We start from the raw sequence: 56,508 nt of genomic DNA, 5'->3' as shown, positions 1-56,508 counted from the left end.
ACGGCGCTCTTCCTCCTCGGCCTGGCGACGGGCCTCTTCCTCGGCCGCCTGGGCGGCAGCCAAAGCCGCAGCCTCGCGGGCGGCCTCTTCCTCGGCGAGAAGCTGAGCCGCCTCCTCGGACAGGGAGTTGTAGGTTTCCTCCATCTGGGAGACGAGGCTCTCGGCCTCCTTCTTGACGGCCTCGGCCTCCTCGGCCTTCTGGGCGGCGACGTTGCGCTGCTCCTCGTAGACGGCCTTCTCAGATTCCACCTCGGAGCGCAGGGCCTTGGTTTCCTCCACCATGTCGGCGTCGTTCTGGTTCATATCGTTCAGGAGATCCCAGTTCGAGGCGAAGGCCTGGAACGTGGTGGCTCCCAGAAGAAGATCGAGGAACGTAGACGAGCCGGAACGGTACATGGAGCGGGCGCGGTTGCCGAGCTTGTCCTGCAGCTCGCTGATGCGCGAGGAAGCGGAATCGATGCGACCCTGAGCCTCGTCCATGCGGGCCTGGGCATCGTCGCGCTCGGTTTCAGCCGCATAGAGGGAGACCTCGGCGCGGTCGAGCTTCTCCTGCATGGCGTTGAGCTTCTCAAGTGCCGCGTTGGCCTCGGCCTGCTTCTCGGCGGCCGTGACGGCGTGAGCCTTGGCGGGCATGAGCGGGGGCAGGCACAGCGAGATGCCGAAAGCGGCCGCCGTGCCGACGAAGGCGCGTCTGCTGAAGGGACGTGTATGCTCACTCATATAAAAGTATCCTCCTGGTTGAGCATCTGGTGCGTTGGGGCAAACTAGCTTCGTATCATAGCACGGATGCCGCCTCTTCACGACCCCCACAGAAGGGATTCACAAGCCGACCTCAGCCCATCCGCGCGGGAATTCGCGCCGTTCGCGGCCGAAAAAAATCATGAGTGAAGGAGGGTTTCCATACCTTGGGGGAGATGTGCGCTTTCTCATCCAACATATGGTGTCCAAGTGTCTCTTTATATAGTAAGAAGAAAAGACGGTCGCCGGGTTCCTCGTTCGAGGTTGGGGAGGAATCGTGGAGACACGCCCGGGGGCGTGTAAATGGTTGACACGCTTGTTGCCGTAGCGTATTATTCCGTTCGCTCGCTTTTCGCGGAACAACGCGAAAGACGGGTGGCAGCTTGAAAAGTACACATGAATTAAGCGCCGAAATGGGCGTGTGCCCGAGTGGTTAAAGGGGACGGGCTGTAAACCCGTTGGTTATGCCTACCTAGGTTCGAATCCTAGCGCGCCCACCATTTCTGCCTGTGTAGCTCAGTCGGTAGAGCACTTCGTTGGTAACGAAGAGGTCACCGGTTCAAGTCCGGTCGCAGGCTCCACTTGGCGGTGTAGCTCAGTTGGTCAGAGCACACGGTTCATACCCGTGGCGTCACTGGTTCAAATCCAGTCACCGCTACCATTTAGATTTACCGCGTCCTTTCTGGGCGCGTTTATTTTGTTGCAATTCGTTTCGCAATCACCCTTGAAGGAGGATGAAACATGGCTAAGGAGAAGTTCGAGCGCTCGAAGCCGCATGTTAACATCGGCACCATCGGTCACGTCGACCACGGTAAGACGACGCTGACGGCCGCCATCTCCAAGACTCTGTCCGAGAACGACGGCTCCCACGGCACGGCGCACGCTGACTTCACTGCCTTCGACATGATCGACAAGGCCCCCGAGGAGCGCGAGCGCGGCATCACCATCTCCATCGCTCACATCGAGTACGAGACCGATACCCGTCACTACGCTCACGTCGACTGCCCCGGTCACGCCGACTACGTGAAGAACATGATCACCGGTGCGGCCCAGATGGACGGCGCCATCCTGGTTATCGCTGCTACCGACGGCCCCATGGCCCAGACCCGCGAGCACATCCTGCTCGCCCGTCAGGTGGGCGTGCCCTACATCGTGGTCTTCCTGAACAAGTGCGACATGGTCGACGACGAGGAGCTCATCGAGCTCGTCGAGATGGAAGTTCGCGAGCTGCTCGACAGCTACGAGTTCCCGGGTGACGACACCCCGATCATCCGCGGCTCCGCTCTGAAGGCCCTGGAGGGCGACAAGGAGTGGCAGGAGAAGGTTTGGGAGCTCATGGACGCTGTGGACTCCTACATCCCGACTCCCGACCGCGACGTCGACAAGCCGTTCCTGATGGCCGTCGAGGACACCATGACCATCACCGGCCGCGGCACCGTTGCCACCGGCCGTGTGGAGCGCGGCGTGCTCCATGTGAACGACCCGCTGGAGATCGTGGGTATCCGCGAGACCCAGAACACCGTTTGCACCGGCATCGAGATGTTCCGCAAGCTGCTCGATGAGGCTCAGGCCGGCGACAACATCGGCTGCCTGCTGCGCGGCATCAAGCGCGAGGAGATCGTCCGTGGCCAGGTTCTCTGCAAGCCCGGTTCCGTGACTCCGCACACCGAGTTCGAGGGCCAGGTCTACATCCTGACCAAGGAAGAGGGTGGCCGTCACACCCCGTTCTTCGATGGCTATCGTCCGCAGTTCTACTTCCGTACCACCGACATCACCGGTGTGGCGCACCTCCCCGAGGGCACCGAGATGGTTATGCCTGGCGACAACGTGACGATCAAGGGCGAGCTCATTCACCCCATCGCCATGGAAGAGGGCCTGAAGTTCGCTATCCGCGAGGGTGGCCGTACCGTGGGCTCTGGTCGCGTGACCAAGATCTTCAAGTAAGCCCTTCTTACTGAGTGATTTCGCGGGGCCTGTCTTTTGCGAGGCAGGCCCCGCCCCCTGCGCTTCATGTGTATGATCAACCCTGCGTTTCGCTTTATAGGTAAAAGGAGAATTCATGCGTACTCTGGTCACTCTGGCCTGCACCGAGTGCAAGCGCCGCAACTACACGACCAAGAAGAACAAGCAGAACAATCCTGACCGCATCGAGCTCAAGAAGTACTGCAAGTGGTGCAACGCCCACACGGTGCACAAAGAGACCCGATAAGAGGTTAAGGAAGAAACAGGCATAGGCCAGTAGCTCCAATTGGTAGAGCGGCGGTCTCCAAAACCGCATGTTGGGGGTTCGAGTCCCTCCTGGCCTGCCAGCTTGTTTTCGTGAGCAGCCTAGAGGCTGCTTTTTTGGCGATTAGACAAGAGACTTTCCATAAGGAATTCCATGGCAAAGAAATCCAAGACACAGAAGGCCAAGGCCTCCGCCGCCCGTCAGCAGCGCAAGGCCAACCGCGAGCTGGAAGAACAGAGCCCGACCCCCGTTGCCGAGGCGACGGAGGAGAAGAAGGGCGGCCTGTTCAAGAAGGGCTCCGAGGACAAGTCTGCGTCTTCCAACGATACCGCGAAGTCCTCCAAGAAGGAGGACAGGCCGAAGAAGAAGCGCTTCCAGTTCTTCCGCGACGTGAAGTCCGAGATGAAGCGCGTGACGTGGCCGACCCGCACCGATGTGCTCCGCTGGAGCGGCGTCGTGGTGGTGGCCCTGCTGTTTTTCGGTATCTTCGTGGCGTTGCTGGATAACGTGATTATCACGCCGCTGCTCGTGTTCATCTCTGGGATTGGGGCGTAATCGATGGCTAAGAAATGGTACGTGCTGCACACCTACTCGGGCTACGAGAACAAGGTGAAGTCGAATCTCGAGCAGCGCATCGAGGCCATGGGTCTCGAGAACAACGTCTTCGGCATCGAGATCCCCACGGAGATGGTCACCGAGATCAAGGAGGGCGGCCGTCGCGTGGAGAGCGAGAAGAAGGTGTTCCCGGGCTACGTGCTCGTCCGCATGGAGCTGGACGACCGCAGCTGGGCCGCCGTTCGCAACACGCCGGGCGTCACCGGTTTCGTGGGCAGCCAGGGCAACCCCCAGGCGCTGACCCGCGACGAATACAACAAGATCATGAAGCGCACGAGCCGCGAGGCTCCGAAGAAGACCTCCACGAACCTCGAGGTCGGCCAGTCGGTGAAGGTGACCCACGGTCCTCTCGCCGAGTTCGACGGCACGATTTCCGAGGTCATGCCCGACGCGGGTAAGGTCAAGGTCATGGTCTACATCTTCGGCCGCGAGACCCCCGTCGAGCTTTCCTTCGACCAGGTGGCCAAGATCTAATTTTGCAAGCACTTTGACTCGATCGTCGCGCCCGCGTGGACCGGGGCTTCTCGCGGCCTTCGAGTTTTGAGTGATAGAGAAGTAAACGTCGATTCATCTGAAAGGTAGTCACAGATGGCTGACAAGAAAGTCACTGGATTTGTAAAGCTGCAAATCCCCGCCGGCGCTGCCAATCCGGCCCCGCCGGTAGGCCCGGCCCTCGGCGCCCAGGGCGTCAACATCATGCAGTTCTGCCAGGCGTTCAACGCCCAGACGCAGGACCAGGCCGGCACCATCATCCCGGTCGAGATCACGGTGTACGAGGACAAGTCCTTCACCTTCGTGTGCAAGACCCCTCCCGCGGCCGTGCTCATCAAGGAGAAGCTCGGCATCAAGAGCGGCGCCGCCATTCCGCAGATTCAGGTGGCCGGCACGCTGACCGAGGATCAGCTCCGCGAGATCGCTGAGATCAAGATGCCCGACCTGAACGCCAACGACATCGAGGCGGCCATGGAGATCGTGGCCGGCACCGCCCGCTCCATGGGTGTGCGCATCGAGGGCCGCGAGATGAAGAAGAAGTACGTGCCCAGCCGCAAGGTTGCCGCCATGCTTCAGGGCAAGGCCGTCGACTAAGTTTGATTCAACAGTGGAAGGGTGAGAAGCGCCCGCCATTACCACGAAAGGAAATGCAATGACTAAGCACGGAAAGAAGTACGTTGAGGCCGAGAAGCAGATTCCGGCCGAGCCGGTGAGCCCCCTGGCCGCTATGAAGCTGCTGAAGGAGATCTCCGTGGCCAACTTCGACGAGACGGTGACCGGCGACTTCCGCCTGGGCATCGATACCCGTCAGGCCGACCAGCAGCTGCGCGGCACCGTGAGCCTGCCCAACGGCTCCGGCAAGACCGTCCGCGTGGCCGTCTTCGCCGAGGGCGCCGCTGCCCAGGCCGCCGAGGAGGCCGGTGCCGACATCGTGGGCACCGACGAGCTCATGCAGCAGATTCAGGCCGGCGAGTTCAACTTCGACGCCGCTGTGGCCACGCCCGATCAGATGGGCAAGGTCGGCCGTCTCGGCAAGATCCTCGGCCCCCGCGGCCTCATGCCCAACCCGAAGCTCGGCACCGTCACCAACGACGTGGCGAAGGCCATCAAGGAGCTCAAGGGCGGCCGCGTGGAGTACCGCGCCGACCGTTACGGCATCGCGCACGTCGTCCTCGGCAAGGTGAGCTTCACCCCCGAGCAGCTCGCCGAGAACTACGGCGCGGTCTACGACGAGATCCTGCGCATGAAGCCCGCCGCGGCCAAGGGCAAGTACGTCAAGTCCATCACCGTGTCCGGTACCATGACTCCCGGTGTTTCCGTGGACTCCTCCGTGACCCGCGCCTACACCGAGTCCGCCGAGTAAATCGACGATTCTCTATCGAAGAGCAAGGGCCCCGCTTCGGCGGGGTCCTTTTGCGTGTTGGGACATTCTGCGAGCGCCATGCAGGTTGTTCCGTAGGGGCCGACCTTGGTCGGCCCTCCCGACAGGATTGATCTTGCTTGTGGTGAGGGGCGACCGAGGTCGCCCCCTACGGAACAACCTGCGGACGTCTCCTTACTCTCCGAAAAAGTCCTTGCTGATGCGCTCGTAGAAGGAGGCGCCGTCGGCGCGCAGGAGCGTGACGTCGAAGGGCGCGCACTGCACGTATATCTTCCGCAGGGGCGCGTCGAACGGAACGATATCGCCGTCGACGAACAAGGTCGCCTCGCGGAACTCGTCGGTGTCGTCGAAGCCTACCTCGATAACGTCGCTGGCATCGGTGACCACGGCGCGGGAACGCAGGGTATGGGGAGCGAGCGGCACGGCGATCATGCCCTTGAAGCCGGGGGAGACCAAAGGGCCGCCGGCCGAGAGCGCGTAGGCCGTCGAGCCGGTGGCCGTGGAGACGACGAGGCCGTCGCCGCGCATGCGGGCCACGTCCACCCCCGAGACGTTCAAGGTCAGCTCGATGATGCGTCCCATGGCACCGCGGGTGATGGCCGCCTCGTTCAGGGCGAAGAACTGCCGTGCGCCGGAGAGCCCCCGGCCGTTGACGCCGAAGCGACCCGGGACGGGCGTCCAGGGGGCGCCTTCGGTCTCCCCGGGCCTGCGAACCGAAGAAGGGGTGGCGGCGCTCGGCTTCGCGTTCACGTCGGGCCTGTCCCAGGCGGCGCCTTCTCCGGCCCCGTTCGCCTCCCCGTACGGATCGTGCTCGCCTTCGCAAACCACCTCGATGGAGAGAATGCTGCGGCGCTCGGCGCGCAAGTCGCCGGCCAGGGCCTCGGCCACCAGCGGCACCACGCCATCGGTATCGGCGTTGGCGAGAAACCCCAGCCGTCCGAAGTTGATGGGCAGGATGGGAACCTGGCGGTCATGGAGCAGGTGTACGGTATGCAGCACGGTGCCGTCGCCGCCGAGCACGACGACCAGCGCCAGCTGCCCGGGCAGCTGCGCGCGCACTTCGCGGCGTCCCGCATCGGTGCCCAGCGATGAGGAATCGACGAGCAGCGCCTCGATTCCCTGGCTCGTAAGATAGGCGGTGAGCAGCAGCGAGGCGTCAACAGCTTGCGGGTTGGAGTTATTGCGTACGACAAGTATGTGCATGGGGCTCTGCTTTCCGAGTTTGCTATGATAGATGAATTATACCGCTCATCATCGAAGAGTTCGCCCATGTCCGACAAGCTCCAACGAGCCCGTCATATACGCCCGAATCCGCCCGACCCGACGGATAGGAATGCTGCGCCTTTGGGCCGCCACGGCCGGCCGTCGGCGAGCGGCGACGGCGACGCGCCCCAGGCCCAGGGAGCCCCCCGCAACAACCCGCGGGCGAACGCTGAGGCGCGCATTCCCGCCCGCGGTCGCCATCGCGGCGCGGACAAGACGCTCCTGCGTCCTCCGACCGACCCGGGCGCCACAGGGCTCATTCCCGTCGTCGGCTCCCATGCGGGCCTCGACCGCACCATCCCCGGCGCCACCGCCGAGGGGTCCATCCGCCAGCAGGAGGTGATCGTCGCCGAGGCCGCCGAGGATGAGGTCGCGAACCGGCGCAGCGAGGGCAGCGGCGCGCTGTCGGCCGAATCGGTGGGGGCGAGCGCAGCCCTCATTTCCATCTGCGTCATTATCTCCCGCATCACCGGCTTCGCCCGCACCTGGGCCATGGCCTTCGCGTTGGGCTCAACCTTCGTCTCCAGCTCCTACCAGGTGGCGAACAATCTGCCGAACATGCTCTACGAGCTGGTCATGGGCGGCATGCTCATCACGGCGTTTCTGCCGGTGTACCTCTCGGTGAAAAAGCAGCTCGGCGACAGGCGGGGCAACGAGTACGCATCGAATCTGCTCACCATCGTCGTGGTGCTGCTCGCTATCGTCTCGGTGCTCTGCATGGTGTTCGCCGGGCAGATCATCTATACCCAGAGCTTCTACTCGAACCAGGACGAGATGGCGCTCGCGGTGTTCTTCTTCCAATTCTTCGCCATCCAGATCGTCTTCTACGGCGCCTCGTCTATCGTGTCAGGCCTTTTGAACGCGAACCGCGAGTACTTCTGGTCCTCCTTTGCGCCGGTGTTCAACAACCTCATCGTCATCGCCTCGTTCATCTTGTATGCCATCATCGCCCAAACCGACCAGAATCTGGCCTTCCTCGCCATCGCCATTGGCAATCCGCTCGGCGTCTTCGTGCAGATGGCCTTCCAGATTCCGGCCTTGAAGAAGGTGGGCATCCGTCTGCGGCCGCGTATCGATTGGCACGACCCGGCGCTGGCCGACACGCTGCGCCTCGGCGCGCCGGCGGTGTTCGTCACCGTGTGCTCGTTTGCCACGGTGTCCGCCCAGAACGCCGCCTCCTACGTGTTCGCCGACAACGGCCCTTCGGTCATCGCCTACGCGCGGCTGTGGTTCACGTTCCCGTACTCGTTCCTCGCGGTGCCCGTGACCACGACGCTGTTCACGGAGCTGTCGGACATGCAGGCCGACGGGAATACTCGCGGCGTCGTCGCCGGCATCATCGACGGCACGCGGCAAATTCTCTTTCTCATGATCCCCATGGCGCTTTACCTCGTGGTGTTCTCCACACCGCTCGTGACGCTGTACCATATCGGCGCGTTCACCGCCGATGCCATCGGGCAGATCGCGAGCTATCTGGCCGTCATGGCCGTGGCGCTGCCGTTCTACGGGGTGAACGCCTACCTGAACAAGATCTTCAGCTCCATCCGGCGCATGGGGGTCTTCTCGGTCATCAACTTTGTGGCCGTGGCGGCCCAGGTGGCGGTCACGCTGGGGGCGGCCTGGGCCTACCAGCAGGGGCTGGACGTGACGCTGGAGTCCATCGCGGCCTCGACCATCGTCTCCTATGTGATCGGCGACGTGATCGCCTTCGCGTACCTGCGGCGTCACTTCGGCCCCATGGGGCTCGGCGCGGTGATGCGCTCGTTCTTCGTGGCGCTCGCCTTGGGCGGCGCCGGGGCTGTGGTGGGCTATGGGATGCTCGTGGGCCTCACGCTCGGCTTCGGGCCCATGGACGGCAGCGTCGCCCGCGCCTTCGCCTACGTGGTTGTCGGCGGCCTGGCGGCCCTCGTCGTGACGTTCGGCCCCGCCGTGCGCGGCAACTGGCCCGAAGCGTCCTTCATCTCCGGCGCTGTGCGGAAGGTGGCTCGAACGTTGAAACGGAAAGCGTGATTCCGTGGCAGTGAAGTTGAAGTCTCCGGCTCAGATCGAGGCCATGAAGGAGGCGGGCCGCGTGTCGGCGCTGGCGCTGCGGCGTGTGGGCGAGGCGGTCGAGCCCGGTATCACCACCGCCGAGCTGGACGCCATCGCCGAGAAGGTCATCCGCGCCGAGGGCGGCATTCCCGCCTTCAAGGGCTACGGCGGCTTCCCCGGCTCCATTTGCGCCTCGGTGAACGATGCCGTCGTGCACGGCATTCCCTCGAGGAAGCTCGTCCTGCGCGAGGGGGACATCATCTCCATCGACACCGGCGCCATCGTGGACGGCTGGGTGGGCGACAACGCCTGGACGTACCCGGTGGGGAAGGTGGCGCCCGAGGTGCAGCGCCTGCTCGAGGTGGGGGAGCGCTGCATGTGGGAGGGACTCGACAACGCGCGTCCCACCAAGCGCCTCGGCGATATCGGGCACGCGGTGCAGTCGCTGGCCGAGGCGGCCGGCTACTCGGTGGTGCGCGACTATGTGGGCCACGGCATCGGCCGCGAGATGCACGAGGATCCGAACGTCCCGAACTTCGGGCGTCGTCGCACGGGGTTGAAGCTTCTGCCGGGCATGGTGCTCGCCATCGAGCCCATGGTGAATGCGGGCACTCGCAAGGTGAAGCAATGCTCTGACGGCTGGCTTGTGCGCACTCGCGACGGGAAGCCCTCGGTGCACTTCGAGAAAACCGTCGCCATCACCGAGGACGGCCCGGTCGTCCTCACCACCGAGGAAGGCCATCCGCGGCCCGTGTAGGCTTATGCCCCCTTGCGCTCGTTGGCGGCCTCCACGAAAGCGCGGAACAGGGGATGGGGGTTGGTGGGGCGGCTCTTGAACTCGGGGTGGGCTTGGCTGGCGACGAAGAAGGGATGGTCGGGCAGCTCGATCATCTCCACCAGGCGCTCGTCGGGGGAGAGGCCCGAAATCACGAGACCCCCTTCCACAAGGGCGTCGCGATAGGCGTTGTTCACCTCGTAGCGGTGGCGGTGGCGCTCGTAGACGATGGGCTCGCCGTAGGCCGCCGCCGCGCGGGTGCCGGGCACCACCTTGCAGGGATAGGCCCCGAGGCGCATGGTGCCGCCCTTGTCTTCCACGTCCTCCTGCTCGGGCATGAGGTCGATGACGAGGGGCGTCCCCTCCGGTGCCGCGTCGGCGAACTCGGCGGAAGTGGCGCCTTCCAAACCGCACACGTCGCGGGCGAAGGAGCAGACGGCCGCCTGAAGCCCCAGGCAGATGCCTAGAAACGGCACATTGTTCTCGCGGGCGTAGCGGGCGGCGGCGATCTTGCCCTCGAAGGCGCGGGCGCCGAAGCCGCCCGGCACGAGGATGCCGTCCATGGCGCCGAGCACTTTCTCAGCGTTCTTGTCGGTGAGCTCCTCGCCGTCGATGAGGTGCACGTTCACGTGGCGCCCCGCCGCGATGCCGGCGGCCACGAGCGCCTCGTTGATGGAGAGGTAGGCATCCGGTAGGCTCACGTACTTGCCCACCACGGCGATGTCCAGATCGCCCGAACAGGCGTCCTTCGCTTTCAGGAAGGCGCGCCAGGGAGCGAGCTTTATCTTGCGGGGCGCGAGTCCCATCTTCGCCAGGGCCGAGATGTCGAATCCCTGCTCGTAGAGGCTGATGGGTACTTCGTAGATGGACGGCTCATCGGGGCAGGCCAGCACGTCGTCGGTATCGACGTCGCAGAACAGCGCGATCTTCTCGCGCACGCCGTCGGTGATCTCGTGATCGGACCGGCACACGATGAAGTCGGGCTGCACGCCTAAGGATCGCAGCTCCTTCACGGAGTGCTGGGTGGGCTTGGTCTTCACCTCGTGGGCCGCGGCGATATACGGCACGAGCGTCACGTGGACGAACAGCACGTTGCCCGGCCCCATCTCCTTCTTGAACTGGCGCGCCGCCTCGATGAAGGGCAGGCCCTCGATGTCGCCGATGGTGCCGCCGATTTCCGAGATGACGATGTCGGCGCCGGACTGCTCGGCCGCGCGGCGGATCCGCTCCTTGATGGCCTCGGTCACGTGCGGGATGACCTGCACGGTGCCGCCGAGGAAGTCGCCGCGCCGCTCGCGGGCGATGAGCGTCTGGTAGATGGAGCCCTGGGTGAAGTTGCTCTCGCGGGAGAGGTTCTCGTCGATGAAGCGCTCGTAGTGGCCGAGGTCTAAGTCTCCCTCGTGACCGTCCTCGGTGACGAACACCTCGCCGTGCTGGAAGGGGCTCATGGTGCCGGGGTCCACGTTCAGATACGGATCCATCTTCTGCATGGTCACTTTATAGCCCCGGGCCTTCAGAAGCTGGCCGAGGGACGCGGCGGTGATGCCCTTGCCGAGCGATGAGACGACGCCGCCGGTAACGAAGATGTGCTTGGCCATGCCGGCCTCCTTCCGCCGCAGGCTCGCGCCCGGGCATGAAACATGCGCCTCGAAGCCGTGCGCCCGCGCGACTTCCCAACGCTTAACCAGCCTACGCCCCCAATGTTTCCGACATGAAACGCGCCGACGTTGTAACGCGTTCGAAACACGAGTCGGGAGCACCGGGGCAACGGGCGGCCAGTGAGGGAGGCGCAGATGGGCGCGCGCCATCCGGTCGCGCATCCTATAACGGGCCGACAACGGCGTGCCTTCCGCGCAGTGACGGTTCGCGGGCGCGTTGCGCTTTGCTGCGGGGTCATCTTTAGACTGGGCGTCAACGCAGTTTCCAAGAGAAAGGACGCGCTTATGTCTACGCTGCTCGTTTTGGGCTATCCCACCGAGGAGAAGGCCAAGGAGGCCTATCAGGAGGTGCTGAGCCTCGGCGACGATTTCATCGTGAACCTCCAGTCGGTGGCCGTGGTCGCCCGCCGCGACAACGACAAGTTCGACGTGGTCACGCCGGGCCAGCCCATCGGCAACTCCACCGTGTGGGGTCTGTTCTGGGGCATGCTGTTCGGGCTCATCTTCCTCATCCCCTTCTGGGGCGCCGCAATCGGCGCGGGCCTGGGCGCGCTCACGGGCTTCTTCGTGAAGCGCGGCGTGGACGAGGACTTCCAGGACCGTGTGCGCAACCTGCTGACCCAGAAGGACGAGGCGGCCGTGTTCATGGTGGTCAGCTCCATGACCGAGGACAAGTTCGCCGAGGCCATGCGCCCCTTCGGCGGCGACATCCTGCAGACCTCGCTGTCCATCAAGGACGAGGAAGAGCTCAAGTGCGAGCTCGGCAAGTGCTAGCTTAGCTTCCAAAACGCATGTGCAACCTCAAGCGCCGGCCCTCAGGTCGGCGCTTTTTACGTGCAATGGTTTGACCGGCGAATACTTATCGATTGGAGCAGCTTGTCGTGGTTGCCAGAGAGATGCTCCGTCAAGCCGTCGTCGCTTTGATAAGAATGCCGATCAAGACCAACATGCTATTTCGCCAAGTGCTGCCCGAGCAGCCAGCCGAAAGTGACGCAGCGGCCCAGCGAGATGCCCGGGATGGTCACTTCGTTGTAGTCGATGCCGAACAGGCCGCCGGCGTTGTTGCCCACGGCATACAGCCCGGGGATGACTGCGCCCGCTTCGGTGAGGCACTCGGAGTCGGCGTTTGTGATGAGGCCGCTGACGCTCACTCCCAGTTCCACGTTCATGCGCAGGCCGTAGAAGGGAGGCTGCTCGATCTTCGCCATAAGCTCGGGTCGTTTGCCGAAATCGGTGTCGCCCGCATCGACGAGTTCGTTGTAGCGCTTCACGGTGGCGAGGAAGGTCTCGATGGCCTCGGGAGCCAGCCCCATGACGTTTGCCAGCTCCTCTAGGCTGTTGGCCTGCACAAGCAGTCCATCCTCGATTTCCCAGGAGAACGCGAGCTCTTCCTCGCCTTCCGGCGTCCACGGGTCTTGAATGCGTCGGCCGTCTTGATCCCAGCTCATGCCGCCGGCATAGGGCATCTGATTCGGGAGCTCTTCGCGCCACTTGTCATCCCAGATGGCCCATGAAGCGGCCGCCGGCTGGATCAGCTGCGCATTGCCGCCGCCAGTATAGCCTGCGTCCTCATTGACGTAGCGCTGACCCAGGTTGTTTACGCGCAGATAGGAATAGGCGTAGGCCATGAAGGTCATGAGGGGATGCGGTCCCGGTTGCATTGCGGCGCCTGCCCACAGACCCATCTTGTGTCCATCGCCAGTGCCCGTGCTCTCGTTGATGAAGAAATCAGGGTCGAAGCTGTCGAAATCCCAGGCGGTATAGTAGTCCAGCATCTCTGGGTCTGCTGCGTAGTCGCCGCAAGCCAACACGACGCCCTTGGCCGCGTTCACCTGCAGATAGCCGTTCTCGCCCTTGCAGATGGCGCCGGTCACGCGGCCGCCATCGACGAGGAGTTGCACGGCCTCAGTGAGGTTGCGGTACTCACCGCCGCCGCTCACCACCTCCTGCTGGAGGTTCGCGATCATGGCCTTCGTTGCCGCATACCAGTCGCCGTCGTCGGCGACGGCGCCCTCGTCGGGCCATAACTCCACAACGTGCACGTAGTTCTTGAAGTGGTCGCTGTTGCTCTTCATGGCGATGACTTCGGGAACGAATCCGTAGCCGCGGGCCTTCTCGAGGTACCAGTCGCCGGCGGCTCCGGATTCGCTCATGAAGCGATAGACTTTGTCGCCACGGCAGCGATGGCAGGACTTCTCCATGTGGTCGCGCACCACTTCATACACATCCACGGGCTCGATGTTCTTTTCGGCCATGATACCGGGATTGACAAAGCCGTAGTCCAGGCCGATGTTGCGGGGAGCCTCGGCCTTCTCCACGAGGAACACCTTCAGGCCCTGCTCGGTGCAGCTGCTCGCGGTGATGGCGCCGGCGATACCCGAGCCGATAACGAGCACATCGGTGTCGACGGTTTCGGCTATCTCGTCAGCATCGATGGATGCGGGGGCAGTGAGGAACGAGGGCTCTCCCGTGGCGGCGAGGTCGTCGCCACTTGTCGCGCTGCTATTCGAAGAGGACGTTGCGGGGGCGCAGCCGCCCAGCATGGTCGCACCGGCCAGTCCTGCTCCGCTCAAGGCGGCTGCTTTGAGGAATCCACGTCGTGAAAGTGCCGTATTGCTTGGGGTGTCGTGCATCGTGCTCATCCTCCCGTATCCTTTCTCTGGTTTTAAAGGCCCGTGCTGTTTTTGGCCCAGGCACGTCCGCCATCCTACGGCGGCTACCTCGGATCGCCCAGACCGCGAAACTGATGAAAATGCTGTCTCCCGGGCCGTTCGATCATCCCCACTTTTGGGTGAAATTGGGGAGGGGAGGGATGTTATCTGGCATAATGCCCTCGAAAGGAGGGCTATGGCACACAACGCTTTGCAGACGGTGCGCGCGACGCTTTCAATGCCCCTCGTATGGGCTATGGCGCTGCTGTTCGCAGCTATGGAGGCATCCTCGGCCTTTCCCGTGGGAGCGCTGCGGGCACTTTCGGGAACGTCGGCCTCGGCGCTCGCGTCCTTCGGGACTCCGGAACTGCTCTCGGTGGTCGCCTACGGCCTGCTGCTCGTGACGGCGCGATCTGTCGGCAGCGCGGTCGCGCAGCCTTGGCTCTTCGCGGTGGCACCCGCTTCCAACGTGCTCGGTATGTTGCTGTGTGCGGGCGCATCGAACACCGCCTATGGCATCATCTCCGCATGGATCGGCATCGCGTGCGTGCAGGGAGCCTCGGCGCTGCTCACCGTGATGGTGCTCGAGTTGCTGTGCTCCTGCTCGTCGCTGTGGGTTCTCCGCGCGGTGGTGGGCAGCGCGCTTGTCAACGCGCCGCTTGCTGTCATCGGAGACGGGGCGCCCTTCGAGGGGACCATTGCTCTTCTTATCGCCGGTTCGGTGGCTTTGGGACTATCTTACCGAGCGTGGAGACGCGGCGTGTGGGCGCCCTGCGCGGATCCGGTGTTCAAGCGAACCGGCTCCTTTCCGCCTTCCCTCATGGTGGGTTTGGCGATGGTATCCGCGGGCTTCGGCTTCCTTCAGCAGCTGCTCTACCAGCAGGACGCAAATGTGGTCGTCGGCGTCATCGTGGGCACCAAATTCGCTGCCGTACTGCTGTTCGTGGCTGTGGCGGGGCTGCTTGGGTCGGCTTTCGTCGCCACGCTGGCCAAGACGCTTATCACCTTCGCCACTGCGGCCTTCCTCGTGTTCCTCGCCCAAGGTGGTTACTCGCCGCTGTCGAGCGCCCTCATGTCCACGGGTTATTCCCTCTTCGAGATGACGACCTATTTGGTACTAGCCGAGTTGGCTCTTTCCCTGCGCGTGCGACCGCTTTCGCTGCTGTCGGGCTTCTATTTGATTGAGACCGTAGGCTATCTGCTGGGATGCTCGTTGGAGGCGGCTACCGGCCCCGGCGGACTCGATAGGCGCATGGTGGCGGCGGTACTGGCCCTTGCGCTGCTCATATGCGCCGTGTGGGTATTCACCGAGAAACACGTGAATGATCTGCTGTGGGGCCGCGGCGATGGATCGGCTGGCGGGGATGCCGTACGAAGGCAAGAGATTGATATAGACGCGGGGGTTTTGGGGTCTCTGACGGGAGGGCACCGCGGGGGCGGTGAGGCGCTGCATGGGGAAGGCTGCCGCCTGGAAGATGCCTCCGGGGAAAGCGCTTCGAGCCCCTACGGTCGCGGCGTGGCGCGCGTATCCGAACGGTTCCGGTTGTCGCCGCGGGAGACCGAGGTGCTGCGCCTGTTCGCCGCAGGCCGCTCTGCTGCCTTCATCGCCGAGCTGCAGTTCGTCACCACCAACACCGTGCGCTCTCATATCAAGCACATCTATGGAAAATGCGATGTTCATTCCCGCCAAGAACTCATCACTCTCATAGAGCGCGTCGCTGATCAGTAGCGCTCTGGGTCTCTTATTAGATCTTGTATAATAAGAACAAATGTACTATATTATGAGACGAAAAAGAGGTTGAAGAGGAGAAAGAAAGCAACTATAATTTAGTTGCAGAAAGAAGGCAACGATGACTCAGGTGGAGAAGTTGCTGGCGATGCTCATGGAGATGCCCCGCACGTTTCGGTTTCGCGATTTCACTCGCATCATGGAGCATCTGGGCTACGAGCTCGATCAAAAGGGCTCCACCTCGGGCTCTCGCGTGCGGTTCTATCGGGCACGGGATGGGCGCATGCTCATCATGCACGCGCCGCATCCGTCCGACGAGATGTCCCGCGGCGCGGTTCGGGCGGCAGTGAGATTTCTCCACGGAGAGGATGAGCTATGAGCAACGTGTTGTCCTACCGGGGCTATTACGCAACGGTGGAATTCGATAGCGAGGAAGGGCTGCTCTGCGGGTCGGTGGTCGGCATGAGCGACGGTGTGTACTTCGAGGTGGAGACTGCCGCGGGGGTGGAAAGCGCTTTCCATGAGGCCGTCGACGATTACCTTTCCTTTTGCAAGGAAAAAGGGAAGCAGCCGGAGAAATCCTATAAGGGATCGTTCAACGTGCGCATCAATCCTGATTTGCATCGCGCTGCCGCCCTGGCCGCGGCCGTGCGGAAGGAATCGCTGAACCAGTTCGTTGCCGACGCCATCGCCGCCGCTCTGTAGGGCGTCTCGTGCCGTCTGTGCAAATGACGCGAACGGGCGGGAAGTCGCTGGGGGATGGCAGGCTGCTGCGTTATACTGAATCGGTTGCCTGCGCCTGCCCGGGCGCGGCGGATTCGTGCCCCCGTCTTCGAAGGAGTGTCGCCCATGCGCGAGGGATTCGACAACGACAAGTACATCGAGCTGCAGGCCGAACGTATCCGCGAGCGGGTCGATCAGTTCGGCGGCAAGCTCTACCTCGAGTTCGGCGGCAAGCTCTTCGACGACCACCATGCCTCGCGCGTGCTGCCCGGCTTCAAGCCGGACACGAAGATCTCCATGCTGCAATCGATGAAGGATGACGTGGAGATCGTCATCGCCATCAACGCCAACGACATCGAGCGCTCGAAGGTGCGCGGCGACCTCGGCATCACCTACGACGAGGACGTGCTGCGCCTCATGGACATCTTCCGCTCCATGGGCTTCAAAGTGGGAAGCGTGGTCATCACCCGCTACGCCAACCAGCCCGACGCCGACCTGTTCCGCAAGCGGCTCACGGCCATGGGCATCACGAGCTACCTGCATTACCCGATTCCGGGCTATCCCAACGACATCGACTACATCGTCTCCGACGAGGGCTTCGGCAAAAACGAGTACATCGAAACCGAGCGCCCCATCGTCGTGGTGACCGCCCCGGGCCCCGGCTCGGGCAAGATGGCCACCTGCCTCTCCCAGCTCTATCATGAGCACAAGCGTGGCATCACCGCCGGCTACGCCAAGTACGAGACCTTCCCCATTTGGAATCTGCCGCTGTCCCATCCGGTGAACATCGCCTATGAGGCGGCCACGGCCGATTTGGACGACGACAACATCATCGATCCGTTTCATTTGGAGGCCTACGGCGAGACCACGGTGAACTACAACCGCGACGTGGAGATCTTCCCTGTGCTGCGCGCCACCATGGAGCGCATCTCCGGTGAGTGTCCCTACCAGTCGCCCACGGACATGGGCGTGAACATGGCGGGGCTGGCCATTTCCGACGACGAGGCGTGCCGCGAGGCGGGCAACAACGAGATCGTGCGCCGTTACTTCCAGACCGCCGAGGAGATCAAGCGCACGGGCGTGGGCGAGGAGGCCCTGAAGAAGATCGAGCTGCTCATGAACCAGGCGAACATCACCCAGAATCTCTCGCCGGCCCGCTCGGCGGCACTTCTGAAGGAGGAAATGACGGGCGGCCCCGCCGGTGCCATGGTGCTGCCGGACGGGCGCGTGGTGACGGGCAAGACGGGCAACCTGCTCGGTGCGGCCTCGGCGCTGCTCATGAACGCGCTCAAGGGCGTCTCGGGGGTCGACGACGAGCTCTATGTCATCTCCGACGACGTGCTGGAGCCCATCTGCCACCTGAAGACCGAGCACCTGAAGAGCCACAACCCGCGCCTGCACTCCGACGAGACGCTGCTGGCGCTGTCCATCTCCTCGGTGCACAACCCGCTGGCCGCCGAGCTCATCGACAACGCCGACAAGCTGCGCGGTTGCGACGCCTACTTCTCGGTCATCATCTCCGCGGCCGACGAGAAGCTGTACAAGACACTCGGCATCAACGTGTGCTGCGAGCCGAAGTACGAGCAGCACCGCTTCTACCACAAGTAAGCCATGGATCAGTTTTTCGCCGGGGGAGGCGCCCTGCAGGTGCCCTTCGGGGCCGACTTCTTCAGCGTCGCCGTGGGCGTTCTCACCGGGGCCATCTTCGCCTGCGACCGCAAGCTGGACATCGTGGGCACCATTGTGTTGGGCCTCGTGACAGCCTACGGCGGCGGCATCATCCGCGATCTGCTGCTGCAGGATCACGGGGTCTACTTCATGGAATATCCCGAGGTCATCCTCATATGCATCTGCCTGGCGGTGTTCGTGTTCTACTTCCGGGGGCTGTTTCGCCACACGGGCCAGGTGCTGTTCTTCGCCGACGCGCTCTCGGTGGCCCTGTTCGCACTGGCCGGGGCCAACAAGGCCTTCGCTTGCGGGGAGGGCTTCGTGATGGTGGTCATTTTGGGCGCGCTTACCAGCGTGGGCGGCGGCGCTCTGCGCGATATCTCGGTGGGGGAGACGCCGGGCGTGTTCCAGCGCTCGAACTTCTACGCGGTGGCCGGATTCGGCGGCGCGTTCGTGTTCGCGGCCATGGCTTTCGCGAAGGCGCCGCTCGTGCTGGCGGCCGCGGCCTGCGTGTTCACCGTGGTGTTTCTGCGCTACCTGTCGGTGTACTACGATTGGAAGACCTCCGACGAGGCCGACCTCACGCCGAAGGTGGCCCGTGGCGCGCGAACGGCCAAGCACTTCTGCGCCGAGCTGTTTCGCCGCGCCACCCTGCATCGCAAGAAGGAGCCCGCCACCCGCGCCTCGTGGTTTCGCCATCGAAAGGATTAGCTTATGCAACCCCGCATTCTCATCGTGTACACCGGGGGCACCATCGGCATGACCGAGGATCTCTCCACCGGCGCGCTCGTGCCCTTCAGCTTCGATCATCTGATGAAGAACGTGCCGAAGATCGGGCGTCTCGGCTTTAACCTCGATCACGTGGAGATGGATCCGCCCATCGATTCCTCGAACATGAACCCGGCCTGCTGGGCCCGGATAGCGTCCGTGATCGCCGACCGCTACGAGGACTTCGACGGTTTCGTCGTGCTGCATGGCACCGATACCATGGCCTACACCGCCTCGGCGCTCTCGTTCATGCTGTCCGGTCTGGCCAAACCGGTGGTGCTCACGGGAAGCCAGCTGCCCATCGGCGAGATCCGCGAGGACGGTACTGAGAACCTCATCACGGCGCTGCAGATCGCTGCGGCCCGTACCGATGCCGGCGAGCCCATGGTGCAGGAGGTGGCCATCTCGTTCGGGCGCCATCTGTGGCGCGGCAACCGCGCGACGAAGGTCAGCTCCACAAATTTCGGCGCCTTCCAATCGTTCAATTACCCGCCCTTGGCCGACATGGACCTGCACATCGTTTTCCGCGAGCGCCTGCTCGCTCGGCCCGCTACGGGAGGGACGCTGGCGGCGGCGCTCGCCATGGACGATGCGGTGTCGGTGGTGTTTCTGTATCCCGGTATCACCGAGGCGGTGCTGCGGCCCCAGCTGGAATCGAAGGCCGTGAAGGCCCTCGTGCTGCGCACGTTCGGCGCCGGCAACGCGCCCACCGAGTCATGGTTCACCGAGCTTATGGCCGATACGGTGCGCGCGGGAAAGGTGGTCGTGAACGTGACCCAGTGCCCTGCGGGCGGTGTGGAGGAGAAGCGCTACGCCACCGGTGACGCTCTGGCGCGCTCCGGCGTCGTGTCCGGTTACGACATGACCTGCGAGGCGGCCCTCACCAAGCTCATGTACTTGTTCGGCCAGGGCCTCACGGCGACCGAGGTGGCCGCCGCCATGGTTAAGCCCCTCGCCGGGGAGATGACGGTCTAGATATTCATTTTGTCGCGGGGATGGGCGTGGGCGTACTCCTCGTGGAGGTGGGTGCGGTCGAGGTGCGTGTACACCTGCAGGGTGGACATGTCGGCGTGGCCCAAGATCTCCTGCAGCACGCGCAGATCGGCGCCGCCCTTCAGCATGTGGGTGGCAAACGAGTGGCGCAAGGTGTGGGGGTGCAGATCGTAGCGGCCGATGACGCGGCCGGCCTTGCGCGCCAGGTTGAAGACGCTCTGGCGCCCGAGGCGGCCGCCCCGCTGGTTCAGGAACACCGCAGCTGTGGCATCGGCGGTTGGGTTGGCGGCCGCGCGCGCGAGGGCCGGGCGCCCTTCGGCTAAATACCGGCGCAGCGCGCGCTCGGCCGCGCCGGCAATGGGCACGATGCGCTCCTTGGATCCCTTGCCGAACACGCGCAGGAAGCCGTCGTCGAAGTTGACGGCCTCCATATCGAGCCCCACGGCCTCGCTGGCGCGCAGCCCGCAACCGTAGAGCACTTCCAAAAGCGCCCGGTCGCGCAAGTCGCTCGGGCGCTCGCCCACGAAGGCGTCCAGCATCTTGCCCACTTCCTCGATGGAAAGCACGTCCGGCAGCCGGTCGGCGGCCTTGGGAATGTCCACGGCGTCGGCCGGGTTCGCATCGGTGAGCCCCTCGCGCACAAGGAACCGGTGGTAGCCGCGCACGGCGGAGATGCGCCGGCGCACGGTGGTGACGGCGAGGTTCTGCTCCATGAGGCTGCGTTCGAAGGCGGCCACCTTCTCGCGGTCGATGTCGCCGAAGCCCTCCACGCCCTCGCCGTCGAGGAAGGCGAGGTAGTCCTCCAGATCGCGTCGGTAGGCCTCGGCCGTGCGCGGCGATGCCCCGCGCTCGATGCGCAGATGGGACAAGTACTCGTCCAGGGCGTTCTCTAATTCGAACACGGGGCTCCTTCTTTCGGGAGATCTTCCGACTTTTCGCTGCGTCTCCGATCGGGACGGTGCAGGACTCGGCGCAGGATGCGCGGACCTCATTGTAGCCGCTCGGCGGCCGTCTTGGCGCACCTCTTCAAATCTCGTTCACAGGTGGCACGTGCGCGGTCGCGCGCCCCACCGCGCCCCACCATCCGCATGAGTCGGGCATATCTAGTGGCCATTGTGCGCAATACCTCAATACGAATACAAGATATGGGAAATGCTCGCATTTTCCTTCGGTTACCCTTCCATATCTTGAGGATGACAAGTGGGGTGAAAATAGGGCAAAAGTGGGAGAAAATGTTGCGAAGTGGGGCATTGTGGGGTAATATGCGTGCTGTGGAAAACGACCGAGCGGGATTTCGAAACGCACTCCAAACGAAATCAAATCTCCCTCAAAACGCAGCACGGAAAGGAACACGTGGCCGCCACCGCCGACACCGAAGGGACAAGCGAGCTGCCCCAACATGGGGTAGATCTCAACGGCGAGTTCCATTTCAAGGTTGACGGCAAAGGTCGCATGGCCCTTCCCGCGAAGTTCCGCAAGGTTCTTTCCAAAGATCTCGTGGTGACGCCGGAGCTGACCAACGAGTGCGTGTACGTGTTCGAGACGCCCGATTTCAACGAATGGGTCGAGAAGCTGTTCATCGATCGGTTCGGCGAGTACAAGGAGTCCGACCGCGAGCACGTCAAGCTTCGCCGCGTGCTGAAGAGCCGCGCCCGCGATGTCGAGGTGGACGCCTCGGGGCGCATCATGCTGTCCCCGGAAGTGCGCGCCGCCGTCGGCATCGACAAGGAAGTCGTGGTCGTGGGCAACACGGGCCGCTTCGAGATCTGGGACGCCGACCGCTTCAAGGCCATGAGCGACGAAGTCGATCTGGGGCTGTTCTACAGCTAGGCGGAAAGCGAGCGAACCGTGACAAGCGAATACCGGCACATACCCGTTCTTCTCACCGAATGCATCGACGCCCTCGACCTTCCGGATCATCCGGTGTTCGTGGACGCCACGCTCGGCTTCGCGGGGCACTCCTTCGAGGCGGCCAAGCAATTGGGCGCCGGCGGCCTGCTTATCGGCATCGACCAGGACGAGGTGGCGCTCACTGAGGCCGCCGCGAAGCTGGAGTCGATACCTGCGGGCGATCGTCCCGAGCTCGCGCTTCTGCGCGGCAACTTCGGCGACCTCGATGAGCTGCTCGCGAGTTGCGAGATCCCCGGCATCGACGCGATACTGTTCGACCTGGGCGTCTCATCGGTGCAGATAGACACGCAATCACGTGGCTTCTCCTTCAAGGAGAACGGCCCCCTCGACATGCGGATGGATCCGGGGAAACAAACTCTAACCGCAGAAGAGATCGTCAATACTTACAACGCAGCAGATCTCACTCGGATCATTCGCAGTTACTCGGACGAGAAGTGGGCGAGCCGCATCGCGGACTTCATCGTGAAGGCGCGGGCGGACGCTCCGATAACCGAGAGTGGTCAGCTGGTCGATGTGATCAAGGCGGCTATACCCGCCTCGGCGAGGCGCGCGGGGGGACATCCCGCCAAGCGCACCTTCCAAGCCCTTCGGATTGAAGTCAACTCGGAGCTGACCGTTCTGCGTCGCGGCCTTGACGCGGCGGTACGCTGGCTCAATCCGGGCGGCATCATCGCGGTGATCAGCTACCACTCTTTGGAAGACCGCATCGTGAAGGACATGTTCGCGGATTTCGCGAACCGATGCACCTGCCCGCCGGACATCCCGGTGTGCGTGTGCGGAAAGCAGCCGGTACTCGACCTTATCACCCGCAAGCCTCTGCTGCCCAGCGCGGAGGAAATCGAGCGGAACCCCCGCTCGCGCAGTGCCAAGCTGCGCGTGGCGCGCAAGCGCTAGGGGAGTCGCCCGACAAGAGAACAAAAGCAAGCCCGAGGACGCTGTCATCGGGCTTGTTAAGCCTTAATGGACGCTTGAGCCGCAGAATGAGTGAGGAGGGCCAAGATGAGCGCCGCATCATACTCGCGCACGTCGCGCCCCCGCACCGACCGCGTCTCTTATGGGCGCTCCTCCGCCGGACGCGCCGGCGCTGCCTCCGGCTACCGCGGCGCCCGCTACGTCTCCTCGTCTCTGGCCGAGGAGCTCTCCTTCGAGGAGGCGCCCTCCATCTCGGTGGTGCCCGGTGCCGGTCGCCGCGCCCAGAGCGAGGGCATCTCGGCGGCGGCGCTTTCCCTGGCGAAGGCCTGCGCCGTCATCTGCATCGTCATAGCGCTCATCGCCATGGCCCGCGTGGCCATCACCTCGGCCGCCGCTTCCTGCGCGCTGGAGACGCGCTCGCTGCAGACGAGCATCGAGACCGCCCGGGCCGAGGGCAACGAGCTGGAGGTGTCCCAGAGCGTGCTGGCGAACCCCTCGCGCATCAAGGCCCAGGCCACGGCCCTCGGCATGGCGGCCCCGGCCCCCGAGTGCAGCGAGCAGATCACGCTGTCTCCCGATATCGTCGCCACCGATGGCGCCGGCAGCCTGTCGCTGTCGGAGTCGGTGGCGCGCATGAAGGGGCTCTAATCCCATGGAACGCTACCGCTACCCCGACAAAAGCGGCCGCGGCGGCCGTGCCGATGCCTCGCGCACCGGGCGCGTCCGCGGACGCTCCTTCGACGAGCCCCGGCGCGCCTCCTCGCGCACGGCCCGGGCCTCGGCCTCCTCGCGGGGTCGCGGCTTTGCAGGCGGCAACCGGTCCAGCCGCCCCTCGGGGCGCGCGGGCGCCCCTCGCCCGGCCCGCGCCGGCGTGGGCGCCGCCATCGACGCGGCCATGCCGACGGTCTCCGGGCGCGCCAAGGTGCTGCTGCTGGTTTTCGCGGCCATAGCGGCCGTGTTCTTCCTGCGCTTGGTGTTTCTGCAGGTCATCGTATCGGATCAGTACTCGGCCATGGCCGAGGAGTCCCGCACGGTCAGTTTCGAGACGACGCCGCGCCGCGGCACCATCTACGACCGCAACGGCATCGTGCTGGCCACCTCGGTGGAGGCCACCACCATCTACGCGAACCCCGTGGAGGTGACCGATGCGGCGGCCGAGGCGGCGTCTCTGGCCTCGGTGCTCGGGGGAGATGCGGCCGACTACCGCGAGCTTCTGTCCACCCCTTCCACCACCTTCGTCTACATCAAGCGCCAAGCCGACGTCGATGTGGCCGATAAGGTCAAAGAACTCAAGCTCGACGGCGTCTACTTCATCGCCGACACCCGCCGCGAGTACCCCAACGGCGCCATCGGCGGCCAGGTTATCGGCTACTGCAACGTCGACGGCGAGGGCATCACCGGCCTCGAGCTGCAATACAACGACATCCTCTCCGGCACGCCGGGCACCTACACCGCCGAGCGCGGCGAGCAGGGATTCCCCATTCCTGGCGGTGTGAAGGAGGAGACGCCGGCCGTCAACGGCCAGGACATCATGGTCTCCCTCGACATCAAGCTGCAGGACACCGTGGAACAGGCGCTCGCCGAGGGCGTGAAGGATCTGGAGACCGAGGAGGGCTCGTCCATCGTCATGGATGCCGCCACCGGCGAGATTTACGCCGCGTGCTCGTTGCCCTACATGAACCCGGCCGACATGTCCTCGTCGCAGGTGGGTAGCGAATCGGTGAAGGCCATCACCCAGGCCTACGAGCCCGGTTCCACCTTCAAGTCCGTCTCGGCGCTCACCATCCTGGAGCAGGGGACGATGGGCCCCGAGGACACCATGTTCTGCCCGAGCTCCATCTCCGCCGACGACTACGACGTGTCCGACTCCCACGAGCGCGACGGCGAGACCTACTCGCTGCGCGAGATCCTGAATCACTCGTCGAACGTGGGCATCTCGCTGGCCACGGAACAGGCGGGTTTCGACAAGCTCTACGACAACATCAAGCGCTTCCACTTCACCGAATCCACCGGCGTGGACTATCCCGGCGAGGCGGCCGGCAACGTGCTCGACTTCGACAACTGGGCCAAGATCACGGGCTACAACGTGAGCTTCGGCCAGGGCATCGCGGTGACGCCGCTGCAGATGGCGCGCTTCTACAGCGCCATCGCCAACGATGGGACGCTCGTGACCCCGCACTTCCTCATCTCGAAGCCCCAGAGCGGGGACGTGGCCGAATGGGAAAGCGAGGAGACGGGCGTCGACGAAACGGTGCTCGCCGATATGCGCTCGATGCTGCGCTCGGTAGTCACCGACGGCACGGGAGCCGCCGCCGACATCGAGGGCTACGAGGTCTGCGGCAAGACGTCCACAGCGGAAATCGCCTCGGAAGAGGGCGGATACAAGAAGGAAGTCTACAACATCGGCTTCTGCGGCTTCATTGACAACTCGTCAAGCAATTTAGTTTGTTTTGTAGGAGCCAACGAGGTTTACGCCATGCGCCAGACCACGCAGATCTTCAACGATATAATGGAGAACGCTGTCAAGCAGTACAACATTACTTCGATGCCGTCGAATTAGAGGAACGATACCGTTATGACCAAGACCTGCTCAGAGCTCTTCCAAGGGATGGATTGCACCATCATCGGCAACGGGAACGAGGAGGTGGCAGGGCTGGCGTTCCGCAGCGACGAGGTTCGCCCGAACGATATGTTCTTTTGCATCGTCGGCACCGTCGTCGACGGCCACTCCTTCGCCCAGGACGCCATCGACCGTGGGGCCACCTCGCTGGTGGCCGAGCGCAAGGTGTACCTGGCCGACGCCACCGATGTCACCGAGGTCGTCGTCTCCGACTCGCGCAAGGCCATGGCCTACGCCTCGGCGAACTACTACGACAACCCCTCCCGCGCCTTCTCGCTCGTGGGCATCACGGGCACCAACGGCAAGACCACCACGACCTATCTGGTGGAGCACATCGCGAGTGTGGCCGGCAACCGCTGCGGCGTCATCGGCACCGTGGGCAACAAGATCGCCGGCGCCATGGAGCACGCCGAGCGCACCACGCCGGAGTCGCCCGACCTGCAGAAGCTGTTCGCGCGGATGCGCGACGCGGGCTGCACGGTGGTGGCCATGGAGGTGAGCTCGCACGCGCTCGATCTGCGCCGTACCTGGGACACCGACTTCGCCGTGACGGCGTTCACGAACCTCACCCAGGACCACCTGGACTACCACCACACCTTCGACGACTACTTCGAGGCCAAGGCGCTTCTGTTCTCGAAGGACTACCCGGCCCGCCGCGTCATCTCCATCGACGGCTCCTGGGGGCGCGAGCTTCTGCGCCGCTGCACCGCCGCCGGCGACGAGGTCATCACCACGGGCTTCGACGTCTCCGCCCAGATCCATCCGGTGGAGGTCACCTACGAGGCCGCCCGCACCAAGGCGGTGCTCGAGGTGCGCGGGACGCGCATCGCGGTGGAGTACCCGCTCGTGGGGCGCTTCAACGTGGAGAACGTCATGACGGCCTTCGGCTGCGCGTTGGCCTTAGGGATTCCCGCCCAGATCATCGCCGAGGCCCTGGCCACCATGCCGGCGGTTCCCGGCCGCCTGGAGCGCGTGCGCCCTGCGGTGGACGCGCCGGTGTCGGTGTACGTGGATTACGCCCACACCCCCGACGCGCTCACCAAGGCCATCGCCTCTATCAAGGAGCTCTCACACGGACGCACCATCGTCGTCTTCGGCTGCGGCGGCAACCGCGATGCCACCAAGCGCCCCATCATGGGAGCTGCGGCGCTGGCCGCCGACTACGCCGTGGTGACGAGCGACAACCCGCGCCACGAGGAGCCCGATGCCATCATCGCCGATATCGTGGCGGGTATGGAAGACGCCGAGCGCTTCACCGTGGAGCCCGACCGCCGTAGTGCCATCGCGGCCGCCATCGCGCTCGCACGCCCGGGCGATGCCATTCTCGTGGCCGGCAAGGGCCATGAGGACTACCAGCTCGTGGGCGATGAAGTGCTCTCCTTCGACGACCGCGTTGTGGCGGCTGAGGAGTTGGAGCGCGCCTTCGGCGGTGCGTGTTCGGACTAGGCGAAAGGACTCGGCGTGCGCCTCAACGCAAAACAAATCGCAGCATACACCGGCGGCCAGTTCCTTGTAGACCCCATCGACGCCAGCGCCCTCATGACGGGCATCACCTGGGATTCGCGGGAAGTGCGCCCGGGCTGGCTCTACGTGGCCCTGCCCGGCGAGCGCGTCGACGGCCACGCGTTCGTGGAGGCCGCCCTGCGCGCCGGCGCCGCGGGCGCGCTGGTCACCGATGGCCCCTCGCAATCCTGCGCTCTTTTGGCCCGGGAGCTGGGGGCCGCCATCATCGAGGTGCCCAACACCGCCTCGGCCATCACCGACCTGGCCCGGGCCTGGCGCTCCCATTTGCGGGGCCGCGTCATCGGGCTGACCGGCTCGGTGGGCAAAACCACCACCAAGAACCTCACCCGGGACGTGTGCGCCGCCTACGGCAGCGTGGTGGCCACCAAGGCCAATCAGAACAACGAGCTGGGCGTTCCCCGCACATTGCTCAACGCCGATCCGGAGACGGCCGTGGTCGTCGTTGAGATGGGCATGCGCGGCCGCGGGCAAATTGCCGAGCTGTGCGATTTCGTGCGGCCGGTGTGGGGCCTTATCACCAACGTGGGCGAGAGCCACATCGAGCTTCTGGGCAGTCGGGAGAACATCGCCCGGGCCAAGTCCGAGCTCTTCGAGGCCCTGCCCGCCGGTGTGGGCCGCGCCTTCGCCAACCTGGACGACGACTTCGCCGCCTTTATGGCCGAGCGCGGACGCCTGTCCGAGCGCTCTGTGGCCCTCTCAGGCTTCGCCGGGCATCCCGATGCGGCCCTCCGCGGGGCGCTCGAGCGCGAGAGCGCCGCTTGCGATCAGGCGGTCTGGGCCGAGGACGTGTCGCTGGACGCCGAGGGCCGCCCCCGCTTCACCCTGTGCGCCCGCGATGCCGCCGACCACGACGACGGCGCCCTGTTCGCCACCGTGGAACGCGTGCCCTGCGCGCTCTCCCTCACCGGCGCCCACAACGTGGACAACGCCTGCGCCGCCGCCTCGGTGGGCTTCGCCTTGGGGCTCGATTTGGCCACCATCGCCGCCGCGCTGGGAGCGTCGGTGCCCGAGCCGGGCCGCCAGGAGGTCATCGCCGCCCGCGGCGGCTTCACGGTCATCAACGACGCCTACAACGCGAGCCCCGATTCCATGCGCGCCTCGCTCGCGACCTTCGCCGCCACGGACGTGGCCGGCCGGCGCATCGCCGTGCTCGGCGACATGGGCGAGCTCGGCAGCTTCGCCCCCGCCTGCCACGAGGGCGTCGGCGCCGCCGCTGCCTCGCACCATCTCGATAAGCTCATCTGCATCGGCGAGCTGGCGCGGCATATCGCCGCAGGCGCCGAGGCTGCCGGCATGGACGCGGCGCGCATCAGCCGCGCCGACACCGTCGCCGACGTGCTGGAGGAGCTGGACGCGCTGCTCGAGCCGGGCGACGCCGTGCTCGTGAAGGCCTCGCACTTCACGGGCCTTACCCGTATCGTCGAAGGATTGGTCAACTGATGTTCTCTCTGTTCTCCGCCTACCCCACGTTCATGATCTTCCTCGGCGTGGCCATCGCCATGGTGATCACCATGGTGCTCATGCCCGCCTGGATCCGCTTTCTGAAGACGAGCCACATCGGCCAGCAGGTGCGCGCCGACGGCCCCCAGAGCCATCTGGTGAAGCAGGGAACCCCCACTATGGGCGGCGTCATCATGCTCATCGCCGTCATCGTCTTCACCTTGCTCGCCTCGGTGGGCGCCCCTACCGCGGAGCTGTGGCTTCTGCTCGGCGCCACGGTGGCCACCGGTATCCTCGGGCTCATCGATGATGCTTCGAAGGTGGCCCACGAGCGATCGCTTGGGCTCACGCCCAAGGCGAAGCTGATCGGCCAGTTTCTCATCGCCGCCGTTTTCGTGCTGGTGGCGGTGAACCTGCTCGGTATCAAGCCCACCGTGGAGATCCCGTTTGTGGCCACCCTCGATTTGGGCGTGCTCACCACGGTGGTGCCCGTGGGCGACGGCATCGCCATTCCCTGGCTCTACCTTATCTACTGCCTTATCCTGCTCGTGGGGCTCTGCAACGCCGTGAACCTCACCGACGGGCTTGACGGTTTGGCCGCGGGCACGGTCATGGTGGTCATGCTCGTCATGGCCGCCATCGCCTTCCGCGCGGGCGTGCTTGAGCCGGCCCTGTTCGCCGGGGCGCTCGCCGGCGCCTGCATCGGCTTCCTTTGGTTCAACTCGCATCCCGCCGACATCTTCATGGGCGACACCGGCTCGCTCGCCCTCGGCATGGCGCTCGGGTGCCTCGCCGTGGTGACCAAGACGGAGTTCGTCGTCATCATCATCGGCGGCCTGTTCGTGGCCGAGGCGCTCTCGGTCATGATCCAGGTGTTCTACTACAAAAAGACCAAAAAGCGCATCTTCCTCATGGCGCCTCTGCACCATCATTTCGAGAAGAAGGGCTGGTCGGAGACGAAGGTGGTCGTGCGCTTCTGGATCGTTTCGGGCATGCTGGCCGCCTGCGGCTTTGTGCTGTACTTCGCGACGACGCTGGGGGCGTAGAGGCAATGGCTAGGGAAGGCATGGAAAACGTGGAGATGATCGCCGGCAAGAAACACGCCCCGAAGAACCTCGGGCGCGTGCTTATCTTAGGGCTGGGAAAGTCGGGCACAGCGGCGGCGGAGTACTGCTTGGATGCGCTGGGCAGCCGCGTGGAGACGCTGGCCGTGGCCGCCGGCGCGCCGGGCGAGGCGGCGCTGGTCTGGGCCGAGGGCGCCCGCGAGCGCGGGGCCGTGGTGCTCTTCGACCACGAGACCATCGAAGGCGCCTACGATTTGTGCATCGCGAGCCCCGGCATTTCCGAGAACTCCCCGTTCTATCGGAGCGCCGCTGCGGCCTCCGCCGAGGTGATCAGCGAGGTGGAATTCGCCTGGCGCGAGAGCGACGCTTCCTCGAAGTGGGTCGCCATCACTGGCACCAACGGCAAGACCACTACGACCGCGCTCACCTGCCATTTGCTGCGGGAGGCGGGCATGAACGCGGCCGCCGTGGGCAACATCGGCGAGACTTGCATCGATGCGGTGGCCGCCGGGAACACCGACGTGTACGTGGCGGAGACCTCCAGCTACCAGCTGGCCTCGACGCGCCTGTTCGCGCCGGATGTGGCCGTGGTGCTCAACATCACGCCGGATCATCTTTCCTGGCATGGCAGCCTTGAGGCCTACGCCGCGGCCAAGTGGAAGGTGCTCGCCAATCTGGGCGTCAGCGGCGGTGTGGCCGTGCTCGATGCCTGCGACGACGCCGTGCGCGCGAAGATCCGCGAGCTGCGGGCCCGAGGCGGCGTTCCCTTCCGTTACATCCCTATCGGGGGCGCCTCCGGTCTCGGCGCCGACATGCGCGCCACCTGCGGCACTGGCGCCGCCGCCTTCCGCGGCGACGGCGGTCAGCTCGTCGTGGCGTGGGACGGCCGCGTCTCCGACCTCGTTTTCGTGGACGATCTCCAGATCAAGGGCGGCCACAACCAACAGAACGCCCTGGCCGCCGCCGCATGCGCGCTCGTACTGGGCGCCACGGACACGGCGGTGGGCGAGGGTCTGCTCACCTTCCGCCCCCTGGAGCATCGCATCGAGCCGGCAGGGCTCGTGGACGGCGTGGCCTGCTACAACGATTCGAAGGCCACCAACGTGGACGCCACGCTGGTGGCGCTCACCGCCTTTCTGCCGACGCGCCCCATCGTGCTGCTCGGCGGCCGCGACAAGGGCACCGATTTGGCCCCGCTCGTGGCGGCCTGCGAAGAGAACGCCCGGGCCGTGGTCTGCTTCGGCGAGGCCCGCGAGCGGTTCCTGGCGGCTTTCGCGGGCTCGGGGGTCTCCCCAGTGCTCTCCGCCGGCACGATGGAGGAGGCGCTCGATGCGGCTCTTTCCATCGCCGAGGACGGGGACGTGGTCGTGCTCTCGCCGGCCTGCGCCTCCTTCGACGAGTTTAGCTGCTTCGAGGAGCGGGGCGACGTGTTCAAGCGCCTCGTGGCCGACCGGGCCGGGAAGGCCTAGGCCTTTGAGCCGCTCCTCCCGACATAGCGAGACGTCCGCGGGCCCCTCCAGTCAGGGGCCTCGCGTTCTGCTGCTTCTGTGTGTGCTGGCGCTTGTGCTGGTGGGGCTCGTCATGGTGTATTCCGCCTCCATGGTGAAGGCGCTGGATGCCGGCAAGCCGGCGACGGACTTCTTCACCGACCAGCTCCTATATGTGGCTTTTGGCGCGGCCTGCGCCCTCTTCTTGTGGAAAGTCGTGCCCTACCGCTTCTGGGTGGGGCCGATTGTATGGGCCGTGTGGGCCGTGGCCGTGGCGCTCATCTTCGCCGTGTGGCTCGCTGGCACCGACCATTACGGCGCCCAGCGCTGGCTCTATATCGGGCCTGTCGGGCTGCAGCCCTCGGAGTTCTGCAAGATCGCCTTCATCCTGGTGGCCGTGCGCCTCGTCGTCGATTGGCGGGCGGGGCTCGTGGAGAGCCGGGCCACCATGGTGCGCGCGCTCATCTTCATCATCGCCCCCATCGCGCTCATGTACCGCACCCAGTCCGATTTGGGTACTACGGCCATCTGCTTCGTGGGCATTCTCGCCGTCATGTGGATGGGCGGGGTATCGCGCCGGGTCATCTTCGCCTGTCTGGGCGTGGCCGTGCTCGGCGGTCTCGTGGCCATCTTCGGCACCGGCTACCGTTCCGACCGCCTCGTGTTCATGGATCCGTGGAACGACGGGGAGGGCGGCTACGGCACCGGCTACAACATCATCCGCTCCTACTACGCGCTGGCCGAGGGCGGTATCTTCGGCGTGGGGCTCGGCAATTCCCATGAGAAGTTCCAGTACCTGTTCGCCTCGGAGAGCGACTTCATCTTCGCCGTCATCGGCGAGGAGCTGGGGCTTGTGGGGGCGCTCTTCGTCATCGGGCTGTTCTTTTGCGTGCTGTATGCGGGGCTCGCCATCGCCGAGCGGGCGGCCGACGACATCGGTGCCATGATCGCCGGCGGTGCCACGGTGATGCTCGTGTTCCAGGCGTTTCTGAACATCGCCTGCGTCATCGGCGTGTTTCCCACGACGGGAAAGCCGCTGCCCTTCATCTCCTCGGGCGGCACGTCTATGATCGCCTCGTTCATCTTGGTGGGGCTCGTGCTCTCCGTGTCCGCGGCGCCGGCCGCCCCGTCCGTCTACGAGCAGCGCCGGGCCGATCTGCGCCTCGTGCGCCGGGAGCCGGCGCCCCCTGCGCCGTCGGGCCGAACGCGGTCGGGGGAGTCTTTGCGCTCGCGTTCCGCGGGCGCCTCGAGTCGTAGCGGATCCGGTCGCATCGATGCTTCGGCCCGATCCCGCTCCGCGCGCCCATCTAACCGTTCCAATTACAGGAGGTAAGCTCATGCTGGCCGTTCTTTCCGGCGGAGGCACCGCCGGGCATATCAACCCCGCCCTCGCTCTGGCCGACGAGCTGGTAAGCCGCGGCTGGGACGTGCGCTTCGCCGGCACCCCCGGCGGGGTGGAGTCGCGCCTCGTGCCCGCCGCCGGCATCCCGTTCACGGCCTTCGAGGCCTCAGGGTTCGACCGATCGCATCCGGCCTCCCTCGCGAAGGGCGTGGCGAAGATCGCCGCCTCCACGGGCAAGGCGAAAAAGTGGTTTGCCGACATCAAGCCCGACGTCGTCGTGGGTTTTGGCGGGTACGTGTGCATTCCCGTGGCCCGAGCGGCCGAGAAGACCGGCGTGCCCGTGGTGCTGCACGAGCAGAATTCCGTGGCGGGTATGGCAAACAAGTATCTGGCCCGGCGGGCTGACGCCGTCTGCGTGACCTACGAGTGCTCGGCGGAGAGCCTGGGCGCGGCCGCGCCGGTCACCGTGACGGGCAATCCCGTGCGCCGTTCGGTCATCGAGGCCGATCGCGCCGCGGGCCGGGCGATGTTCGACCTTGCCGAGGATGATTTCATGCTGCTCGTCTTCGGCGGGTCTTTGGGCGCGCGCCACATCAACGAGGCCGTCGTCGCCCTGAAAGACGAGCTGCTCGCGCGCCCGAATCTGCACATCGTGCACATCACGGGCCCCAAGGAGCTGGATGCGGTGACCGAGGCGCTGGCGCTCACGGATGACGAGGCGCGCCGCTGGCACCTTCTGGGCTACCAGGATCGCATGGGGGAGACTTTGGCCGCGGCCGACGCCATCGTGTCGCGCGCCGGGGCCACCTCGCTTGCGGAGATTTCCGCGCTGGCCATTCCGGCCCTGCTCGTGCCCTATCCCTTCGCCACGGCGGACCATCAGACCACCAACGCCCGCGCGTGGGTGGAATCGGGCGCCGCGTTCATGATGCCCGACGACGAGCTGGGAAGCGACGAGTTCAAAGCCAAGCTCTTCGCGCTCATCGACGACGCGTCGGTGCGCGAGGGCATGGTCGCGGCGGCCCGGGCCCAGAAGACCGGCGAGGCGGCGGCCGCCTTGGCAGATGTTGTGGTCGGCGTCGCCACGGCGCGCTGATGCTTTACAATAGCGGGATTGCAACGAGGACGAAAGGCGAGGCGACGTGAATAGCGAACAAGAGCAGCTTCACTTTATCGGGGTCGGCGGCGTTGGCATGAGCGGTATCGCCCGGGTCGCCCACGACCAGGGCATGGCCGTGTCGGGCTCGGACATCAAGGAGAGCCGCTACACCAAGCAGCTGCGCGATGCGGGGGTCACCGTGTTCATCGGCCAGGACGGCGCGAACATCCCCGACGGCGACGTGACGGTGGTCGTCTCCACGGCCATCCTGGAGAACAACCCCGAGCTCATCGAGGCGCGCCGGCGCAACCTTCCCATCGTGCACCGCGCCCAGATGCTCGCTCGCCTCGGGCGCGATCTGGACACGCTGGCCGTGGCGGGCACCCATGGGAAGACGACGACCTCTTCCATGCTCGCCAGCACGCTGGACGCCATGGGCTACGATCCCACCTTCCTCATCGGCGGCATCGTGCGGGCCTACGGCACCAACGCCCATTCCGGGCGCGGCCGCTCCTACGTGGTGGAGGCCGACGAGTCCGACAAGTCCTTCACCTACCTCTCCCCGGCGGCGGCCATCGTCACGAACATCGAGGCGGATCACCTGGACCACTACGAGGGACTCGAGGAGATTTACGCCCAGTTCGCCGCGTTCCTCTCCGGGGTGCGAGAGGGCGGTCCCATCGTCGTGTGCGGCGATGACCCGAAATTGGTGGAAGTGGCCCGCGGCACCGGGCGCACCGTGACCACCTACGGCTTTTCCGAGGACTGCGACGCCCGCATCCTGGCCACGGAGGCCCAGGGCGTGGGCACCCGCTTCACCCTGCGGCTACCCGACGGGCGCGTGGTGGCCAGCCGCATCAAGCAGAACCCGGGCCTGCACAACGTCTCCAATGGTGCCGCGGTGCTGACGCTCATCTCGCTTCTGGGCCTCGATGTCGATCTGGCGGCCGAGAAGCTGCAGGAGTTCGCCGGCGTTCGTCGCCGCTTCGACCTTATCGGCGAGGCCGGCGGGGTCACGGTGGTGGACGACTACGCCCATCACCCCACGGAGATCGCCGCCACCATCAAGGCGGCCAAGGCCCTGGATTTCAACCGTGTGCACGTGCTGTTCCAGCCGCACCGCTATTCCCGCGTCGCCCTGTTCACCGATATCATGCGCGACGAGTTCGGCAGCGCCTTCGACGAAGCGGACACCGTCACCTTCATGGACGTGTACTCCGCCGGCGAGGCGCCGGTGCCGGGCGTTACCGGCAAGACCTTCTTGAACGTGGTCACCGACCATGGGCATCCCCATGCCGTCTTCGTGCCGCGCCGCATCGACACGGTGCCCCATATGCTGGAAGTGGCCGAGCCCGGTGACCTCGTCATCACCATGGGCGCGGGGGACGTGACCGCCATCGCGCCACAGCTTGTGGACGAGCTGGGCCGCTAAGGGAGCCCCATGGCCCGTCACGCCTCGCCCGTGCAATCGCTGCTTGTGGACGACCGCTTCGACGGCGACGTCTACGCCCACGAGCCCTTAAGTCGCCACACCACCTACCGCATCGGAGGCCCGGCGCGCTTCTTCGTGCGCGCGAATTCCGTGGGGGCGCTCACGGGGCTGGTGGACGTCTGCGCGGCCGAGGGCACGCCTTGGGTCGTGCTCGGCCGCGGCTCCAATGTGCTCGTGGCCGATGCGGGATTCGCCGGCGTGGCCATTGTGCTCGGCCGCGACTTCCGCACCCTGCGCTTCGATGATGACCGCTTTATCGTGGGCGCGGGCGCCTCGCTCTCTGCAGTGGTGCAGGAGGCCTTCAAGCGCGCTATCGGCGGTTTCGAGTTCGCCGTTGGTACTCCGGGTACCGTGGGCGGCGCCCTGCGCATGAACGCCGGCACGGCTGACGAGTGGATAGGCCAGCGCGTCGTCTCCGTCACCACCTACCGGCCCGGGCGCGGCCTGGCCCGACGACGCGGCGACGAGATCTCCTGGGGCTACCGCGCGAGTTCCTTTGCGGCGGACGAGGTGATTCTGGAATGCGAGCTGGCCGCCGAGGCCGCCGATCCCTATCGGGTGCGCGACAAGATGGAGGGCAACCTCGCCCGGCGCAAGGGCTGCCAGCCGCTTTCCGAGCCCACCTGCGGCAGCGTGTTCAAGAACCCCGAGGGGGGATCGGCCGGGCGCCTCATCGAGGGGGCGGGATGCAAGGGCGCCGAGGTGGGCGGTGCGAAAGTGTCCGAGCTGCACGGCAACTTCATAGTGAACCGCGGTGGCGCCACGGCCGCCGACGTGCGCGCGCTCATGGAACAGGTGCGCGCCGCCGTGCTTGAGAGCACCGGCGTCGAGCTTGTGCCCGAGGTGCGCATGCTGGGCTTCGACGAAGATTTCCCGAGTGCGCGCGGTGCCGACGAGGCATTTGGCGACGAGTGCGCGCGCGGTGCCGCTGGCGGCACGTCTGCTGGCACGGGCGCGAGCGTTGCCTCTACGGCGGGCTCCGCGCCTTCTACCGGCGAGCGCGGCACGCCTTCCGCTGACGCGGCCGCTGGCGAGACTGCTGGCGAGGTTGGCGCGCTTTCCACAGGCGAGGGGCGCGACGAGGACGGTCGCCGTGGCTAGGAGATCGAGCAACCGCAACGTCTCGGTTCCCCGGGGCTCCACCTCGCGGGGGAGTGCGCGCGGAGGCGTTTCGCGCAGCGCCTCGCCGTCGCGGCGCCCCGCGTCGGCCCCGATGCGCCCGGCTTCGTCCCGACCTGCCCCGTCCGTGCGCCCGACCTCGCGCGCACATTTCGGCTCGGCGGCATCTTCGGCGGCCGGCCGCTCTGCCGGCGGTCGCGCCTCGGGCGCGCGCCCCGCGCCCCGCACGGTGACGACATCGGTGCGCCTGGGGGACTTGCCCGCGTCTCGTGGCGACCGCCGCGCGCCGGCGGCCCGGGCCATCGCCCGCCCGAAGCGCTCCGGCGCCTTCAAAGCCTTTATCGTGGCGCTTGTGCTCGTCTGCGTGCTGGGCATCACCTATGCGGCCCTCTATTTCAGCGGGGCCTTCGCCATCACGTCGGTGAAGGTCAACGGCGCCGACCACCTCACCAACGACGAGATGGCCATCCTCGCCGCCGTGCCTCAGGGTACGACGCTTCTGAACGTGGACACGTCTTCGGTGGCCAACAGCGTCGACCGCGACGCCTGGGTCGCCGACGTGTCCGTGAACCGCATCTTCCCCGATACGCTGGAGATCAACGTCACCGAGCGCGAGATCGCCGCCATCGTGGAAGTGGCGGCCGACAACGCGAAGGTCACCCAGATGTGGGCCATCGCCTCCGACGGCATGTGGCTCATGGAGATTCCCGCCCGCGATTCCGAACTTGGTGCCACCATTTCTCCGCAGATCTACGAGGACGCCGACCGGGTGCTGCATATCACCGGCGTGCCTTTCGGCCTCACGCCCGAGGTGGGCACCTACTGCGCCGACGGCAACGTGAACAACGCCCTGGCCATCCTGGACGGCCTTTCCACGGAACTTGCCGAGCAGGTAAAGACGGTGACGGCCACCGACGCCGCCTCCACGTGCCTGACCTTGGACAACGGCATCGAGATCGCCTTCGGCACCGCCGAGGATATCCGCGACAAGGAACGCATCGTCCTGCAGATCATGGCCGACAACCCCGGCAAAGTCTCCTACATCAACGTCCGCGTCCCCGACCGCCCCACCTGGCGCGCCGTCTAGGAGGTTTCGCTCGCCCTACGGGACGAACGTCCCTGCCGACGCTGCGCGCCCGACAGGCACCGGTTGGCTTCTCCCTGACTTCCTCGGGCGAAACCGTGAGCGATCTTTCCCGTAGGGGGCGACCTTGGTCGCCCCTCCCAACCGCGTCTACCGAGCAGGTGTCGCGGTCTTCGGTCGGCGAACACCCCCGTTTTTGCAGCAAATCGCGAGTTGTAAGCGTCTAGGGGGTGCGGAACTTTTTGAAACCCCCGCAGCCAATGCTCACGACCTGGGGTTTTGCAAATATGGAAACTTCTGCGGGCCTTCTCTCCCGCATCGAGACGCTTATAACTCGCGATTTGCTGCAAAAACGGGGAGGTTCGCCGACCGAGAGTTTTCCCAGGAAGCGAGAAAACGATGCGGTCGCTCGCTTCGGAGCCCTGCGAAGCACGGCGCGGTTGCCCGCTTTGCCGCCCTGCGAAGCGCGATGCGGTGGGTTTCTTGTCGTATTCGTGTATCTGCAGGCTCCTTTGGCGGTGATTTGCGTTGCAAACGAATGGGCATCGTGTACAATGTCCTGCATAAATGCCGCCTTTGGGCGGACCGCAGGGCGCGCCCGAGCAACGACGCGCGGAAACGAGACAAACGCAGCAGTAAAACGCAACAGGTGTGGAGGACGAAATGCCGAACATTCCAGGCTCTGAACATTTGGCCGTCATCAAGGTCGTCGGTGTCGGCGGCGGCGGCACGAACGCCGTGAACCGCATGGTGGAGGCCGGCGTGCGCGGCGTGGAGTTCATCGCCGTGAACACTGACCGCCAGGCCCTTCTCATGTCCGATGCCGACAAGACCATCCACATCGGCGAGGAGCTGACCCGTGGTCTCGGCGCCGGCGCCAACCCCCAGGTGGGCTGTCAGGCCGCCGAGGAGAGCCGCGCGGAGATCCGCGAGGCTCTGGCCGAGGCCGACATGGTCTTCGTCACCGCTGGCGAGGGCGGCGGCACGGGCACCGGCGCGGCCCCCATCGTGGCCGAAATCGCCCGCGAGGAGATCGGCGCCCTTACCGTGGGCGTTGTCACCAAGCCCTTCTCCTTCGAGGGGCGTCTTCGCCGCAATCAGGCCGATCAGGGCATCGATCTGCTCTCCCAGAAGGTCGACACCCTCATCGTCATCCCCAACGACCGCCTGCTCGAGATCGTCGATAAGAAGACTTCCATGATCGACGCCTTCCGCATCTGCGACGACACCCTGCGCCAGGGCATCCAGGGCGTTACCGACCTCATCACCATCCCCGGTCTCATCAACCTCGACTTCGCGGACATCCGCACGGTCATGAAGGACGCCGGCACGGCCATGATGGGCATTGGCATCTCCACGGGCGAGAACCGTGCGCTCGATGCCGCCCAGCAGGCCACCTCCTCCAGCTTGCTGGAGTCCTCCATCGCCGGGGCCTCCCGCGTGCTGTTCTCCATCGCTGGCGGCCCGGACCTCACGCTGACCGAGGTCTCCGAGGCGGCCCGCACGGTGGAGGCCTGCGCCGACGAGAACGCCAACATCATCTACGGCCAGATCATCGACGAGGAGCTGAAGGACGCCGTGCGCATCACGGTCATCGCCACGGGCTTCAAGGTGGGCGCCTCTCAGTCCTCCATGGACTTCGCCCCCCGCAAGGACCTGTTCGCCTCCACCGAGCCGGCTTCCCAGCCGGTCCAGCAGGCGCCGGTCACCTTCTCGGCCCCCGCGCCCACGAGCCGTTTCACGGATGAGGACTACATCCCCGACTTCCTGAAGCGCGCCCGCTAGGGGAGAGGTCGACGTTCGAGTCCCATGGCACTTCCCAAGCCGACATTGCAGGCCCGCCCGTCAGCGGGCCTTTCCTTTTTAACCGATGAGCCTCTGTTCGTGGCCACCGGCGTGCGCCTGGGTTTCTCGCGCCGCCAGGGCGGGGTGAGCGAGCCTCCCTACGACGGTCTCAACTTGGGTGATCACGTGGAAGACGACCCGATGGCCGTGGCTGAGAACCGCGCGCTCCTCTTGGATGCCGCGGGCCTCGGGAGTACTCGGCTGCTGACGCTCAACCAGGTGCACGGCGATGTCGTGCTCGCCTTGGACGACGATGCGGCTGCCGCATGGGAGGAGGTGACGCGCGCCGGGGCCGCCGGCGCCGACGGCGTGGCCGTGGCCGTGCCGGACGTGACGGCGCTTTTGTGCTTCGCCGACTGTACCCCGGTTATCGTCGTGTCCCCGTCGGGGGCTTACGCCGTGGCCCATGCGGGTTGGCGCGGAGCGCTCGCCGGCATCCCCGCCAAGGCCGTTGAGGCGCTGGCGGCTCTCGACGCTCGTGCGGGGCGAGCCGCCGATCCTTCCGAGTACAACGCCTACATCGGCCCGCATATCGGCGCGGAGTGCTACGAGTGCGTCCCCGACCTCGTCGGCCGCTTCGCCGAGCGCTTCGGGCCCTCGTGCGCTCGCGGCGCCGATCACCTGGATCTGGAAGCTGCCGTGCGCGCCAGTCTCGCCGAGGCCGGTGTCGCGGAGGCGCGCATCGCGTCGTCGGGGGAGTGCACCGCCTGCCGCGACGACCTTTACTTCTCGTATCGCAAAAGCGGAGGCCGCTGCGGACGCCACAGTGCCTTCGCCGGTCGAAAGGAATGAGCTTGTGAGTATTGCCGAGCGCTATCAGAGGGTGGCCGCGGAGGTGGCCGAGGCAGCGGTGGCTGCGGGCCGCGCGCCCGAGGACGTGCTCCTCGTGGCCGTGTCGAAGACGGTTGGGCCCGAGGGCGTGGCCGAGGCGATCGAGGGGGGCGCCCGGGATTTCGGCGAGAACCGCCCCGACCAGATCGTGCCGAAGTCCGCCGCGTTCCCCGAGGCTCGCTGGCACTTCATCGGCAACATCCAGTCGCGCCGCATTCCCGAAATCGTCGCCTCTGCAACGCTTATCCACTCCCTGTACCAACGACGCCATGCCGAGAAAATCGATCGCGCGGCCGCGGAGCTTTCCAAGGTACAGGACGTGCTCATCGAGGTGAACGTGTCGGGCGAGGTGTCGAAGAGCGGCGTCGACCCCGTCGAGGCGGCCGATTTGGTGCGCACGGTGGCCGCCCTGCCCCACGTGTCCGTGCGCGGCCTTATGACCATGGCCCCTGCCGGCGACGCGCAGGCGGCCCGCGAGGCCTTCGCGGGACTAGCTGAACTGGCCGCCCAGATTCGCTCCCAGCTTCCCGCCGATGACGCCGCCGTTTTCACGGAGCTCTCCATGGGCATGAGCGACGACTGGCGCGAGGCGGTGCCCCTGGGGGCTACCATTGTTCGCGTCGGGCGGGCCATCTTTAGTGAATCTTATCAGGAGTAGCCTTCAAGCTGGTATGATGATCGAGAACACTGCGGGGCCGCAAGCGCCCCTTTAGACCTTAGAACCACGGCGGGCGGCACCGCCCACACGAAGCAGGAGGCTCCATGGACGGCAAGAGCATGTTCGGCGACATCAAGTCGAAGCTGGGTTTCGGCCGTAAGAACGGTTACGAGGAGTTCTACGAGGACTACGAGGAATTCGAAGAGGGCGACGACTACGGCGAGTACGGCTACGACGAGTCCTACGAGCGCACGTCCGGCTCGGCCTATGACCCCTACGACTCGGTAACCACCCGCGAGCCCGGCGAGCGTTCCCGTGGCCGCTCCTCCATGCCCCGTCTCGTCTCCATCGACGACGTGCGCGCCCGCACGGCGGTCCCCACGCTGCCCGACGACGATGCGCCCGCGAGCCGCCGCGGCTCCTCCAGCTCGTTCCGCACGATGGTCGATTCCTCGCTGCCGCCGCAGATGACCCCCGAGGGCACGGCTGCCGCCTCCGCTGCGGCCTCGGCGGTGCACCATGCCCGTTCCGAGGGTCTGAACTCGCTGTTCGAGTCCACGACGCCCCCGGCCGATACGCGCCCGGCAAGCTCGCGAGGCACTTCTGCCTCCGCTTCCGGTTCGCGCTTCACCCCCTCTCGCACGCTGAAGGTGATTGCCCCCGGCGCCTACAACGACGCCGAGGCCGTCTCCACCGCGCTGAAGCTCGGCAACGCCGTGGTGCTGAACCTGGCAGCGACCCCCGATGCGCTGGCCAAGCGCATCCTGGACTTCTCCTTCGGCGTGGCCAGCGCGCTGGATGCGAACGTGGAATGTGTGGGCAACAAGGTGTTCGCCCTCACTCGCATCGACGAGCTCACCGAGGCCGAGCGCTCCTACCTGCGCACTCAGGGCATCATCTAGCGCTTGGCGCGCCCTTAAGACCTTCCGACTAAGGAGCCTTTGAACTATGCTGACCTACCTCCTCGTGAGACTGGCCGACGCCTACTCCATGATCATCTTCATCTACGTGATGATGTCCTGGCTGCCGAACACCCAAAGCGGCATCATCGGCGACATCTACCGCGCTCTGGGCAAGCTGTGCGACCCGTATTTGAACTTGTTCCGAAAATTGATTCCGCCCCTTGGAGGAATGGTGGACGTGACTCCCATCATCGCTCTGCTTGTATTACAATTCGGGGTACGTTTGCTGGTGATGATTTTCTAAATTCAGACGGCCGGCATTCCGACGTGTCAGCGACGTAACATCGTAAGAAACTGAGGTACCTACATGGCAATCACCGCTTCCGACATCCACAATCAGAGCTTCTCCATCGACCGCAAAGGCTACGATGTGGATGAAGTGGACGTGTTCCTCGAGCATGTCGCCGACGAGATCGATATTTTGAACGACACGATCGCGCACCTTCAGGATCAGCTGGAGGCCGATCGTTTCAGCGGCTTCGACGCGCCTGCCGCCTCCACGGTGGCCATCACCGAGGTGGCCGCGGCGACCGTCGACACCTCCGAGTACGACGCTCAGCTCGCCCAGAAGGACGCTATCATCGCCGATCTGGAGCGCCAGCTTTCCGACAAGCGCGCCGACGACAATGCCATCGCCCAGGCTCTCATCATCGCCCAGCGCTCGGCCGACGAGATTCTCGCCAAGGCCAACGCGAACGCCACCGAGACCATTCAGGACGCCCGTGACGAGGCCCAGCGCATCATCGATCGCGCCAACACCGACCGTCAGGACGTCATCGATGCCATCCGCAAGCTGCAGGACGACCGCGAGGACGCCCGCGAGGAGTACGCCGACCTGCTGAAGGACATCATCTCCGACGCTTCCCGCAAGTTGGCCGACATCGGCGCCAACGTGCCGGCTGCCGCCACGGCGCTGGATGGCGAGTACGACGTGGTGCCCGGCCTCACCGGCAACTTCGAGATCGACGAGTACGTGGCGCCTTCCGCCTACGTGACGCCCCAGGCTCCGGCCGCCGTCGTGGCCGCCGCCACCCCGGTTGCCTCTCCCTACGAGAAGGATCTCTCCGGCTTCGGCGACGCCGACGACTTCGAGTTCGAAGAGATCGACTAACCAACCGAGGAAATCTCCCTGGTAGAACGGAAAAGGCCCCACGGGGCCTTTTCTTTATGGTGCAAGCAATGTTTTAGATGCCCGCGAAGCTTTCCCCGAAGACCTTCTGCATATAGCTCTTCCGGTGGCGCGGATGCACCGCTTTCAGCACCTCCTCGAATTCCTCGCGAGTCACGTCGAACTGCTTCATGTAGCGAGTGATGAACCGTTCGCGTATCTCCTGCGCGGTAGAGACGCCCTCTTCTGTAAGCTGCACTTTAATCTTTCCGGATCCCGCTACCTTCTCTCGTTCGACGTAGTGTTTTACGCGACTGAGGCTGCGCACGGCGTTCGATACCGCGCTGTTGGATACCTTGAGAAGATGGGATATCTCCGCGCACGTGAGCACGGTGCCTCGCTCGAGCAGCAGCATGAGGATGCGGGCGTCGAGGAGGCTTAGGTTGTAGGTGCTCTTGAACCAACTGACTGCGCTGAGAAGATAGATCCTCGTTACGAAGGGGTAGAAGGCTTGTCCCGGCAGCTCGAGGGCGGCTTGAATGGGGTAGTTGCTATGCTCGATGAGCTTTGCACCCGAGGAGAGATAAATCTGCGTAGTTTGGGGGCCGATGAGGCTCCAGTATTCTTGGGAGTACTCGACGAGCGCCGTTGTGCATCGGCCGAGCTCTCGCTCGCCGTCTTTAGTAACGACCGCCCAAACAGCCTTGAGATCGTTCCGACTGTCGGCCTTTTCGATGAATCCCAGCGCTTCCAGATTCTTGGCGGCATCGCTTATGGTGCTGGCGCTGAGATACAGGGCCTCGGCCAGCGTATGGATGCGCGCCCGCTTGTCGGGGGTCATGCTGAGGAAAAAGAGCATACGGTATTCGGTTAGAGTGAGCTCAGTTTCGCCCTCGATGATGTCCTCGACGAGTCGGCAGTAAAGGGTCAATCCTGTGATCATGTCGGAAATAGGAGCTGCGCTTTCCATGCCCTGCCTCCTCGCATTGTTCGCATGCATTTCGGGAAGCTTCCTTTTCCAGTGCCGGCAGAGGACCCCTCCGTCCCGCCCGGAAACCTTCATGTCACATATTACGGGAACCAACGCGTTCTTGCACGGGTTGTGTGGGAAGAATTGTTCGATAGCGAAAATATCAGTTAAACGAAAACTTCTCCAACTGATGCTCCGCATTGCCAACCCTTGCCTGGAAATCGAGCGTTCTGAAGCGCAAACTGTGGTTAGTCTTGAGGAAGACGGAAGGGTTTTTCGAAGCTCGATCAGAGGAGGAATGATGGAAAACGCATTGAGCCGCAGGAATTTTATCGGAGGTGCCCTCATTGCTGGAGCGGGCATGGTAGGTGCCGCAGCTTTGTCCGGGTGCGCCGGAAAGGCCTACGCGAAGCAGGACACCACCGGCATTAAGTGGGACAAGGAGGCCGACGTCGTCATCGTGGGCGGCGGTGCGGCGGGGCTTTGGGCCGCCGTGCAAGCCTACGACAACAACCTCTCCGCTATTGTGCTGGAAAAGCAGCCCGAGGAGTCGGCCGGCGGCGATGTGCGCTGCTGCGGCGGTTATCTGTTCCCCATATCGACTGATCCCAACGTGCTGATGAGCACTGGCTCGTTCGGTGAAGCCAACGAGGATCTGGTCTACGGCATCGACGAGTACGGTACCGACGCCATCGATTGGCTCGTTGCCCACAAGTACATGGAGTGGGCCGATCAGCCCTATGTGGTCATCGATGGCGCGGGCCCGGGCATCTACAAGGGACTGCTGCAGGCGGCGATCGACGCCGAGGCCGAGATTCTCTACGAGACCCCGGGCTTATCTCTCATCACCAGCGACGAGGGGGAGGTGGTTGGCGTGGTGGCCGGCACCAAGGACGAGCCCCTCAATGTGAAGGCGCATTACGGCGTGCTTCTGGCCACAGGCGCCTATACCATGAATAAGGAGCTCATGGCGAACTTTCACCTCATGGGCATGGATTACTTCTCGGTCGGCTCGCCCCATCTGACGGGCGACGGCCTCATTATGGCTGGCGAGCTGGGGGCGAAGCTCTCCAAGTTGGCCAAGGGCTACGAGATCATGTACCTTACTTCCAAAGCGGCTAGCAAGGAGATCGGTACGGGCATGTTCTGTTTGCCCCCCGACAACGGCAGCGTCATGATCGTCAACCAGAACGGCGACCGGTTCATCGACGAGTTCTGCTCGTTCACCCACAATAAATCCACTTTGCCGCTGTTCGACTTCGAAGGCGACATGATGCAGTGCCGCGCCGACGGTGCCCATTATGTGAACTCCTCGATGTTCGAGATCGTGGATCAGGCGACTTTTGATGCCTTCACCTTGGGTAACGCCAACGCTGGTTGCAGCTGGGCCAACTGCATGCCCGAGGAGGTGGGCGGCTACATCTGGAGCGCGGACAACCAGGCCGAGCTCGAGAAGGGCTGGATCATGCGCGGCGAGACGGTGGCGGACATCGCCGAGGCCATCGGCATCAGCGCTGAGAAGCTGCAGGCCTCCATCGACAAGTACAATGCCGATTGCGCTGCCGGAGTCGATGCCTTTGGCCGCAACCCCGAGAAGATGGCTCCTTTGGGCGATGGCCCTTACTACGCCATCGAGCTTGCGCCTTCCATTATCTACACCATCGGCGGTCTGACCACCGACGAGTACGGTCGCACGCTCACATGGCGCAACGAGCCCATTCCCCGTTTGTACAGCGCGGGCAACATCGGCAACGTGGTCACCTATATGCAGCCTATCGCCGTCAACGGCTGCTGGGGCCAGGCCGGCGTGGCGATCAGCAGCATCGCCGAGCTGGAGCCGTGGGACTTTGATCTCGAGTAATTTCGGCTCAATAGCGAGAACAAGGACGGTACCATCATGAACAAGAAACTATTTCTGGGCAGCATGCTTTTGGGCGTGGCGCTCGTGGCGGCGCTGGCCGGCTGTGCGCAGCAGGCACTCTCTTCCACAGGAAGCGCGATTGACTGGAACGGCATAACGTCTGTTCAAGCCACACCTAAGGACAAGGTGAAGTTCAAGCTGACCGAGGAGTCGGAATGCGATGCCTGCCATGACTCGGAAGTGGCCTCCGCTCAAAACGAGCTCTGCCTTGCCGGCATCGAGGACCACCAGGACATTGGCTGCCTCGATTGCCATACGAAGGATAAGGCTCTGGAGGGGGCCCACCGCAAGCTTTCGGCTGACAGCAAGGAGGCCGACAGTCTGAAGCGCACAGAGGTGACCGATCAGACCTGCTTGAACGAAGACTGCCACAACTATGACGAGATGATCGCGAACATTCCCGACGACAAGCTTTTGGTGGATGCCAACGGCACGACGGTGAACCCTCATGAGATTCACAATGTGGGCACTTCCCACGGGGACATCAAGTGCTCCGACTGCCATCTGACGCACAAGGAGGGGGAGGCCTATCAAACAGCCACCGACAAGTGCCTCAGCTGCCACCACGAGAACGTTTACGAGTGCGGTACCTGCCACTAGGCGGCTCCGCGAATCATTGAAAAGGAGTGCGTAAGATGAGTATCTCGACGACTGCTCTCGATAGACGCAGCGCTGTGAAGATCGCGGCGGCCGCTTCCCTTCTTGCCGCCGGCGGAGCGTGCATCTTCATGGTGGACGCGGCACACGCCGAAGACGAGGGTCGGGCCGAGGGCGGCAGGGAAACGGGTCCCTACGCTGGCCGCGTGGGCTTTCTCGTGAAGCCGCACAATTGTCTCAACTGCCAAGCTTGCGTTGAGGCTTGTCGCAAGTTCAACAAGACCCCCGAATCGCGCCCGGCTCGCCGCCACATTACCAAGTACGAGAAAGACGGCGAGGCGCTGTTTGTGTCGACGTCCTGCATGCACTGCGAGGAGCCGGCCTGCGCGTCGGTGTGCCCTGCCGGAGCCATCAAGAAGGCGGAGGACGGGGTGGTCTACGTCGATAAGGATCGCTGCATCGGCTGCAAGTACTGCTACCAGGCCTGCCCCTTCGGCGTGCCCACCTACAGCTCGGCCGCTATGGACAAGTGTGACTGCTGCACCCTGGGCGGCACGCGCCCGGGCAACGCCCCGCGTTGCGCCGAGGCCTGCAAGTTCGGGGCGCTTCACTTCGGCACGGTAGACGAGCTTCTGGCCCAGTGTCCCGACGCCAAGGTGGTGGAGGCGTCCACGAAACCGTCCTTCTATTTGGCCTAGCCGATAGATGACCGGGGCGCGCCTGAGTGCCGCGCCCCACCGTGAAAACCATTTCGTGCTAAGGAGAGAGAATGGAAGGATTGCAAGATATTTGGGGCTGGCAGCCCGCCCTGTACCTGTTTTTGGGCGGCATGGGCGCCGGCGCGTTCATCGCTGCCATGGTGGTGTACTTCAGGGAGGGCGACAAGGCGCGCTCCACGGTGTTCGCGTCGCTTGTGGCCGCTGTTGTCTGCCTCGCCGTGGGCCTGCTGCTGCTTTTGAGCGAGCTCATCACGCCCTTGCGCGGTATGATGATGTGGCAGAGCTTCTCGAACTTCGGCTCGTGGATGACCTTCGGCGCCTGGATCGTGTTCGCGGCTCTCGTGGTATTCGCTCTTGAGGCCATCGTCGTCTGGGAGAAGACGGCCGGGGCTTTGGCGAAGCGCATCAAGGGCTTCGACGGGTATGCGCCGAAGCTGGCGCGCGCGTTAGGCGTCGTCAGCTGCGTGCTGGGCTTCTGCGTGGCGGTGTACACGGGCATTCTGCTCATGAGCGCTCCGGGTGTTCCGCTCTGGAACACATTGCTCCTGCCGTGCTTGTTCACGGTGTCGGCGCTGGATACCGGCGTGGCTCTGGTGGAGGTTATCGCGCTGGCCAACCGTAAGAAGGCCGCGCTTTCCAAGGAGACGAACCGCATTTTGGAGTACGCGGTCGTGGCGCTGGTGGTGTTGGAGCTGGCAGTGTTGGCCCTCCTTTTGGTCTCCATGGCGGGCTCGCCGGTTCAGGAGTCCCACGAGGCCGCCGTTGCCGCCCAATCGGCCGCACTCATCATCGGAGGCGATCTGGCTCTGCCGTTCTGGGCGCTGGTCGTCCTGGTTGGACTGGTCTGCCCCCTTGCGGCGGCGCTTGTCGCCCTGGTGGGCAAGTCCGACAAGGCCCAGGGCGCCACGCTCTGGGGTGCTTTGGGCGCCATGATCGGCGGCTGCGCTCTGCGCTTCATCATCGTTATGGCCGGCCTTCATGCCGACCCGGTAATTGATGCGGTGTCGCAGTTACTCGGATAGCCCCCTCGACCCCTTTGGGTGATCCCCTTCCTTAAAAACGGTCCGCTGCGTAGTCGCAGTGGACCGTTTTGATTCATGGAGAGGCAGTGCAAACAGAAAGGCGAGCGGGCCTGTAAGCCGGGTTCTGTCTTGGGACGGCCATTTATCTCGAACGCGAGTCGCCCCGCGCCTCTAGCACGCAACCCGAGCGCACGGCGGGCCACCGTATGGCGCTCCTATTTGCGCTTGCTCCAGATGGGGTTTACCAAGCCGCGACGTTGCCGCCGCGCTGGTGCGCTCTTACCGCACCGTTTCAGCTTTTCTCCTGTGTCGCGCATGCTGCGCATCGCAGCATGTTCCGAGCAGGGGAGTCTTCTTTTCTGTGGCACTGATCCGTCGGGTCGCCCCGCCCAGCCGTTAGCTGGCATCTTGCCCTGCGGAGCCCGGACTTTCCTCGCACCCTGAAAGGGTACGCGGCCGTCTGGCTCGCTCGCCTGTGGTATTGTAGCAGAACTTGCTTCACCCTGGTCGAACCACACGAGTGACACACCGTGTCATCCTGAGCGGAGCGCGCAGCACGAGGTCGAAGGATCTAGCGGCTCCCCGCAATGAGATCCTTCGACTTGCGCTCGCTTAAGGATGACATGGTGAATGTGAATGGAGGATATGTTTTGAGCACGGTCGCATTAGTTGGCGCATCGGATTTCAATGCCGCTCACTTTGCCGCCCATTGGAAAGAGGGCGCCTTCGATGCGGTCATCGCCGTGGACGGGGGGTTTGCCTCCCTGGCAGCTGTGGACTGCGCGCCTGATCTGGCCATGGGCGACTTCGACTCGCTGGGATACGTGCCCGAGGGCATGTCCGTGAAGGCGTTTTCGCCGGAGAAGGACGCGTCGGATATGGAATTGGCTTTGGAGGAGGCCCTCGCGCGCGGCGCCGATGCCGTGGAGGTGTACGGCGCGCTCGGGGGGCGGCTCGACCACACGGTGGCGAACTTGCAGCTCTTGGCCTCCTTTGCCGAGCGGGGGCTCGCTGTGGCCGCAGTGGGGGAGCGCGAGCGTATCGCGTTTCTCGTCGGCCCCGGCGAGCTGCGCCTTCCCGCGTTGCCGAGCGGTATCGTGTCGGTGTTCTCGCTGACCGATGTTTCTGCAGGGGTCGTGGAAGAAGGCTTGAAGTACGGCCTCGATGGCGTGGCCCTCACGAACCGCACGAGCTGGGGCCTTTCCAACGAGCTTGTCGGCACGCCGGCCCGCATTGCCCTGGAAAGCGGCACGCTGGCAGTGTTTTTGCCGCTCTAGCGCTGTGCCGTTCCCTATACTGGCACTACAACCATAGACTTGGGGAGCTTGCAGCCGCGTGGCGGCCGGGCAGGCTGAGAGGGGGCGCCGAATTCGCCCCGACCCGCAAAACCTGATATGGGTAATGCCAACGAAGGGAGTTTTCATGACTGACAGCCAGTCTGCCGACGCAGCACAGCCGATCACGCAGATCGACTTCGCCCGCGCCGGCGTCGTCACGCCTCAAATGGCCGCCGTTGCCGCCGCCGAGGGTCGCGAGCCGGAGGACATCCGCGCCGCCGTGGCTACCGGCCGCATCGCCATTCCGGCCAACATCCACCACGCAAGCCTCGCGCCCGCCGGCGTCGGTTCCACCCTGGAGGGCGTCCCTCTCTCCACGAAGGTGAACGTGAACCTCGGCATCTCGGGCGATCTGGCCGATGAGGCTCTGGAATGGGAGAAGGTGGACGTGGCCCTGGAACTGGGCGCTGACGCCATCATGGATCTTTCCAACTCCGGCAAGACCCGCGCCTTCCGCCGCGCGCTCGTTGAGAAGTCGCCGGCTATGATCGGCACCGTGCCCATGTACGACGCCATCGGTTACCTGGAAAAAGCGCTGATCGCCATCACGCCCGAGGACTTCCTGGAGGTGGTGCGCGCCCATGCCGAGGACGGGGTCGATTTCGTCACCATCCACGCCGGCATGAACCGCCGGGTCATCGAGTCGTTCAAGGAGACGGGGCGGCTTACCAACATTGTGTCCCGCGGCGGCTCCCTCATCTTCGCCTGGATGGAGGCCACCGGTCGCGAGAACCCCTTCTACGAGTACTACGACGAGGTGCTCGCCATCTTGCACGAGCACGATGTGTGCATCTCCATTGGGGACGCCATGCGTCCCGGCAGCGGCTACGATGCCACGGACGCCGGGCAGATCGCCGAGCTCATCGAAATTGGCAAGCTGACGCGCCGCGCCTGGGACGCCGGAGTGCAGGTGATGGTGGAAGGCCCCGGGCATATGGCGCTCGATGAGATCGCCGCCAACATGAAGCTGGAGAAGCGGCTGTGCCACGAGGCGCCCTTCTACGTGCTGGGGCCGCTTGTGACTGACATCGCCCCGGGCTACGACCACATCACGGCGGCCATCGGGGGCGCCATCGCGGCTTCTGCCGGCGCCGACTTCCTCTGCTACGTGACGCCGGCCGAGCATCTGCGCCTGCCGGACGCGAACGACGTGCGCGAGGGGCTGGTGGCTACGAAGATCGCCGCCCACGCCGCCGACATCGCCAAAGGCGTGCCCGGCGCGCGCGATCGCGACAATCGCATGAGTGATGCGCGGCGCCGCGTGGCCTGGGACGAGATGTTCGAGCTGTCGCTGGATCCGGCCCGCGCCCGCGCCGTCTTCGAGAGCGCCCCGCCTTCCACCGAGGGCACCTGCACCATGTGCGGCAAGATGTGCGCCATGAAGACCGTGAACGACATCATGGACGGTCTCGTGGTCGACCTGGATGCGGAGTAGGGGCGCCAAGGAGGCGCTGGAAGAGAATGGGGCGCGAGGCGCAGAGTCGGGTCGATCTTCGCCCCCTATCGAGGCAGAAAAATCGAGTTGTTAGACTTTTTCAGCAGGGCATTTTGCGGAAACAATGAACTAAAAAGGTCTGACCAGGCATTTTCGTAGTGTTTCCTCCTGTTTGCTCGGCATCGCGCTTGCGCAATGTCTAACAACTCGAAAAAAGTGACCAGAACGAGCACCCAGTTTGGAACAAGGAGTGAACATGCCTGTACGGGAACGTGGAAAGTGGTCGGCGGAGGCCATTCGCTGTGCCTTGAAGCTGTACGCGGTGACGGACAACGCGTGGCTCGGAGAGCGGACGCTGGCGGAATGCGTGGAAGCGGCGCTTGCCGGGGGTGCGACCTTCGTGCAGCTGCGCGACAAGCAGGCGACCGGCGATGCGCTGCGGGCCGAGGCCGCCGAGCTGCTGGCGCTCTGCCGCGATGCCGGGGTGCCCTTCGTGGTGAACGACGACGTGGAATGCGCGCTTGCCGTGGGCGCCGATGGGGTGCACGTAGGCCAGGACGACATGGCCTGCGAGCGAGCGCGGGCGCTGCTCGGCCCCGACGCCATCGTGGGCGTCTCTACCCAGACGGTGGAGCAGGCGCGGGCAGCCGAGGCGGCGGGTGCCGACTACCTGGGCGTCGGCGGCGTGACTGGCACGGCCACCAAGCCCGAGGCCGGGGTGCTCGCACCCGAGGAGTTCCGCGCTATCGTCGCAGCCGTGGATATCCCCGTCGTCGCCATCGGCGGCGTGAATGCCGCCACGGTGCCGTGCCTGTCCGAGCTGGACGTTGACGGCGCCGCCGTGGTGAGCGCTATCTTCGCCGCTGACGATATTGAGGCCGCAACACGCGAGCTTTCCCGTATCATCGAAGAAACCCTGAGTATTTAAGTCATGGTCGCCTGCTTGCCGCAGCCGCGAAAGGGGCGGCGCTCCTGGCTTCGGGCAACGCGCAGGGAGAAACGGGACGGGAATCGGAAGACCCGTTAGCGAGAAAGGAACTTCCATGCTCGGCGACGAGAACAACAACGACCTCATCGACCTCACCGCTATCGACCGCGCGAAGTGCGCGCTGCTCGTCATCGACGAGCTGGGCGATCCCACGGGAGGCCCGCTCGAGCCGGTGCTCCTGCCTGCCATCCAGCAGACGGCCAAGCTCACGACGGCCGCCCGCGCCGTCGGTATGCCCGTCGTCTTCACCAACGACGCCCACCTCCCCGGCATTGATCGCGAGTTGGCCCTGTGGGGCGCCCACGGCATCGCCGGAACCCCCGAGGCCCAAACGTCGCCCTTGCTCGATCCTCAGCCCACCGATTACGTGGTGGAGAAGCGCCGCTACAGCGGCTTCTTCCAGACGGGACTGCTTTTGCTGTTGAACGAGCTGGACGTCGACACCCTCATCTGCTGCGGCATGGATACGAATATCTGCGTGAAGCACACGGTGGCCGACGCTTATTTCAACAACTTCAACATCATCGTGGTGGGCGACGCCACGGCCACCTTCCTCGTGGGCAACCAGGAGGAGGGCCTCGAATACATGAAGGTGTGCTACGCTGCCAAGGTCGTCGACACCAATGAGGCCGTGAATCTCATCGAGGGGTAGCCCCCGTCTCATCAACGGTTGATTGCCAGAAAGGGGCGGCCGTGCAGGCGCGCCCCTTTCGTGTGAAATGATGGTTTCATGCGGCCGTTCGGGAAGCGGTCGACGCCGTCGCGAAAGGAATGCCATGAAAGCGGTTCTCACCATTGCCGGATCCGATTCCAGCGGGGGAGCGGGTATCCAGGCCGACCTGAAGACCATCGCCGCCCATCATCTGTTCGGGGAGAGCGTCATCACGGCGCTCACGGCCCAGAACACGCTCGGCGTTACCGACGTGCTCGAGGTGGATCCCGTTTTCGTGGGCACCCAGATCGACGCCGTCTTCGACGACATCCGGCCCGATGCGGTGAAGATCGGCATGGTGTCGTCGTCGGCCATCGTGGGCGCCATCGCCGATGGACTCGATCGCCACAAAGCCGCCAATGTCGTGGTCGATCCCGTTATGGTGGCCACGTCGGGCTCGGCGCTCATCGCCGACGCCGCCGTGGACGCGCTGGTGCGCCAGCTGTTTCCCCGGGCCACGGTGATCACCCCCAACATCCCCGAGGCCGAGGTGCTCTCGGGCAGGGCCATCGCATCTTCGGAAGACGTGGAGGCGGCTGCGTCGTTGATCGCCGACCGCTGCGTCGCCGTTTGGGAGAACGCGTCGGATTTCACGGACGCAGCGCCTTCCGTGCCCGCTATCCTCATCAAGGGCGGCCACGGGGTGGACGAGCCGGACGCCGCCGACGACTACCTGCGCATGGCCGACGGCGAATCGGTGTGGCTGCGGGGTACGCGCATCGCCAACGACAACACCCACGGCACCGGCTGCTCCCTCTCCTCGGCCATCGCCTGCGGCCTGGCCCGGGGCTTTTCCGTGGACGTGGCCGTGCGCGACGCCAAGGCCTACGTGGCCGGCGCCCTCGCGGCCGGTCTGAACCTGGGGCGTGGCTCGGGTCCCCTCGACCACATGTGGCAGTACGGCACCCCCATGCCCTGCTAGGGCGAGAACAGCTCTGTCGTACTGGGGTTTTCGCGCGAGCTTTTCACGCGATGCGGTTGCGGCCGCTCCCCGCATTTTTCGTAATTCCCAAAATTGGGGCTTGACGGGGGGCGCTTGCTTCCGTAACATACTCACTTGCGCTCGCCGCTTTCGGGCGGTGTGGCGAGAAAGTTATGTTGGGGTGTCGTCTAATGGCAGGACAGCGGTTTCTGGTGCCGTATGTGAGGGTTCGACTCCTTCCACCCCAGCCATTTTCTCGCGTGGCATTTCGTGGCTCCGTCGTCTAGCGGTTTAGGACGCCGCCCTCTCAAGGCGGAGGTCGCCGGTTCGAATCCGGTCGGAGCTACCAAGGAATCCGGGCCGGGAGGCGCCACGTCTCCCGGCTTCATGAAGCGCCCATGTGGCTCCGTCGTCTAGCGGTTTAGGACGCCGCCCTCTCAAGGCGGAGGTCGCCGGTTCGAATCCGGTCGGAGCTACCAAGAACTCACGAGCCGCCCTCGGGCGGCTCTTTTTGCGTCCGGCGAGTGTGGCGGAGAGGCGAGAAGGGAAGGCGTCGTGGAGTTTCTCATCGTGTGCCCGTTGGCGCTCATCGCCGGTTTCGTGGACGCCATCGCCGGCGGGGGAGGGCTCATCTCCCTGCCCGCCTACTTCTTTGCCGGCCTGCCGCCCCATGCCGCCATCGCCACCAACAAGCTCTCCAGCACCTTGGGCACGCTGGTGGCTACCGTACGCTATGCGTTGTTCGGTTACATGGTGAAGCGCTTCGTTGTCGCAGGCGTCGCCTGCGGCCTGGTCGGTTCGGCCATCGGCGCGAATCTGGCGCTTCTGGCCGACGCCACCGTGCTCACCGTGGTGATGCTCGTGGCACTTCCCCCCGTGGCGTTCCTCGTGTTCCGCTCCAAGAACCTCGACCGTTTCGCCGAACGTCCCTTGCCCCCGCGCCTGGCCCTTGCGGCCACGGCCCTCATCGCCCTGGCCGTGGGCGTCTACGACGGGTTCTACGGGCCGGGGACGGGCACCATCCTCATGCTGCTGCTCGCTGCCGTGGCCCACCAGGACGTGCGCACGGCCGCCGGCACCACCAAGGCGATCAACCTGGCCACCAACGTCGCCGCCCTGGCGGTGTTTCTCGTCAATGGTGCGGTGCTCATCCCGCTGGGGCTCGCCGCGGCGGCCTTCAATATCGCCGGCAATTGGCTCGGCTCCACCTTCTTCGACAAGAAAGGGGCGCTCATCCTGCGCCCCATCATGCTCGTCGTCATTGTCCTGTTCGCCATTCGCCTCGTTACCGACCTTCTGGCCTAGGACGTCTCCCTGCGAAGCTTTTCCGCGAAGGCGAGCAGCTCCTCGCGCTCGTTGGGGACGCGCTCGTCGATGACAGCGTCCAGGCACGCATCCAGCAGACGGCCCACCTCCGGGCTGGCCGCCACGCCGAGGGCCATGATGTCGCGGCCGTTTATGGCGAGGTGCTTCACCGTGAAAGCGGCCTCCTCTTCCAGAATCTGCTCCATGAGGGCGCGCAGCTCGTCGGCGGTATCGGCTCGGGGAGCGCAGAACGGCGCCTGGGCCAGGGCGTCGGCCCGCTTGATGTCGCAGAGGGCCGCGAACAGGTCGGTGCGTCCCCCGAGCCGCCCCAGCATGCGGCGCACGGCTCGGGCGTTGGGGGGCACCACGTCGTCGTGGGCCCGCACGAGAGGCGGCACGTCCCGGCGCAGCCAGGCAGGGAAGGGAAGGCGGTGCATGATGCCGCAGGCCAATGACACGCTGACGGCGGCATGGCCGTAGAAGTGCTCCACGGGCCCCTCGTCGGTCTCCTCGAAGAACGCCGCTGCGGGCTTGCCCATGTCGTGGAACAGGGCGCTCCAGCGCTGCAGCGGCTCGGGCGGCGTGCGCTGCACCACCCAGGCGGTGTGCTCGAGCACATCGTATATATGGTACTTCGTCACCTGGGCGCAGCCTTTCATGGCCACAAGCTCCGGCAGCACGAAGGCCAGTACATCGACGCAGGCCATAAGCGCATCGTGCACATAGTCGCCGCAGACGAAGCGCTCCAGCTCGCGGTAGACGCGCTCGCCGGACACTTGGCGCAGCAGGTTTTTGCAGGCGATCATGGCCTCGAAGGTGGCAGGGTCGATGGCCACACCGAGCTGTGAGGCGAAGCGACAGGCTCGCAGGATGCGCAGTGCGTCCTCGGAAAAGCGCGTCGTCGGGTCTCCCACGCTGCGCAGGACGCCGCGCTCCATGTCGGCCACGCCGCCGAAGGGATCGATGATCCCGCGCGCAGGGTGGTAAGCCAGGGCGTTTATGGTGAAGTCGCGCCGTTTCAGATCTTCCTCAATGGAGGAGGCTTGGGTCACGGAGTCAGGGTGGCGCCCATCGCTGTAGGTGCCGTCGGTGCGGTAGGTGGTGATCTCCAACGGCTCGCCGTCGCGCACTACCGTGAGCGTGCCATGGGCGACGCCGGTCTCCACGGTGCCCCAGCCGGCATCACGAAAGGCCTCTTGCACCGCGGGCCAGGGCAGGCTCGTCGCGATATCCACATCGTGGATGGGCCGCCCGAGCAGAGCGTCGCGAACGAAGCCGCCCACGCACCATGCCTCCCCTCCGGCCTCCTCGATGATTTCCAGAGCATCATGGGCGGCAAGAGGAAGGGGCAGCGCTTGGGGAAGATCGTCCCGAATCGCTTCGCCGGGAGCGAATTTGTTTTCACGTCCAGCACGGACAGCGACCGTCTCGTCGGGCTTTGTCGCGTCTGAAGGCCGCGATGCGTCGTTGGAGAAGCGATAAGGACGCGGTGATGTGTTGGGGTTGCGGTGAGCGGCAGTCATAGAGCTTGTCCTTAGGATCGGTGATTTATCCCTATTATACAGGGCTTTTGCGAGATAAGAAGATACAGCGTGATGCAGCTGGGCAAAAAGTTTTAATAAATTTCAAAAAACCCCTTGCGCGAAACCCGGGGAGCTGTATTATATGCAAGCTGTCTTTTTCGGAAGTACGAAAGACAGTGGTTCTGACGAACCTTCGAGGTTGTCAAGCGTTGAAACAAAATTGTTGAGGTTTTGTGAAGCGGTTGACAGGGACTTCGAAACAGCGCAAAGTATTTCCTTGCGCCGCTCGCGAGGGCGGCGGGGCGGGAAGCCTCCCGCGGAACCTTGACAACCGGATACTGAGGATGGAATTCGAGAGACGGACAATACGTCTTCTCGGATGTCAGACGGACATTCGAGAGAGCAAGCTTTAACTTTTTCCCTGTCAGGGGCCGAGGGGCCCCGACGGAGAGTTTTCAAACAGAATCGAGACTCACATCGATCCTACGGCGCCTCCGGGCGCTGTTCGAACGGAGAGTTTGATCCTGGCTCAGGATGAACGCTGGCGGCGTGCTTAACACATGCAAGTCGAACGATTAAACTGGCTTCGGCCAGATATAGAGTGGCGAACGGGTGAGTAACACGTGACCAACCTGCCCCGCGCTCCGGGACAACCGCTGGAAACGGCGGCTAATACCGGATGCTCCGGGGAGGCCCCATGGCCTCCCCGGGAAAGCCTTAACGGCGCGGGATGGGGTCGCGGCCCATTAGGTAGACGGCGGGGTAACGGCCCACCGTGCCCGCGATGGGTAGCCGGACTGAGAGGTCGACCGGCCACATTGGGACTGAGATACGGCCCAGACTCCTA

General features: G+C 64.7%; 51 protein-coding genes, 7 tRNA genes, 1 rRNA gene, 1 other RNA gene and 1 riboswitch (1 of these 61 only partly in view). Of the genes, 52 read left to right on the top strand and 8 right to left on the bottom strand.

Features of this window, described 5'->3' with window-relative positions; translation table 11 throughout:
* A protein-coding gene (locus tag GO707_RS04390; RefSeq protein WP_157012236.1) for a coiled-coil domain-containing protein crosses the window boundary here: on the bottom strand, positions 1 to 720 show its 5' portion. It extends 450 nt beyond the left edge of the window; 720 of the gene's 1,170 nt are visible here — the first part of the coding sequence; it begins with the start codon at positions 718 to 720; its stop codon lies off the left edge, out of view.
* Positions 721 to 1,153: 433 nt separating this feature from the next.
* Here GO707_RS04390 and GO707_RS04385 point away from each other — a divergent pair.
* From GO707_RS04385 to rplA, 10 genes are all read left to right on the top strand, one after another.
* Positions 1,154 to 1,238 (top strand) — tRNA-Tyr (locus GO707_RS04385).
* A 5-nt stretch (positions 1,239 to 1,243) separates the two neighbouring features.
* Positions 1,244 to 1,319, top strand: a tRNA-Thr gene (locus GO707_RS04380).
* A gap of 3 nt (positions 1,320 to 1,322) precedes the next feature.
* Positions 1,323 to 1,399, top strand: a tRNA-Met gene (locus GO707_RS04375).
* An 80-nt stretch (positions 1,400 to 1,479) separates the two neighbouring features.
* Complete coding sequence (gene tuf / locus GO707_RS04370) at positions 1,480 to 2,682, top strand: elongation factor Tu (RefSeq protein WP_114539934.1); 1,203 nt, start codon at positions 1,480 to 1,482, stop codon at positions 2,680 to 2,682.
* A 115-nt stretch (positions 2,683 to 2,797) separates the two neighbouring features.
* On the top strand, positions 2,798 to 2,947 hold the full coding sequence (rpmG, locus tag GO707_RS04365) for a 50S ribosomal protein L33 (protein WP_022740305.1): 150 nt from the start codon (positions 2,798 to 2,800) through the stop codon (positions 2,945 to 2,947).
* A gap of 23 nt (positions 2,948 to 2,970) precedes the next feature.
* Positions 2,971 to 3,047: transfer RNA gene (locus GO707_RS04360), tRNA-Trp, on the top strand.
* Positions 3,048 to 3,118: 71 nt separating this feature from the next.
* Positions 3,119 to 3,520, top strand: a complete 402-nt coding sequence (gene secE / locus GO707_RS04355; protein ID WP_114539933.1) for a preprotein translocase subunit SecE — start codon at positions 3,119 to 3,121, stop codon at positions 3,518 to 3,520.
* A 3-nt stretch (positions 3,521 to 3,523) separates the two neighbouring features.
* A complete protein-coding gene (gene nusG, locus GO707_RS04350; protein WP_157012235.1) occupies positions 3,524 to 4,054 on the top strand; it encodes a transcription termination/antitermination protein NusG in 531 nt (176 codons plus the stop codon).
* Positions 4,055 to 4,168: 114 nt separating this feature from the next.
* Positions 4,169 to 4,666 (top strand): 50S ribosomal protein L11, encoded by a 498-nt coding sequence (rplK, locus tag GO707_RS04345; protein WP_022740302.1) that lies wholly within the window; start codon positions 4,169 to 4,171, stop codon positions 4,664 to 4,666.
* Positions 4,667 to 4,724: 58 nt separating this feature from the next.
* Positions 4,725 to 5,435 carry a 50S ribosomal protein L1 gene (gene rplA, locus GO707_RS04340; protein WP_022740301.1) on the top strand — a complete coding sequence of 237 codons (711 nt, stop codon included), beginning with the start codon at positions 4,725 to 4,727 and terminating at the stop codon, positions 5,433 to 5,435.
* Between the two features lie 192 nt (positions 5,436 to 5,627).
* On the opposite strand, the gene GO707_RS04335 is transcribed toward rplA, so the two are convergent.
* On the bottom strand, positions 5,628 to 6,656 hold the full coding sequence (locus tag GO707_RS04335; RefSeq protein ID WP_157012234.1) for an NAD(+)/NADH kinase: 1,029 nt from the start codon (positions 6,654 to 6,656) through the stop codon (positions 5,628 to 5,630).
* A gap of 66 nt (positions 6,657 to 6,722) precedes the next feature.
* Between GO707_RS04335 and murJ the strand changes: the two genes are divergently transcribed.
* Together murJ and map are read left to right on the top strand one after the other, a co-directional pair.
* Positions 6,723 to 8,726 carry a murein biosynthesis integral membrane protein MurJ gene (gene murJ, locus GO707_RS04330; protein ID WP_157012233.1) on the top strand — a complete coding sequence of 668 codons (2,004 nt, stop codon included), beginning with the start codon at positions 6,723 to 6,725 and terminating at the stop codon, positions 8,724 to 8,726.
* A gap of 4 nt (positions 8,727 to 8,730) precedes the next feature.
* Complete coding sequence (gene map / locus GO707_RS04325) at positions 8,731 to 9,504, top strand: type I methionyl aminopeptidase (protein WP_302783217.1); 774 nt, start codon at positions 8,731 to 8,733, stop codon at positions 9,502 to 9,504.
* A 2-nt stretch (positions 9,505 to 9,506) separates the two neighbouring features.
* Here map and GO707_RS04320 read toward each other — a convergent pair whose 3' ends face one another.
* Positions 9,507 to 11,120: a CTP synthase gene (locus tag GO707_RS04320; protein WP_157012232.1), complete on the bottom strand. Its 1,614-nt coding sequence runs from the start codon at positions 11,118 to 11,120 to the stop codon at positions 9,507 to 9,509.
* Positions 11,121 to 11,465: 345 nt separating this feature from the next.
* Here GO707_RS04320 and GO707_RS04315 point away from each other — a divergent pair, with 345 nt between their 5' ends.
* Positions 11,466 to 11,954, top strand: coding sequence for a DUF1269 domain-containing protein (locus GO707_RS04315; RefSeq protein ID WP_022740296.1), 489 nt, complete (start codon positions 11,466 to 11,468; stop codon positions 11,952 to 11,954).
* Between the two features lie 176 nt (positions 11,955 to 12,130).
* On the opposite strand, the gene GO707_RS04310 is transcribed toward GO707_RS04315, so the two are convergent.
* Entirely contained in the window at positions 12,131 to 13,813 is a 1,683-nt protein-coding gene (locus tag GO707_RS04310; protein ID WP_227070501.1) for an FAD-dependent oxidoreductase, read from the bottom strand.
* A 214-nt stretch (positions 13,814 to 14,027) separates the two neighbouring features.
* Between GO707_RS04310 and GO707_RS04305 the strand changes: the two genes are divergently transcribed.
* From GO707_RS04305 to GO707_RS04280, 6 genes are all read left to right on the top strand, one after another.
* Positions 14,028 to 15,560, top strand: a complete 1,533-nt coding sequence (locus tag GO707_RS04305; protein WP_173112424.1) for a helix-turn-helix domain-containing protein — start codon at positions 14,028 to 14,030, stop codon at positions 15,558 to 15,560.
* 121 nt (positions 15,561 to 15,681) lie between these two features.
* Positions 15,682 to 15,939, top strand: a complete 258-nt coding sequence (locus GO707_RS04300) for a type II toxin-antitoxin system HicA family toxin (protein ID WP_114539928.1) — start codon at positions 15,682 to 15,684, stop codon at positions 15,937 to 15,939.
* Positions 15,936 to 16,265: a type II toxin-antitoxin system HicB family antitoxin gene (locus GO707_RS04295; protein WP_114539927.1), complete on the top strand. Its 330-nt coding sequence runs from the start codon at positions 15,936 to 15,938 to the stop codon at positions 16,263 to 16,265. The genes GO707_RS04300 and GO707_RS04295 overlap by 4 nt, the downstream gene beginning before the upstream one ends.
* A 144-nt stretch (positions 16,266 to 16,409) precedes the next feature.
* Positions 16,410 to 17,891, top strand: coding sequence for a DUF1846 domain-containing protein (locus tag GO707_RS04290; protein ID WP_157012231.1), 1,482 nt, complete (start codon positions 16,410 to 16,412; stop codon positions 17,889 to 17,891).
* Between the two features lie 3 nt (positions 17,892 to 17,894).
* On the top strand, positions 17,895 to 18,662 hold the full coding sequence (locus GO707_RS04285) for a trimeric intracellular cation channel family protein (protein ID WP_114539925.1): 768 nt from the start codon (positions 17,895 to 17,897) through the stop codon (positions 18,660 to 18,662).
* Between the two features lie 3 nt (positions 18,663 to 18,665).
* Positions 18,666 to 19,694 carry an asparaginase gene (locus tag GO707_RS04280; protein WP_114539924.1) on the top strand — a complete coding sequence of 343 codons (1,029 nt, stop codon included), beginning with the start codon at positions 18,666 to 18,668 and terminating at the stop codon, positions 19,692 to 19,694.
* Here the strand turns inward: GO707_RS04280 and GO707_RS04275 are convergent.
* On the bottom strand, positions 19,691 to 20,614 hold the full coding sequence (locus GO707_RS04275) for a site-specific tyrosine recombinase (protein WP_241520702.1): 924 nt from the start codon (positions 20,612 to 20,614) through the stop codon (positions 19,691 to 19,693). The two genes, GO707_RS04280 and GO707_RS04275, sit on opposite strands and share 4 nt — an antisense overlap.
* 451 nt (positions 20,615 to 21,065) lie before the next feature.
* Here GO707_RS04275 and GO707_RS04270 point away from each other — a divergent pair, with 451 nt between their 5' ends.
* The 19 genes from GO707_RS04270 (at position 21,066) to GO707_RS04180 (ending at position 42,213) form a co-directional block, all read left to right on the top strand.
* Positions 21,066 to 21,542 (top strand): division/cell wall cluster transcriptional repressor MraZ, encoded by a 477-nt coding sequence (locus GO707_RS04270; protein WP_022740289.1) that lies wholly within the window; start codon positions 21,066 to 21,068, stop codon positions 21,540 to 21,542.
* A gap of 18 nt (positions 21,543 to 21,560) precedes the next feature.
* A complete protein-coding gene (gene rsmH / locus GO707_RS04265; RefSeq protein WP_114539922.1) occupies positions 21,561 to 22,517 on the top strand; it encodes a 16S rRNA (cytosine(1402)-N(4))-methyltransferase RsmH in 957 nt (318 codons plus the stop codon).
* Positions 22,518 to 22,622: 105 nt separating this feature from the next.
* Entirely contained in the window at positions 22,623 to 23,183 is a 561-nt protein-coding gene (locus tag GO707_RS04260; protein ID WP_114539921.1) for a cell division protein FtsL, read from the top strand.
* Between the two features lie 4 nt (positions 23,184 to 23,187).
* Complete coding sequence (locus tag GO707_RS04255; RefSeq protein ID WP_232325587.1) at positions 23,188 to 25,095, top strand: peptidoglycan D,D-transpeptidase FtsI family protein; 1,908 nt, start codon at positions 23,188 to 23,190, stop codon at positions 25,093 to 25,095.
* 15 nt (positions 25,096 to 25,110) lie between these two features.
* A complete protein-coding gene (locus tag GO707_RS04250; RefSeq protein WP_114539920.1) occupies positions 25,111 to 26,601 on the top strand; it encodes a UDP-N-acetylmuramoyl-L-alanyl-D-glutamate--2,6-diaminopimelate ligase in 1,491 nt (496 codons plus the stop codon).
* Positions 26,602 to 26,616: 15 nt separating this feature from the next.
* Positions 26,617 to 28,119, top strand: coding sequence for a UDP-N-acetylmuramoyl-tripeptide--D-alanyl-D-alanine ligase (locus GO707_RS04245; protein WP_335878756.1), 1,503 nt, complete (start codon positions 26,617 to 26,619; stop codon positions 28,117 to 28,119).
* The gene (mraY, locus tag GO707_RS04240) at positions 28,119 to 29,165 is read left to right on the top strand and encodes a phospho-N-acetylmuramoyl-pentapeptide-transferase (protein WP_114549109.1); all 1,047 of its coding nucleotides are present in this window, start codon (positions 28,119 to 28,121) and stop codon (positions 29,163 to 29,165) included. Before GO707_RS04245 ends, mraY begins: the two co-directional genes overlap by 1 nt.
* Positions 29,166 to 29,185: 20 nt before the next feature.
* Positions 29,186 to 30,652 (top strand): UDP-N-acetylmuramoyl-L-alanine--D-glutamate ligase, encoded by a 1,467-nt coding sequence (murD, locus tag GO707_RS04235; protein ID WP_114539917.1) that lies wholly within the window; start codon positions 29,186 to 29,188, stop codon positions 30,650 to 30,652.
* Between the two features lie 4 nt (positions 30,653 to 30,656).
* Positions 30,657 to 32,003 carry an FtsW/RodA/SpoVE family cell cycle protein gene (locus tag GO707_RS04230; protein WP_232325586.1) on the top strand — a complete coding sequence of 449 codons (1,347 nt, stop codon included), beginning with the start codon at positions 30,657 to 30,659 and terminating at the stop codon, positions 32,001 to 32,003.
* 4 nt (positions 32,004 to 32,007) lie between these two features.
* Complete coding sequence (murG, locus tag GO707_RS04225; protein ID WP_114539916.1) at positions 32,008 to 33,108, top strand: undecaprenyldiphospho-muramoylpentapeptide beta-N-acetylglucosaminyltransferase; 1,101 nt, start codon at positions 32,008 to 32,010, stop codon at positions 33,106 to 33,108.
* A 46-nt stretch (positions 33,109 to 33,154) separates the two neighbouring features.
* Positions 33,155 to 34,543, top strand: coding sequence for a UDP-N-acetylmuramate--L-alanine ligase (gene murC, locus GO707_RS04220; RefSeq protein ID WP_173112451.1), 1,389 nt, complete (start codon positions 33,155 to 33,157; stop codon positions 34,541 to 34,543).
* Positions 34,544 to 34,552: 9 nt separating this feature from the next.
* Positions 34,553 to 35,704 (top strand): UDP-N-acetylmuramate dehydrogenase, encoded by a 1,152-nt coding sequence (gene murB / locus GO707_RS04215; RefSeq protein ID WP_157012229.1) that lies wholly within the window; start codon positions 34,553 to 34,555, stop codon positions 35,702 to 35,704.
* Positions 35,697 to 36,809, top strand: a complete 1,113-nt coding sequence (locus GO707_RS04210) for a cell division protein FtsQ/DivIB (protein WP_231699598.1) — start codon at positions 35,697 to 35,699, stop codon at positions 36,807 to 36,809. Before murB ends, GO707_RS04210 begins: the two co-directional genes overlap by 8 nt.
* 660 nt (positions 36,810 to 37,469) lie before the next feature.
* Complete coding sequence (ftsZ, locus tag GO707_RS04205; protein WP_157012227.1) at positions 37,470 to 38,591, top strand: cell division protein FtsZ; 1,122 nt, start codon at positions 37,470 to 37,472, stop codon at positions 38,589 to 38,591.
* Positions 38,592 to 38,615: 24 nt separating this feature from the next.
* A complete protein-coding gene (locus GO707_RS04200; RefSeq protein WP_157012226.1) occupies positions 38,616 to 39,443 on the top strand; it encodes a purine nucleoside phosphorylase YfiH/LACC1 family protein in 828 nt (275 codons plus the stop codon).
* A gap of 4 nt (positions 39,444 to 39,447) precedes the next feature.
* Positions 39,448 to 40,140 (top strand): YggS family pyridoxal phosphate-dependent enzyme, encoded by a 693-nt coding sequence (locus GO707_RS04195; protein ID WP_302012672.1) that lies wholly within the window; start codon positions 39,448 to 39,450, stop codon positions 40,138 to 40,140.
* Positions 40,141 to 40,244: 104 nt separating this feature from the next.
* Positions 40,245 to 41,042 carry a cell division protein SepF gene (locus GO707_RS04190; RefSeq protein WP_157012224.1) on the top strand — a complete coding sequence of 266 codons (798 nt, stop codon included), beginning with the start codon at positions 40,245 to 40,247 and terminating at the stop codon, positions 41,040 to 41,042.
* Positions 41,043 to 41,088: 46 nt separating this feature from the next.
* Positions 41,089 to 41,346 carry a YggT family protein gene (locus GO707_RS04185; RefSeq protein ID WP_022740272.1) on the top strand — a complete coding sequence of 86 codons (258 nt, stop codon included), beginning with the start codon at positions 41,089 to 41,091 and terminating at the stop codon, positions 41,344 to 41,346.
* 63 nt (positions 41,347 to 41,409) lie between these two features.
* Positions 41,410 to 42,213, top strand: a complete 804-nt coding sequence (locus tag GO707_RS04180; protein ID WP_022740271.1) for a DivIVA domain-containing protein — start codon at positions 41,410 to 41,412, stop codon at positions 42,211 to 42,213.
* 73 nt (positions 42,214 to 42,286) lie between these two features.
* On the opposite strand, the gene GO707_RS04175 is transcribed toward GO707_RS04180, so the two are convergent.
* Positions 42,287 to 43,180, bottom strand: a complete 894-nt coding sequence (locus tag GO707_RS04175; protein ID WP_173112466.1) for a MarR family winged helix-turn-helix transcriptional regulator — start codon at positions 43,178 to 43,180, stop codon at positions 42,287 to 42,289.
* 301 nt (positions 43,181 to 43,481) lie between these two features.
* On the opposite strand from GO707_RS04175, the gene GO707_RS04170 reads away from it, so the two are divergent.
* The 4 genes from GO707_RS04170 (at position 43,482) to nrfD (ending at position 47,439) form a co-directional block, all read left to right on the top strand.
* A complete protein-coding gene (locus tag GO707_RS04170; protein ID WP_173112469.1) occupies positions 43,482 to 45,041 on the top strand; it encodes an FAD-dependent oxidoreductase in 1,560 nt (519 codons plus the stop codon).
* A gap of 36 nt (positions 45,042 to 45,077) precedes the next feature.
* Complete coding sequence (locus GO707_RS04165) at positions 45,078 to 45,701, top strand: cytochrome c3 family protein (RefSeq protein WP_157012221.1); 624 nt, start codon at positions 45,078 to 45,080, stop codon at positions 45,699 to 45,701.
* Between the two features lie 35 nt (positions 45,702 to 45,736).
* Positions 45,737 to 46,396, top strand: coding sequence for a 4Fe-4S dicluster domain-containing protein (locus GO707_RS12565; protein ID WP_269434848.1), 660 nt, complete (start codon positions 45,737 to 45,739; stop codon positions 46,394 to 46,396).
* A gap of 71 nt (positions 46,397 to 46,467) precedes the next feature.
* A complete protein-coding gene (gene nrfD, locus GO707_RS04155; RefSeq protein WP_157012219.1) occupies positions 46,468 to 47,439 on the top strand; it encodes an NrfD/PsrC family molybdoenzyme membrane anchor subunit in 972 nt (323 codons plus the stop codon).
* Between the two features lie 97 nt (positions 47,440 to 47,536).
* Here the strand turns inward: nrfD and rnpB are convergent.
* Positions 47,537 to 47,911: RNase P RNA component class A (rnpB, locus tag GO707_RS04150), an RNA gene on the bottom strand.
* 178 nt (positions 47,912 to 48,089) lie between these two features.
* Between rnpB and GO707_RS04145 the strand changes: the two genes are divergently transcribed.
* The 9 genes from GO707_RS04145 (at position 48,090) to GO707_RS04105 (ending at position 54,138) form a co-directional block, all read left to right on the top strand.
* Entirely contained in the window at positions 48,090 to 48,716 is a 627-nt protein-coding gene (locus tag GO707_RS04145) for a thiamine diphosphokinase (RefSeq protein WP_157012217.1), read from the top strand.
* 30 nt (positions 48,717 to 48,746) lie between these two features.
* A riboswitch (TPP riboswitch) is annotated at positions 48,747 to 48,872 on the top strand.
* Entirely contained in the window at positions 48,862 to 50,211 is a 1,350-nt protein-coding gene (gene thiC, locus GO707_RS04140; RefSeq protein WP_198161009.1) for a phosphomethylpyrimidine synthase ThiC, read from the top strand. It overlaps the preceding riboswitch by 11 nt.
* A 256-nt stretch (positions 50,212 to 50,467) precedes the next feature.
* On the top strand, positions 50,468 to 51,139 hold the full coding sequence (gene thiE / locus GO707_RS04135) for a thiamine phosphate synthase (RefSeq protein ID WP_157012213.1): 672 nt from the start codon (positions 50,468 to 50,470) through the stop codon (positions 51,137 to 51,139).
* 115 nt (positions 51,140 to 51,254) lie between these two features.
* Positions 51,255 to 51,851, top strand: coding sequence for a cysteine hydrolase family protein (locus tag GO707_RS04130; protein WP_157012211.1), 597 nt, complete (start codon positions 51,255 to 51,257; stop codon positions 51,849 to 51,851).
* Positions 51,852 to 51,975: 124 nt separating this feature from the next.
* Positions 51,976 to 52,833 carry a bifunctional hydroxymethylpyrimidine kinase/phosphomethylpyrimidine kinase gene (gene thiD, locus GO707_RS04125; protein WP_157012209.1) on the top strand — a complete coding sequence of 286 codons (858 nt, stop codon included), beginning with the start codon at positions 51,976 to 51,978 and terminating at the stop codon, positions 52,831 to 52,833.
* Positions 52,834 to 53,010: 177 nt separating this feature from the next.
* Positions 53,011 to 53,084, top strand: a tRNA-Gln gene (locus GO707_RS04120).
* Positions 53,085 to 53,105: 21 nt separating this feature from the next.
* Positions 53,106 to 53,182: transfer RNA gene (locus tag GO707_RS04115), tRNA-Glu, on the top strand.
* A gap of 53 nt (positions 53,183 to 53,235) precedes the next feature.
* Positions 53,236 to 53,312: transfer RNA gene (locus GO707_RS04110), tRNA-Glu, on the top strand.
* A gap of 76 nt (positions 53,313 to 53,388) precedes the next feature.
* Positions 53,389 to 54,138 (top strand): sulfite exporter TauE/SafE family protein, encoded by a 750-nt coding sequence (locus GO707_RS04105; RefSeq protein WP_288221096.1) that lies wholly within the window; start codon positions 53,389 to 53,391, stop codon positions 54,136 to 54,138.
* On the opposite strand, the gene GO707_RS04100 is transcribed toward GO707_RS04105, so the two are convergent.
* Positions 54,135 to 55,661 (bottom strand): CCA tRNA nucleotidyltransferase, encoded by a 1,527-nt coding sequence (locus GO707_RS04100; protein ID WP_157012208.1) that lies wholly within the window; start codon positions 55,659 to 55,661, stop codon positions 54,135 to 54,137. The two genes, GO707_RS04105 and GO707_RS04100, sit on opposite strands and share 4 nt — an antisense overlap.
* Before the next feature lie 506 nt (positions 55,662 to 56,167).
* On the opposite strand from GO707_RS04100, the gene GO707_RS04095 reads away from it, so the two are divergent.
* Positions 56,168 to 56,508 (top strand): 16S ribosomal RNA (locus tag GO707_RS04095); the annotation flags it as partial.

Origin of the sequence: Adlercreutzia rubneri (genome assembly GCF_009755265.1) — a bacterium.
Lineage (GTDB): Bacteria > Actinomycetota > Coriobacteriia > Coriobacteriales > Eggerthellaceae > Adlercreutzia > Adlercreutzia rubneri.
The sequence above is the reverse complement of the archived record's forward strand: the minus strand, read 5'-3'. Positions and strand labels throughout refer to the sequence as shown.

What these genes read in the sequence shown, in the direction of transcription:
- ftsZ (WP_157012227.1), top strand. Translation starts at nt 37,470, where the DNA reads ATGCCGAACATTCCAGGCTCTGAACATTTGGCCGTCATCAAGGTCGTC.
- tuf (WP_114539934.1), top strand. Translation starts at nt 1,480, where the DNA reads ATGGCTAAGGAGAAGTTCGAGCGCTCGAAGCCGCATGTTAACATCGGC.
- GO707_RS04305 (WP_173112424.1), top strand. Translation starts at nt 14,028, where the DNA reads ATGGCACACAACGCTTTGCAGACGGTGCGCGCGACGCTTTCAATGCCC.
- GO707_RS04250 (WP_114539920.1), top strand. Translation starts at nt 25,111, where the DNA reads ATGACCAAGACCTGCTCAGAGCTCTTCCAAGGGATGGATTGCACCATC.
- GO707_RS04130 (WP_157012211.1), top strand. Translation starts at nt 51,255, where the DNA reads ATGCTCGGCGACGAGAACAACAACGACCTCATCGACCTCACCGCTATC.
- GO707_RS04295 (WP_114539927.1), top strand. Translation starts at nt 15,936, where the DNA reads ATGAGCAACGTGTTGTCCTACCGGGGCTATTACGCAACGGTGGAATTC.
- rpmG (WP_022740305.1), top strand. Translation starts at nt 2,798, where the DNA reads ATGCGTACTCTGGTCACTCTGGCCTGCACCGAGTGCAAGCGCCGCAAC.
- GO707_RS04315 (WP_022740296.1), top strand. Translation starts at nt 11,466, where the DNA reads ATGTCTACGCTGCTCGTTTTGGGCTATCCCACCGAGGAGAAGGCCAAG.
- GO707_RS04100 (WP_157012208.1), bottom strand. Translation starts at nt 55,661, where the DNA reads ATGACTGCCGCTCACCGCAACCCCAACACATCACCGCGTCCTTATCGC.
- murB (WP_157012229.1), top strand. Translation starts at nt 34,553, where the DNA reads ATGGCCCGTCACGCCTCGCCCGTGCAATCGCTGCTTGTGGACGACCGC.
- GO707_RS04180 (WP_022740271.1), top strand. Translation starts at nt 41,410, where the DNA reads ATGGCAATCACCGCTTCCGACATCCACAATCAGAGCTTCTCCATCGAC.
- GO707_RS04255 (WP_232325587.1), top strand. Translation starts at nt 23,188, where the DNA reads ATGGAACGCTACCGCTACCCCGACAAAAGCGGCCGCGGCGGCCGTGCC.
- GO707_RS04285 (WP_114539925.1), top strand. Translation starts at nt 17,895, where the DNA reads ATGGATCAGTTTTTCGCCGGGGGAGGCGCCCTGCAGGTGCCCTTCGGG.
- GO707_RS04165 (WP_157012221.1), top strand. Translation starts at nt 45,078, where the DNA reads ATGAACAAGAAACTATTTCTGGGCAGCATGCTTTTGGGCGTGGCGCTC.
- thiE (WP_157012213.1), top strand. Translation starts at nt 50,468, where the DNA reads ATGCCTGTACGGGAACGTGGAAAGTGGTCGGCGGAGGCCATTCGCTGT.
- murD (WP_114539917.1), top strand. Translation starts at nt 29,186, where the DNA reads ATGGAAAACGTGGAGATGATCGCCGGCAAGAAACACGCCCCGAAGAAC.
- GO707_RS04200 (WP_157012226.1), top strand. Translation starts at nt 38,616, where the DNA reads ATGGCACTTCCCAAGCCGACATTGCAGGCCCGCCCGTCAGCGGGCCTT.
- GO707_RS04300 (WP_114539928.1), top strand. Translation starts at nt 15,682, where the DNA reads ATGACTCAGGTGGAGAAGTTGCTGGCGATGCTCATGGAGATGCCCCGC.
- nusG (WP_157012235.1), top strand. Translation starts at nt 3,524, where the DNA reads ATGGCTAAGAAATGGTACGTGCTGCACACCTACTCGGGCTACGAGAAC.
- murJ (WP_157012233.1), top strand. Translation starts at nt 6,723, where the DNA reads ATGTCCGACAAGCTCCAACGAGCCCGTCATATACGCCCGAATCCGCCC.
- GO707_RS04310 (WP_227070501.1), bottom strand. Translation starts at nt 13,813, where the DNA reads ATGCACGACACCCCAAGCAATACGGCACTTTCACGACGTGGATTCCTC.
- GO707_RS04185 (WP_022740272.1), top strand. Translation starts at nt 41,089, where the DNA reads ATGCTGACCTACCTCCTCGTGAGACTGGCCGACGCCTACTCCATGATC.
- GO707_RS04335 (WP_157012234.1), bottom strand. Translation starts at nt 6,656, where the DNA reads ATGCACATACTTGTCGTACGCAATAACTCCAACCCGCAAGCTGTTGAC.
- nrfD (WP_157012219.1), top strand. Translation starts at nt 46,468, where the DNA reads ATGGAAGGATTGCAAGATATTTGGGGCTGGCAGCCCGCCCTGTACCTG.
- GO707_RS04290 (WP_157012231.1), top strand. Translation starts at nt 16,410, where the DNA reads ATGCGCGAGGGATTCGACAACGACAAGTACATCGAGCTGCAGGCCGAA.
- GO707_RS04320 (WP_157012232.1), bottom strand. Translation starts at nt 11,120, where the DNA reads ATGGCCAAGCACATCTTCGTTACCGGCGGCGTCGTCTCATCGCTCGGC.
- mraY (WP_114549109.1), top strand. Translation starts at nt 28,119, where the DNA reads ATGTTCTCTCTGTTCTCCGCCTACCCCACGTTCATGATCTTCCTCGGC.
- murG (WP_114539916.1), top strand. Translation starts at nt 32,008, where the DNA reads ATGCTGGCCGTTCTTTCCGGCGGAGGCACCGCCGGGCATATCAACCCC.
- rplA (WP_022740301.1), top strand. Translation starts at nt 4,725, where the DNA reads ATGACTAAGCACGGAAAGAAGTACGTTGAGGCCGAGAAGCAGATTCCG.
- GO707_RS04260 (WP_114539921.1), top strand. Translation starts at nt 22,623, where the DNA reads ATGAGCGCCGCATCATACTCGCGCACGTCGCGCCCCCGCACCGACCGC.
- thiC (WP_198161009.1), top strand. Translation starts at nt 48,862, where the DNA reads ATGACTGACAGCCAGTCTGCCGACGCAGCACAGCCGATCACGCAGATC.
- thiD (WP_157012209.1), top strand. Translation starts at nt 51,976, where the DNA reads ATGAAAGCGGTTCTCACCATTGCCGGATCCGATTCCAGCGGGGGAGCG.
- GO707_RS04170 (WP_173112469.1), top strand. Translation starts at nt 43,482, where the DNA reads ATGGAAAACGCATTGAGCCGCAGGAATTTTATCGGAGGTGCCCTCATT.
- GO707_RS12565 (WP_269434848.1), top strand. Translation starts at nt 45,737, where the DNA reads ATGAGTATCTCGACGACTGCTCTCGATAGACGCAGCGCTGTGAAGATC.
- GO707_RS04190 (WP_157012224.1), top strand. Translation starts at nt 40,245, where the DNA reads ATGGACGGCAAGAGCATGTTCGGCGACATCAAGTCGAAGCTGGGTTTC.
- GO707_RS04175 (WP_173112466.1), bottom strand. Translation starts at nt 43,180, where the DNA reads ATGGAAAGCGCAGCTCCTATTTCCGACATGATCACAGGATTGACCCTT.
- GO707_RS04280 (WP_114539924.1), top strand. Translation starts at nt 18,666, where the DNA reads ATGCAACCCCGCATTCTCATCGTGTACACCGGGGGCACCATCGGCATG.
- rplK (WP_022740302.1), top strand. Translation starts at nt 4,169, where the DNA reads ATGGCTGACAAGAAAGTCACTGGATTTGTAAAGCTGCAAATCCCCGCC.
- secE (WP_114539933.1), top strand. Translation starts at nt 3,119, where the DNA reads ATGGCAAAGAAATCCAAGACACAGAAGGCCAAGGCCTCCGCCGCCCGT.